Source organism: Pseudomonas cuatrocienegasensis, assembly GCF_900110925.1.
In the GTDB taxonomy this organism is placed as follows: domain Bacteria; phylum Pseudomonadota; class Gammaproteobacteria; order Pseudomonadales; family Pseudomonadaceae; genus Aquipseudomonas; species Aquipseudomonas cuatrocienegasensis.
Genome location: NZ_FOFP01000019.1, coordinates 1 through 57,671 on the forward strand (window position 1 = coordinate 1; position 57,671 = coordinate 57,671).

The 57,671-nt window shown below is 62.9% G+C and carries 48 protein-coding genes (1 of these 48 running past the window's edge); 22 read left to right on the top strand and 26 right to left on the bottom strand.

What is annotated here, in order from left to right:
• From BMW49_RS24840 to BMW49_RS20550, 7 genes are all read left to right on the top strand, one after another.
• Window positions 1-1,534: MBG domain-containing protein (locus BMW49_RS24840; protein WP_244168385.1), on the top strand; the 1,534-nt coding region annotated here is incomplete at its 5' end.
• Between the two features lie 3 nt (window positions 1,535-1,537).
• Window positions 1,538-3,190, top strand: coding sequence for a ShlB/FhaC/HecB family hemolysin secretion/activation protein (locus BMW49_RS20525; RefSeq protein ID WP_090391062.1), 1,653 nt, complete (start codon window positions 1,538-1,540; stop codon window positions 3,188-3,190).
• Between the two features lie 483 nt (window positions 3,191-3,673).
• Window positions 3,674-9,757 carry a YDG domain-containing protein gene (locus BMW49_RS20530; RefSeq protein ID WP_090391064.1) on the top strand — a complete coding sequence of 2,028 codons (6,084 nt, stop codon included), beginning with the start codon at window positions 3,674-3,676 and terminating at the stop codon, window positions 9,755-9,757.
• 3 nt (window positions 9,758-9,760) lie between these two features.
• Entirely contained in the window at window positions 9,761-11,413 is a 1,653-nt protein-coding gene (locus BMW49_RS20535) for a ShlB/FhaC/HecB family hemolysin secretion/activation protein (protein WP_069520223.1), read from the top strand.
• 445 nt (window positions 11,414-11,858) lie between these two features.
• Window positions 11,859-13,043 (top strand): ShlB/FhaC/HecB family hemolysin secretion/activation protein, encoded by a 1,185-nt coding sequence (locus BMW49_RS20540; RefSeq protein WP_139133839.1) that lies wholly within the window; start codon window positions 11,859-11,861, stop codon window positions 13,041-13,043.
• A gap of 268 nt (window positions 13,044-13,311) precedes the next feature.
• Entirely contained in the window at window positions 13,312-15,150 is a 1,839-nt protein-coding gene (gene ilvD, locus BMW49_RS20545) for a dihydroxy-acid dehydratase (RefSeq protein WP_069520228.1), read from the top strand.
• 60 nt (window positions 15,151-15,210) lie between these two features.
• Window positions 15,211-15,696: a metallophosphoesterase family protein gene (locus tag BMW49_RS20550; protein WP_090391065.1), complete on the top strand. Its 486-nt coding sequence runs from the start codon at window positions 15,211-15,213 to the stop codon at window positions 15,694-15,696.
• Between the two features lie 382 nt (window positions 15,697-16,078).
• On the opposite strand, the gene BMW49_RS25220 is transcribed toward BMW49_RS20550, so the two are convergent.
• The 3 genes from BMW49_RS25220 to BMW49_RS20565 are packed head-to-tail and all read right to left on the bottom strand — an operon-like array spanning window position 16,079 to window position 20,225.
• Complete coding sequence (locus BMW49_RS25220) at window positions 16,079-18,670, bottom strand: calcium-binding protein (protein ID WP_069520232.1); 2,592 nt, start codon at window positions 18,668-18,670, stop codon at window positions 16,079-16,081.
• Complete coding sequence (locus tag BMW49_RS20560) at window positions 18,667-19,491, bottom strand: hypothetical protein (RefSeq protein WP_069520233.1); 825 nt, start codon at window positions 19,489-19,491, stop codon at window positions 18,667-18,669. The genes BMW49_RS25220 and BMW49_RS20560 overlap by 4 nt, the downstream gene beginning before the upstream one ends.
• The gene (locus BMW49_RS20565; protein ID WP_069520236.1) at window positions 19,488-20,225 is read right to left on the bottom strand and encodes a hypothetical protein; all 738 of its coding nucleotides are present in this window, start codon (window positions 20,223-20,225) and stop codon (window positions 19,488-19,490) included. The genes BMW49_RS20560 and BMW49_RS20565 overlap by 4 nt, the downstream gene beginning before the upstream one ends.
• Before the next feature lie 373 nt (window positions 20,226-20,598).
• Here BMW49_RS20565 and BMW49_RS25225 point away from each other — a divergent pair, with 373 nt between their 5' ends.
• The 3 genes from BMW49_RS25225 to gloA all read left to right on the top strand — a co-directional run bounded on the left by BMW49_RS25225 (window position 20,599) and on the right by gloA (window position 22,021).
• Window positions 20,599-20,769: a hypothetical protein gene (locus BMW49_RS25225; RefSeq protein ID WP_244168386.1), complete on the top strand. Its 171-nt coding sequence runs from the start codon at window positions 20,599-20,601 to the stop codon at window positions 20,767-20,769.
• Window positions 20,770-20,775: 6 nt separating this feature from the next.
• Window positions 20,776-21,330 (top strand): helicase-related protein, encoded by a 555-nt coding sequence (locus tag BMW49_RS20570; protein WP_069520238.1) that lies wholly within the window; start codon window positions 20,776-20,778, stop codon window positions 21,328-21,330.
• Between the two features lie 163 nt (window positions 21,331-21,493).
• On the top strand, window positions 21,494-22,021 hold the full coding sequence (gene gloA / locus BMW49_RS20575; RefSeq protein WP_069520240.1) for a lactoylglutathione lyase: 528 nt from the start codon (window positions 21,494-21,496) through the stop codon (window positions 22,019-22,021).
• A gap of 37 nt (window positions 22,022-22,058) precedes the next feature.
• Here the strand turns inward: gloA and BMW49_RS20580 are convergent, their stop codons facing one another.
• The 4 genes from BMW49_RS20580 to BMW49_RS20595 form a co-directional block, all read right to left on the bottom strand.
• Window positions 22,059-22,892 (bottom strand): hypothetical protein, encoded by an 834-nt coding sequence (locus tag BMW49_RS20580; RefSeq protein WP_069520242.1) that lies wholly within the window; start codon window positions 22,890-22,892, stop codon window positions 22,059-22,061.
• Window position 22,893: 1 nt separating this feature from the next.
• Window positions 22,894-24,573, bottom strand: a complete 1,680-nt coding sequence (locus tag BMW49_RS24850) for a hypothetical protein (protein WP_069520244.1) — start codon at window positions 24,571-24,573, stop codon at window positions 22,894-22,896.
• 14 nt (window positions 24,574-24,587) lie between these two features.
• A complete protein-coding gene (locus BMW49_RS20590) occupies window positions 24,588-26,003 on the bottom strand; it encodes an OmpA family protein (RefSeq protein ID WP_069520246.1) in 1,416 nt (471 codons plus the stop codon).
• Between the two features lie 196 nt (window positions 26,004-26,199).
• Entirely contained in the window at window positions 26,200-26,751 is a 552-nt protein-coding gene (locus BMW49_RS20595; protein WP_371850887.1) for a dihydrofolate reductase, read from the bottom strand.
• A 62-nt stretch (window positions 26,752-26,813) separates the two neighbouring features.
• On the opposite strand from BMW49_RS20595, the gene BMW49_RS20600 reads away from it, so the two are divergent.
• From BMW49_RS20600 to BMW49_RS20610, 3 genes are all read left to right on the top strand, one after another.
• Window positions 26,814-27,902, top strand: coding sequence for a glycerophosphodiester phosphodiesterase (locus tag BMW49_RS20600; RefSeq protein ID WP_083251804.1), 1,089 nt, complete (start codon window positions 26,814-26,816; stop codon window positions 27,900-27,902).
• A gap of 65 nt (window positions 27,903-27,967) precedes the next feature.
• Window positions 27,968-29,368 carry a DUF2868 domain-containing protein gene (locus BMW49_RS20605; protein ID WP_069520250.1) on the top strand — a complete coding sequence of 467 codons (1,401 nt, stop codon included), beginning with the start codon at window positions 27,968-27,970 and terminating at the stop codon, window positions 29,366-29,368.
• Between the two features lie 108 nt (window positions 29,369-29,476).
• A complete protein-coding gene (locus BMW49_RS20610) occupies window positions 29,477-30,853 on the top strand; it encodes a GTPase/DUF3482 domain-containing protein (protein ID WP_069520252.1) in 1,377 nt (458 codons plus the stop codon).
• 95 nt (window positions 30,854-30,948) lie between these two features.
• Here the strand turns inward: BMW49_RS20610 and BMW49_RS20615 are convergent, their stop codons facing one another.
• Window positions 30,949-31,830, bottom strand: a complete 882-nt coding sequence (locus tag BMW49_RS20615) for a DMT family transporter (RefSeq protein ID WP_069520255.1) — start codon at window positions 31,828-31,830, stop codon at window positions 30,949-30,951.
• 88 nt (window positions 31,831-31,918) lie between these two features.
• On the opposite strand from BMW49_RS20615, the gene BMW49_RS20620 reads away from it, so the two are divergent.
• Window positions 31,919-32,836 (top strand): LysR family transcriptional regulator, encoded by a 918-nt coding sequence (locus BMW49_RS20620; RefSeq protein ID WP_069520257.1) that lies wholly within the window; start codon window positions 31,919-31,921, stop codon window positions 32,834-32,836.
• Between the two features lie 107 nt (window positions 32,837-32,943).
• Here BMW49_RS20620 and BMW49_RS20625 read toward each other — a convergent pair whose 3' ends face one another.
• The 3 genes from BMW49_RS20625 to BMW49_RS20635 are packed head-to-tail and all read right to left on the bottom strand — an operon-like array spanning window position 32,944 to window position 35,330.
• Complete coding sequence (locus BMW49_RS20625; RefSeq protein ID WP_069520259.1) at window positions 32,944-33,738, bottom strand: thymidylate synthase; 795 nt, start codon at window positions 33,736-33,738, stop codon at window positions 32,944-32,946.
• Window positions 33,735-34,538 (bottom strand): prolipoprotein diacylglyceryl transferase, encoded by an 804-nt coding sequence (gene lgt, locus BMW49_RS20630; protein WP_069520262.1) that lies wholly within the window; start codon window positions 34,536-34,538, stop codon window positions 33,735-33,737. The genes BMW49_RS20625 and lgt overlap by 4 nt, the downstream gene beginning before the upstream one ends.
• A gap of 9 nt (window positions 34,539-34,547) precedes the next feature.
• Complete coding sequence (locus tag BMW49_RS20635) at window positions 34,548-35,330, bottom strand: sulfite exporter TauE/SafE family protein (protein ID WP_069520264.1); 783 nt, start codon at window positions 35,328-35,330, stop codon at window positions 34,548-34,550.
• Window positions 35,331-35,450: 120 nt separating this feature from the next.
• Between BMW49_RS20635 and BMW49_RS20640 the strand changes: the two genes are divergently transcribed.
• Together BMW49_RS20640 and BMW49_RS20645 are read left to right on the top strand one after the other, a co-directional pair.
• On the top strand, window positions 35,451-35,828 hold the full coding sequence (locus BMW49_RS20640) for a hypothetical protein (RefSeq protein ID WP_069520267.1): 378 nt from the start codon (window positions 35,451-35,453) through the stop codon (window positions 35,826-35,828).
• Window positions 35,819-36,565 carry an NRDE family protein gene (locus BMW49_RS20645; protein ID WP_069520269.1) on the top strand — a complete coding sequence of 249 codons (747 nt, stop codon included), beginning with the start codon at window positions 35,819-35,821 and terminating at the stop codon, window positions 36,563-36,565. The genes BMW49_RS20640 and BMW49_RS20645 overlap by 10 nt, the downstream gene beginning before the upstream one ends.
• 160 nt (window positions 36,566-36,725) lie before the next feature.
• Here BMW49_RS20645 and ptsP read toward each other — a convergent pair whose 3' ends face one another.
• The gene (gene ptsP / locus BMW49_RS20650; RefSeq protein WP_069520271.1) at window positions 36,726-39,005 is read right to left on the bottom strand and encodes a phosphoenolpyruvate--protein phosphotransferase; all 2,280 of its coding nucleotides are present in this window, start codon (window positions 39,003-39,005) and stop codon (window positions 36,726-36,728) included.
• 20 nt (window positions 39,006-39,025) lie between these two features.
• Window positions 39,026-39,505: an RNA pyrophosphohydrolase gene (locus BMW49_RS20655; protein ID WP_069520273.1), complete on the bottom strand. Its 480-nt coding sequence runs from the start codon at window positions 39,503-39,505 to the stop codon at window positions 39,026-39,028.
• Window positions 39,506-39,650: 145 nt separating this feature from the next.
• Between BMW49_RS20655 and BMW49_RS20660 the strand changes: the two genes are divergently transcribed.
• A complete protein-coding gene (locus BMW49_RS20660) occupies window positions 39,651-40,304 on the top strand; it encodes a histidinol-phosphatase (RefSeq protein ID WP_069520275.1) in 654 nt (217 codons plus the stop codon).
• 141 nt (window positions 40,305-40,445) lie between these two features.
• On the opposite strand, the gene BMW49_RS20665 is transcribed toward BMW49_RS20660, so the two are convergent.
• Both BMW49_RS20665 and ilvA read right to left on the bottom strand, forming a co-directional pair.
• Complete coding sequence (locus BMW49_RS20665; RefSeq protein WP_069520277.1) at window positions 40,446-40,883, bottom strand: DUF2269 family protein; 438 nt, start codon at window positions 40,881-40,883, stop codon at window positions 40,446-40,448.
• A 26-nt stretch (window positions 40,884-40,909) separates the two neighbouring features.
• Window positions 40,910-42,424 (bottom strand): threonine ammonia-lyase, biosynthetic, encoded by a 1,515-nt coding sequence (gene ilvA, locus BMW49_RS20670; protein ID WP_069520279.1) that lies wholly within the window; start codon window positions 42,422-42,424, stop codon window positions 40,910-40,912.
• Between the two features lie 178 nt (window positions 42,425-42,602).
• Between ilvA and rpiA the strand changes: the two genes are divergently transcribed.
• The gene (gene rpiA, locus BMW49_RS20675) at window positions 42,603-43,274 is read left to right on the top strand and encodes a ribose-5-phosphate isomerase RpiA (protein ID WP_069520281.1); all 672 of its coding nucleotides are present in this window, start codon (window positions 42,603-42,605) and stop codon (window positions 43,272-43,274) included.
• Between the two features lie 249 nt (window positions 43,275-43,523).
• Window positions 43,524-45,479 (top strand): autotransporter domain-containing protein, encoded by a 1,956-nt coding sequence (locus BMW49_RS20680; RefSeq protein WP_069520283.1) that lies wholly within the window; start codon window positions 43,524-43,526, stop codon window positions 45,477-45,479.
• Between the two features lie 23 nt (window positions 45,480-45,502).
• Here the strand turns inward: BMW49_RS20680 and BMW49_RS20685 are convergent, their stop codons facing one another.
• From BMW49_RS20685 to BMW49_RS20705, 5 genes are all read right to left on the bottom strand, one after another.
• A complete protein-coding gene (locus BMW49_RS20685; RefSeq protein ID WP_069520285.1) occupies window positions 45,503-46,426 on the bottom strand; it encodes an SdiA-regulated domain-containing protein in 924 nt (307 codons plus the stop codon).
• A gap of 111 nt (window positions 46,427-46,537) precedes the next feature.
• Complete coding sequence (locus BMW49_RS20690; RefSeq protein WP_069520287.1) at window positions 46,538-46,885, bottom strand: NirD/YgiW/YdeI family stress tolerance protein; 348 nt, start codon at window positions 46,883-46,885, stop codon at window positions 46,538-46,540.
• Between the two features lie 61 nt (window positions 46,886-46,946).
• Window positions 46,947-47,906, bottom strand: coding sequence for an SdiA-regulated domain-containing protein (locus BMW49_RS20695; protein WP_069520289.1), 960 nt, complete (start codon window positions 47,904-47,906; stop codon window positions 46,947-46,949).
• A 33-nt stretch (window positions 47,907-47,939) separates the two neighbouring features.
• Window positions 47,940-48,605, bottom strand: coding sequence for a fumarylacetoacetate hydrolase family protein (locus BMW49_RS20700; protein WP_069520291.1), 666 nt, complete (start codon window positions 48,603-48,605; stop codon window positions 47,940-47,942).
• Between the two features lie 200 nt (window positions 48,606-48,805).
• Window positions 48,806-50,200 (bottom strand): FAD-binding oxidoreductase, encoded by a 1,395-nt coding sequence (locus BMW49_RS20705; RefSeq protein ID WP_069520293.1) that lies wholly within the window; start codon window positions 50,198-50,200, stop codon window positions 48,806-48,808.
• Window positions 50,201-50,383: 183 nt separating this feature from the next.
• On the opposite strand from BMW49_RS20705, the gene serA reads away from it, so the two are divergent.
• Window positions 50,384-51,613, top strand: a complete 1,230-nt coding sequence (serA, locus tag BMW49_RS20710) for a phosphoglycerate dehydrogenase (RefSeq protein ID WP_069520295.1) — start codon at window positions 50,384-50,386, stop codon at window positions 51,611-51,613.
• A 110-nt stretch (window positions 51,614-51,723) separates the two neighbouring features.
• Here serA and BMW49_RS20715 read toward each other — a convergent pair whose 3' ends face one another.
• Both BMW49_RS20715 and BMW49_RS20720 read right to left on the bottom strand, forming a co-directional pair.
• Complete coding sequence (locus BMW49_RS20715; RefSeq protein ID WP_069520298.1) at window positions 51,724-52,227, bottom strand: 2-thiouracil desulfurase family protein; 504 nt, start codon at window positions 52,225-52,227, stop codon at window positions 51,724-51,726.
• A gap of 11 nt (window positions 52,228-52,238) precedes the next feature.
• Window positions 52,239-52,850, bottom strand: coding sequence for a 2OG-Fe(II) oxygenase (locus BMW49_RS20720; RefSeq protein ID WP_069520299.1), 612 nt, complete (start codon window positions 52,848-52,850; stop codon window positions 52,239-52,241).
• A 137-nt stretch (window positions 52,851-52,987) separates the two neighbouring features.
• Between BMW49_RS20720 and BMW49_RS20725 the strand changes: the two genes are divergently transcribed.
• Entirely contained in the window at window positions 52,988-53,755 is a 768-nt protein-coding gene (locus BMW49_RS20725) for a DUF2059 domain-containing protein (protein ID WP_069520301.1), read from the top strand.
• A gap of 51 nt (window positions 53,756-53,806) precedes the next feature.
• On the opposite strand, the gene bipL is transcribed toward BMW49_RS20725, so the two are convergent.
• Entirely contained in the window at window positions 53,807-54,742 is a 936-nt protein-coding gene (gene bipL, locus BMW49_RS20730; RefSeq protein WP_069520362.1) for a phospholipase BipL, read from the bottom strand.
• A 156-nt stretch (window positions 54,743-54,898) separates the two neighbouring features.
• Here bipL and BMW49_RS20735 point away from each other — a divergent pair, with 156 nt between their 5' ends.
• Window positions 54,899-55,477 (top strand): DUF6436 domain-containing protein, encoded by a 579-nt coding sequence (locus BMW49_RS20735; protein ID WP_069520304.1) that lies wholly within the window; start codon window positions 54,899-54,901, stop codon window positions 55,475-55,477.
• A gap of 287 nt (window positions 55,478-55,764) precedes the next feature.
• On the opposite strand, the gene BMW49_RS20740 is transcribed toward BMW49_RS20735, so the two are convergent.
• The 3 genes in view from BMW49_RS20740 to potA are tightly spaced (at most 26 nt apart) and all read right to left on the bottom strand, a layout consistent with a single transcriptional unit that may run on beyond the window.
• Window positions 55,765-56,658 carry an ABC transporter permease subunit gene (locus BMW49_RS20740; RefSeq protein ID WP_069520306.1) on the bottom strand — a complete coding sequence of 298 codons (894 nt, stop codon included), beginning with the start codon at window positions 56,656-56,658 and terminating at the stop codon, window positions 55,765-55,767.
• Window positions 56,655-57,536, bottom strand: a complete 882-nt coding sequence (locus tag BMW49_RS20745; protein WP_167362827.1) for an ABC transporter permease subunit — start codon at window positions 57,534-57,536, stop codon at window positions 56,655-56,657. The genes BMW49_RS20740 and BMW49_RS20745 overlap by 4 nt, the downstream gene beginning before the upstream one ends.
• A gap of 26 nt (window positions 57,537-57,562) precedes the next feature.
• On the bottom strand, window positions 57,563-57,671 hold the 3' end of the coding sequence (potA, locus tag BMW49_RS20750; protein WP_069520310.1) for a polyamine ABC transporter ATP-binding protein. It continues 1,034 nt past the right edge of the window; 109 of the gene's 1,143 nt are visible here — the last part of the coding sequence; its start codon lies off the right edge, out of view — the gene reads right to left on this strand; it ends in the stop codon at window positions 57,563-57,565.

Below are 57,671 nucleotides of genomic sequence, written 5' to 3' on the forward strand. Positions count from 1 at the left end.
TGGCAGCGGTACCAACGCGGGCAGCTACAGCCACAGCGCCAGTGGCAGCGACGACAACTACAACCTGACCTTTGTCGATGGCAGCCTGACCATCGATAAAGCCCAAGCCACCGTCACCGCCAACAGCGGCCAGATGGTCTACAACGGCCAACAGCAGAGCATTGCCGGCTTTACCGCCAACGGCCTGGTCAACGGCGAAACCACCAGCGTACTCAGCGGCGTGAGCACCAGCGGTGGCAGCGGTACCAACGCGGGCAGCTACAGCCACAGCGCCAGTGGCAGCGACGAAAACTACGACCTGACCTTTGTCGATGGCAACCTGACCATCAACAAAGCCGCCCTGACCGTCACCGCCAATAACGCCAGCAAAACCTACAACGGCCTGGCCTTTAGCGGCGGTAATGGCGTCAGCTACAGCGGCTTCGTCAATGGCGAGGGCGCTGCCGTGCTTGGCGGCACACTCACTTACGGCGGCAGCTCCCAGGGCACGATCAATGCCGGCACTTACGGCCTGAACGTTAGCGGCCTGACCGCCAGTAACTACGACATCAGCTACAACGCCGGCAGCCTCAACGTTGCTAAGGCCCAAGCCACCGTCACCGCCAACAGCGGCCAGATGACCTACAACGGCCAACAGCAAAGCATTACCGGCTTTACCGCCAGCGGCCTGGTCAACGGGGAAACCGCAAGCGTACTCAGCGGTGTCAGCACCAGCGGTGGCAGCGGCACCAATGCGGGCAGCTACAGCCACAGCGCCAGTGGTACGGATGGCAACTACGAGCTGACCTTTGCCGATGGCAGCCTGACCATCGATAAAGCCCAAGCCACCGTCACCGCCAACAGCGGCCAGGTGATCTACAACGGCCAACAGCAGAGCGTTAGCGGCTTTACCGCCAGCGGCCTGGTCAATGGAGAAACCGCAAGCGTACTCAGCGGCGTCAGCACCAGCGGTGGCAATGGCAGCAATGCTGGCGGCTATATCCACAGCGCCACTGGCACGGATGGCAACTACGACCTGAGCTTTATCGACGGTGCACTAACCATCGACAAAGCCGACCTGACCATCACCGCCAACGACGCCAACAAGATCGCCGGACAAAGCATCGCGCTCACCGGCTACAGCGCCAGCGGCCTGCTGGGTGACGACAGCATCAGCAGCGTCAGCCTCAGCAGCTTGGGCCAGCCCACAACCGCTGCGGCCGGTAACTACGCCATCGTCGCCAGCGATGCGCTCGGTGCAGCCTTGAGCAACTACGATATCGACTACCAGAACGGCACCTTGCTGGTCAGCGCAGCGCCAATCACACCGACTACGCCTAGCAACCAACAGCCAACAGCCAACACCCCGACCTATATCAGCGTACTGGCGTCGAACGGCCAAAGCCTTTCAACCCAAGCGCCACAACAGGCCAGGCAGGAGACAGTCAGTGAACCCGAGGCTCAGAACCTGCAAATGCTGATGACCAACCCGCTCGCCGAGGTCATAAACCTGCAAGTCATCAACCAGGGCATCCGCCTGCCAGAAGGAATTTGATTTATGCGTTTCGTTTATCCACTGGCCGGTGCTGCCGTTTCCCTGTTGTCGCTGTCGGTGGCGGCGGCCACCTTGCCGGACGCTGGCCAGTCGCAACAGAACATCGATCAGCGCCCGCTGCAATTGCCGGGCAAGCAGCGCCTGGAGCTGAACCTGCCTGATGCGCCGTCGAGCGCGGCGACCGCCAGCGGGCCGAGCCTGCAAGTCAGTGGTTTTACCCTGCAAGGCAATAGCGCCATTGCCAGCGATGAGCTGTTGCCGCTGCTCAGTGATCTGCAAGGCCGCACGGTGGCGCTCGGCGAGCTGCAAGCCGCTGCCAACCGCATCACCCTGGCCTACCGCGAGCGCGGTTATCCGCTGGCGCGGGCTTACGTGCCGGCGCAGGAGATCGACGGTGGCGTGGTGCAGATTGCAGTGATGGAAGGCCGTTATGGCGAGGTCGCACTCAACAACAGCGCGCGGGTTTCTGGCGCGGCACTGGCTCCGCTCTCGGCCCTCAAAAGTGGTGATGCGGTGCGCGGCGCGGCCCTGGAACGCAGCCTGCTGCTCTTGTCCGACACGCCCGGGGTGGAGGTGAAATCCACCCTTAAACCAGGCGCATCGGTCGGCGCTACTGACCTGCTGGTGGACGTGCTGCCCGGCCCGCTGCTGTCCGGCTCGGTGGATGCCGACAACTACGGCAACCGTTTTACTGGCGAGTACCGCCTGGGCGGCACGCTCAACCTCAACAGCCCGCTGGGCCTGGGTGATCGCCTGTCGCTGCGCGCCATGGGCTCGGACGAAGACCAGCAATACGGGCGCATCGCCTACCAGTTGCCGATAGGCCCCTGGGCCACGCAGGTGGGCGTGGCCTATTCGGACATGGACTATCAACTGGCCAAGGATTTCGAGGATCTCGACGCCCATGGCAATGCGCGCATCACCAGTGTTTACGCCATCCAGCCGCTGCTGCGCAGCCGCGATTTCTCCCTGTATGCGCAACTGCAGTTCGACGATAAGCGCCTCAAGGATGACATCGACCAGTTCGACAGCAAGAGCGACAAGCGCTCGCGCGTGGTCATCGCCACCCTCAACGGCAACAGCCGCGACACCCTGCTCGGCGGCGGCGTCAACAGCTTTTCTCTCGCCTGGAGCCAGGGCAGCCTGACTATCGACGGTGCGGCGGCCAAACGTAGCGACGACCTGAGCGCCGGCACGCGCGGCCAGTTCCACAAAATCAACCCGAGCCTGGTGCGCCTGCAACGCCTGACTGAGCGTTTCAGCCTGTACGGCCAACTGCAAGGCCAGTGGGCCGACGGCAACCTGGACAGCTCGGAGAAGATCAGCCTCGGCGGTGCCTACGGTGTACGCGCTTATCCGCAAGGTGAAGCCTCCGGCGATCAAGGCTGGCTGGCCAACCTCGAACTGCGTTACGCGCTGACCGATACCTGGCAGCTCAGCACCTTCGCCGACCATGGCGAAGTGCGCCTGAACAAAGACACCTGGAGCAACGGTGAAAACCACCGCAGCCTCTCGGCAGCCGGCATCGGCGCACGCTGGGCCGCACACGGCTGGCAGATCAACACCGTAGCCGCCTGGAAGCTGGGCAACGCCGACGCGCAAAGCGACGTCGAGCGCTCGCCGCGTGTCTGGGCGCAAGTGGTGCGGTTCTTCTAAGAATCGGTTAACGATCGTTCAGGCATTAGCCTACCGTAGGGTGGACGACGCTTCACCCGTCCACCGCTGCACGATCGCCATGGTGGACAAAAAGAGCGTTGTCCACCCTACATCTGGAGTGTGGGAGCCATCACAAACAATCGCGGCAGAATCATCCAGATCGCTCCTCATGCTCCGCGTGGGGATGCCGCCATGGATGCTTTGCGTACAACGTTGAACACCGCCGAACCCAAACGGGCGCAGAGCGCTCTAGCCTGGGCTCCCCCGCTGGAGCGTGGGGCCATCAAAACCCACAATTGCGTCGCTACCCACCTGGGTATCTATTTCAAGCGATAGCCAGTTGCCAATGCTTTCACGTTCAATGATGCTTATTGGCTGAGCAAGCGGGTAAGCACTCGCCTGCGCGCCACATTGCCGGTTCACCCCTTGTCGCCCAACACATCGGCACAACCGGTCGGTCTTCATCGTTAAAGGGATTACGCCATGAACCGTACCTACGCCCTTGTCTGGAACCCAAGCCTCGCCACCTGGACCGTTGCACATGAACACGCCCGGCGGCGCGGCAAGGGCGCAGGTGCGGTACTCGCGGCAGCCCTGCTGCTGCCGGCCATGGTGTTTGCCGCCGACCTGCCAACAGGCGGCCAGGTGGCATCGGGCAGCGGCCAGATTGGTACACCCTCGAACAACCAGATGGTCATCGACCAGGCCAGCAACAAACTGGCCATCGACTGGCAGAGTTTCGATATCGCCGCCGGTAACAAGGTGACCTTCCACCAGCCTGGCCGCGATGCCATCGCGCTGAACCGCGTGCTCGGCAGCGACGGTTCGAAAATCATGGGCCAGCTCGATGCCAACGGCCGGGTATTCATCGTCAACCCCAACGGGGTGCTGTTCGGCGCTAACGCTCAGGTCAATGTCGGCGCCCTGGTGGCCTCCACGCTGGATATCAGCAACAGCGATTTTGAGGCCGGCAACTACCGCTTCAAGGGCGATGGCAGCAATGCCCGCGTTATCAACAACGGTCAAATAACCGCAGCCGACGGCGGCAGCGTCGCCCTGCTCGGCGGCACGGTGAGCAACAACGGGGTGATCGTTGCCAACCAGGGTACGGTTGCCCTGGCCGCTGGCAATGCGGTCACCCTGGATTTTGCCGGTGATGGCCTGCTTAACGTGCAGGTCGATGAGGCGGTGGTTGATGCCCTGGTGGAAAACCAGCAACTGATCAAGGCCGATGGCGGCCAGGTGCTGCTGACCGCCAACGCCGGCGACGCCCTGCTGAAAACCGTGGTCAACAACACCGGCGTGATCGAGGCGCAAACCCTCGGCGAGAAGGACGGCAAGATCGTCCTGCTCGGCAGCTTCGATGGCGGCACGGTGCAAGTGGCCGGTACCCTGGATGCCAGCGCGCCCGATGGGGGTAATGGCGGCTTTATCGACACCAGCGGCGCCCATGTCAAAGTGGCTGATGGTGCGAAAGTCACCACCAAGGCGGCGGACGGCAAGACCGGTACCTGGCTGATCGATCCGACTGATTTTACCGTCAGCGCAGGCAGTGCCATACAGACTAATAGCGGTATCGGCGCCACCACCCTCAGCAATAACCTGAACAACACCAGCGTCACCTTGCAAACCGTGGCTAGCGGCAGCGAAGACGGCGATATCAACGTCAACGCCGCCGTAACCTGGAATGCCGGCACCACGCTGACGCTGAGCGCCCATAACGACATCAATATCAACGCCGCCATCACCGCACAGAATGCTAACGGCAAAGTCGCCTTGCAGTACGGCCAGGCCAGCACTGATGGCGGCACAGCGGACTACCACATCAAGGCCCCGATCAACCTGCAAAGCGGCAACAACTTCAGCACCCGGAAAGGCTCGACCGGCAGCCTGATCAGCTACACCGTGGTCAACGATGCCAACGCACTGCAGGCTATGAGCAGCACCCTGGGCGGCAACTATGCCCTGGGCAGTGATATCGACCTGAGCAGCATCACCAACTGGACGCCCGTAGGTAGTAGTGACTCCAGTCAATTCACCGGCGAGCTGGCAGGCCTAGGCCATACCCTGAGTAATTTGACCATTGACCGCAGCAGTACCGACTATGTCGGCTTGTTCGGCTATACCAGCTACATCAGTGTGATCCGCGATATTGGCCTAGTCGATGGCAGCGTTACGGGCAACAACAGGGTCGGCGGGCTGGTCGGAGATAACTACGGCACCATCAGCAACGCCTATGCCACCGGTAGCGTTTCAGGCAGCGAACACGTCGGCGGGCTGGTCGGACACAACGACGGCACCATCAGCAACGCCTATGCCACCGGCAGCGTTACGGGCAACAACAGAGTCGGTGGGCTAGTCGGATACAACGACTACGGCACCCTCAGAAACGCCTATGCCACCGGTAGTGTTACGGGCAGCGAATACGTCGGCGGGCTGGTCGGATACAACGACAACACCATCAGCAACGCCTATGCCACCGGTAGCGTTACGGGCAGCAGCGACGTCGGCGGGCTAGTCGGAAACAATGACTACGGCACCATCAGCAACGCCTACTGGGACAGCATCAGCACCGAACAAAATAATGCACTCGGTGGTGGAAGTGGAACCGGAACTGACATAAGCAGCAACCGCTACAACCACAGCGGCTATACCGGCCTCGGTACCTGGGCTCTGGTAACCGGCACATCCAACGTTTATGCCGCCAGCGACAGCAACGGCGTGCAATGGATCATGATCGAAGGCCAGACCCGCCCCTTCCTCGCCAGCGAATACAGCACCAGCATCAGCAACGCCCATCAATTGCAACTGATGGCCTACAACCTGGGTGCCAACTACACCCTGGCAGGCGATATCGACGCCAGCGCCACCGCAGGCAGCAACCTCAGTGATATGTGGAGCACATCAGGTTTCGTGCCGGTGGGCGATAACGCCAATAAATTCGGTGGCCAAATAAATGGCAATGGCCATGTCATCACGGGGCTAACCATCGACCGCAGCGCTACGGACTACGTCGGCTTGTTCGGCTATATCGACAGCGCCAGTAGGATCAGCGATATCGGCCTGGTCGGTGGCAGCGTATCGGGTCGCAACAACGTCGGCGGACTGGTTGGACTGGTCGCATTCAACGGCGCAACCGTCAACAACGCCTTTGTCACCGCCAATGTCTCGGGCGCGGATTACGTCGGCGGGCTGGCGGGCCACAACCAGGGAACCATCAGCAACGCCTACGCCACCGGCAACGTCTCGGGCAGTAATTACCTCGGCGGGCTGGCCGGCTACAACAACCAGGGAATCATCAGCAACGCCTATGCCACCGGCGACGTCTCGAGCATCGTCGCGGGAAATAGCTACCTCGGCGGGCTGGTCGGACTCAACACCTCAGGGACCATCAGCAACGCCTATGCCATTGGCAGCGTCTCGGGAAACGCCTACGTCGGCGGGCTGGCCGGCTACAACACGGGCAACATCAGCAACGCCTATGCCATTGGCAGCGTCTCGGGAAATGGCTACGTCGGCGGGCTGGTCGGATACAACGCCCTAGGAACCATCAGCTACGCCTATACCACCGGCAGCGTCTCGGGCGGCTCTTACGTCGGCGGGCTGGCCGGCTACAACACGGGCAACATCAGCAACGCCTATGCCATTGGCAGCGTCTCGGGAAATGGCTACGTCGGCGGGCTGGTCGGCTACAACCTCGGTAGAGCCATCAGCAACGCCTATGCCACCGGCAGCGTTTCGGGTAGCAACGCCGTCGGCGGGTTGGTCGGCTACAACGATAACGGAAACATCAGCAACAGCTTCTACGCCACCACCGAAGCCGGTGGCAACGCCATTAACGACAGCGGCGCAACTGCGAATGAGTTCAGCGGAAATACTAATGGCACAGGCACAACCTGGGCCCAACTAACCCAGTCCTCGACCTTCACCGGCTGGGATATCGCCAGCACAGGCGGCTCGAGTGCCGTCTGGCGCATCTACGACGGCTACAGCGCCCCATTGCTGCGCAGCTTCCTGCAGAGCATTACGCTCACCGCCGATGCCAGCGGCGGCAGCAAGACCTATAACGGCACGGCCGCCACGGGCACCACCACCTATACCGGCAGCGACCTCGACACCAGTAAGCTCCTGGGCACCCTGGGTTATGCCAGCAATAGCAAAAACGCGGGGACTTACAGCAGCGCCGATGGATCGCTGATTCTCAGCGGCCTTTACTCGGGTCAGCAGGGCTACGACATCAGCTATGCCGACACAAGCCTGACCATCAGCAAGGCCGCCCTGGCCATCACCGGCATCAGCGCCCTCAACAAAACCTACGACGCCACCACCCATGCCAGCCTGACAGGCAGCGTCGCGGTGAATGTCCTGGGCAGCGATATCGTCTCCGTCAGCGGCACGGGTATCGGCAGCTTTGCTGACGCCAATGCCGACAGCAACAAGGCGGTGACTGTTAGCGGTTATTCGCTCACCGGGGCCGATGCCGGCAACTACAACCTGCTGCAGCCCACCGGAGTGACCGCCAGCATCAACAAGGCCGACCTGACCTTGAGCGGTAGCAAGGTCTATGACGGCAGCACCTCAGTGGCGGGCAGCACGCTGACGGCGACCGGCGTGGCCGGCCAGACCTTCACCGTCACCGGCTCAGGCGATGCCAGCAATCTGGCCAGCAAGAATGTGCAAAGCGGTTCGGCGCTCGCCAGCACCATGGGCCTGAGCCTGGGCAGCAGCAGCAATGGTGGCCTGGCCAGCAATTACAATGCGCCTGGCTTGGCCGGCAGCAGTTACACCGTAACCGCCAAGGGGATCACGCTGATAGGCATTACCGCCGCCGACAAAACCTACGACGCCACTACCACGGCCACGCTCAACACAGCGGCCCTGGGCTACTCGGGCGTGATCGGCGGCGATATTGTCGCGCTGGCAGGCAGTGGGTCCGGCAGCTTTGCGACCAAGAATGTCGGCACTAATAAAACGGTAACGGTCTCGGGCTACAGCTTGATCGGCGATGATGCGGGTAACTACGTCGTCACCCAGCCGACCGGCCTGACAGCCAGCGTCAGCAAGGCCAACCTGGCGGTGTCGGGTATCGCCGCGGTCAACAAGACCTATGATGCCACCACCGGCGCCACTCTAAGCGGCACGGCTGCGGTTAGCGCACTGGGCAGCGACATCGTATCGGTCACGGGTACCGGCGCCGGCAGCTTTGCCGACGCCAATGCCGGCGTTGGCAAAGCCGTTACCGTCACCGGCTATGCGCTGACCGGCAGCGATGCCGACAACTACAACCTGGTGCAGCCGACCGGCCTGACCGCCAGCATCAACAAGGCCGACCTGACCTTGAGTGGCAGCAAGGTCTATGACGGCAGCACTGCTGTAGCAGGCAGCACGCTGACGGCGACCGGTGTCGCCGGGCAGACGTTTACCGTCACCGGCTCAGGCGATGCCAGCAATCTGGCCAGCAAGAATGTGCAAAGCGGTACGACGCTGGGAAGCGCCACCGGCCTCACCTTGGGCAGCAGCAGCAATGGTGGCCTGAGCAGTAACTACAACCTGCTTAGCACCAGTGGCAGTAGTTACACCGTGACCGCCAAGGGGATCACGCTGACAGGCATTACCGCCGCCGACAAAACCTACGACGCCACCACTGCGGCGACGCTCAACACCGCCAATGTGGCTTACTCCGGCATGATCAATGGCGATGATCTTTCCCTGGGTGGCAGTGGGTCCGGCAGCTTTGCGACCAAGGATGTCGGCACCAATAAAACGGTGACAGTCTCGGGCTACAGCTTGAGCGGCGCCGATGCGGGTAACTACGTCGTCACCCAGCCAACCGGTCTGACCGCCACAATTAGCAAGGCCGATTTGTTGCTGACCGGCCTGACCACCGCCAATAAGATTTATGACGCTACCACCACTGCCACACTGAGCGGCACTGCCAGCCTCGCAGCGGCCCTTGGTAGTGACGTTGTTTCTCTGAATGGCACGGGCACAGGTAACTTCGCGGACACAAATGTTGGCACCAATAAAGCGGTGACAGTCAGCGGCTACACGCTAAGTGGCACCGATGCCGGAAACTACAACATCGCCCAGCCCAACGGGCTGACTGCCAGTATCGACAAAGCCGACCTGACCATCACCGCCAACGACGCCAGTAAGATCGCCGGGCAAAGCATCGCGTTAAGCGGTTACAGCGCCAGCGGCCTGGTGGGTAACGACAGCGTTACCTCCGTCAGCCTTAGCAGCCTCGGTCAGCCCACAACGGCACCTGCCGGCAGCTATGCCATCATCGCCAGCGACGCGATCGGTGCAGCCTTGAGCAACTACAACATCGACTACCAGGACGGCACCTTGCTGGTCACTGCGGCAGCAAGCGAGCCAACCACCGCAAGCAGCCAGCCCTACATCAGTGTACTGGCCTCCAACGGCCAAACCGCTTCCACCGAAGCCAAGCAGCAGACCAATGAGTCCGAAGCCTTTAACCAAAACATGCTGATTACCAACCCCCTCAATGTTGGCTTAAACCTGCAGGTCATTAGCGACGGCATCCGCCTGCCAGAAGGAATCTGATTCATGCGTTTCGTTTATTCATTGGCCGGTGCTGCCGTTTCCCTGTTGTCGCTGTCCGTGGCGGCGGCCACCCTGCCGGACGCAGGCCAGTCGCAACAGAACATCGATCAGCGCCCGCTGCAATTGCCGGGCAAGCAGCGCCTGGAGCTGAATCTGCCGGATGCGCCGTCGAGCGAGGCGACCGCCAGCGGGCCGAGCCTGCAAGTCAGTGGTTTTACCCTGCAAGGCAATAGCGCCATCGCCAGCGCGGAGCTGTTGCCGCTACTCAGTGATCTGCAAGGCCGCACGGTTGCGCTCGGCGAGCTGCAAGCCGCTGCCAACCGCATCACCCTGGCGTACCGCGAACGCGGCTACCCGCTGGCGCGGGCTTACGTGCCGGCGCAGGAGATCGACGGCGGCGTGGTGCAGATCGCGGTGATGGAAGGCCGTTATGGCGAGGTCGCACTCAACAACACGGCGGGGGTTGCGGGCGCGGCACTGGCTCCGCTCTCGGCCCTCAAGAGTGGTGATGCCGTGCGCGGCGCGGCCCTGGAACGCAGCCTGCTGCTCTTGTCCGACACGCCCGGGGTGGAGGTGAAATCCACCCTTAAACCAGGCGCATCGGTCGGCGCTACTGACCTGCTGGTGGACGTGCTGCCCGGCCCGCTGTTGTCCGGCTCGGTGGATGCCGATAACTACGGCAACCGCTTTACCGGCGAGTACCGTTTGGGCGGCACGCTCAACCTCAACAGCCCGCTGGGCCTGGGTGATCGCCTGTCGCTGCGCGCCATGGGTTCGGACGAAGACCAGCAGTACGGGCGCATCGCCTACCAGTTGCCGATAGGCCCCTGGGCCACGCAGGTGGGCGTGGCCTATTCGGACATGGATTATCAGTTGGCCAAGGATTTCGAGGATCTCGATGCCCATGGCAATGCGCGCATCACCAGTGTCTACGCGATCCAGCCGCTGGTGCGCAGCCGCGATTTCTCCCTGTATGCGCAAGTGCAGTTCGACGACAAGCGCCTTAAGGACGACATCGACCAGTTCGACAGCAAGAGCGACAAGCGCTCGCGCGTGGTCATCGCCACCCTCAACGGCAACAGTCGCGACACCTTGCTCGGCGGCGGCGTTAACAGCTTCGCCGTGGCCTGGAGCCAGGGCAGCCTGACTATCGACGGTGCGGCGGCCAAACGCAGCGACGACCTGAGCGCCGGCACGCGCGGCCAGTTCCACAAAATCAACCCGAGCCTGGTGCGCCTGCAACGCCTGAGCGAACGCTTTAGCCTGTACGGCCAACTGCAAGGCCAGTGGGCCGATAGCAATCTGGACAGCTCGGAGAAGATCAGCCTCGGCGGTGCCTACGGCGTGCGCGCTTATCCGCAAGGTGAAGCCTCCGGCGATCAAGGCTGGCTGGCCAACCTCGAACTGCGTTACGCCCTGACCGATGCCTGGCAGCTCAGCACCTTCGCCGACCATGGCGAAGTGCGCCTGAACAAAGACACCTGGAGCAACGGCGAAAACCACCGCAGCCTCTCGGCAGCCGGCATCGGCGCACGCTGGGCCGCACACGGCTGGCAGATCAACACCGTAGCCGCCTGGAAGCTGGGCAACGCCGACTCGCAAAGCGACGTCGAGCGCTCGCCGCGTGTCTGGGCGCAGGTGGTGCGGTTCTTTTAAGAACCTGTTCACGACCTTCTGCGCGCCGGCCTCGCTGAAGAGTGCTGCAAGCAGGCGGTAGCGTAGGGTGGACGACGCTTTACCCGTCCACCACTGCACGGTCGCCATGGTGGACAGAAAGAGCGCTGTCCACCCTACATCTGGCGCGTGGCAGCCATCACAATATGTCGCTCTGTGTAGGGGCGAATGGGGCGCCTAGCCTTTATTCGCGAAATCACGGCCCCATCGCGAATAAATTCGCTCCTACACGGGCCTAATCAGCGCTGCACACGTCGCGGCTAAAGCCCCTCCCACAAACCGAGGCGGCCTGTGGGAGGCGCCGGGCGGCGATCCGCTTTAGCGGCGAAGCGTGGCGGGCTGCGCCACGGCTCGGAATCACGCAGCAGGGGCTTGCACAGGAATGGCGCAAAGCCATATCGTGCCTCGCTCCAACGATCATTCCGGTATGCCTGATATGCGCCTGGCTTGCAGCCTGTTGTCCGCATTGTCTGCACTTGTGCTTCCCTGCCTCGCCAATGCGGCGGCGGTGGATCTGTTGCCCTTTCAGGAGGTTCCAGGCCTGCCATCGCGCACCAGCCTGACGCTAGGCAACACCAGCTACGACCCACCGGACGATCTGAGCGTGCTGCCGTTTATCAGTGGCGGCGTGGCGCTGGACAACTTCGGTGGCCATGACGATCAGGGCCGACTCGCCAGCGCCCTCAATTTGCATGGTCTGCTCGGCCAGAACGACCTGTTGAGCCTGCGCAGCATGGGCACGGCCGAGGCGGGCCATTATCACTGGGGCGCCTACCAGCTGGGCCTCGGCCAGTGGGACACTCGGTTGGGCGTGATCCTCTCGGACTTGTCCTACGCACTGGGCGACGAACTCGCAATACTCGCCGCCAAGGGCAAAACCCGCACAGCCAGCGCATTTATCATCCAGCCGCTCGTCCAAACCAGGGCGCTCACCCTCAAGGCCGGGCTGCAGGTCGACGACAAGCAGATGCAGGATGAAATCGGGCTGCTCGACATGCGCAGTGACAAGCGCTCTCGTGTGTTCAGCTACAGCCTCTCCGGCACTCTCCAGGATCACCTGCTGAGCGCAGCCGCGACCAGCCTTGCGCTGAGCTGGAGTAAGGGCAGCCTGAATATCGACGGCTCGCCCTACTCACTGGTTGGCAGGGCCGATGCGGGGCACTTCAGCGTGCTGCGCGCCAACTTGACGCGCTTGCAGCCACTGGGTGGGCGCTTTGCCCTGTATGTTCGAGCCCAGGGCCAGTGGAGCGATGACAACCTCGACGACTCGGAAAAGCTCTATATCGGCGGCGTATTCGGCGTGCGCTCCGCCGAGCAGGCAGCCGCATTCGGCGACCGCGGCTGGCTGGCCAGCGTCGAGCTGCGCTATGCCCTGAGCGACACCTGGCAACTGGTTGCCTTTGCCGATCACGGTGAAGCGCGGCTGAATACACCCAGCTTGAGTCACAACACCGCGCCGCGCCGCCTGTCAGGCACAGGTGCTGGCGCGAAGTGGTCAACCCAGACCTGGAGCATCAGCGCGCTGGCCGGCTGGAAGGTCGGCGAGCATGAAGCGCAGAGCGATACCAAGCACACGCCGCGTTTATGGGCGCAGCTGGCATACGCCTTCTAACTCGAATGTCGCGCCATGCCTCAAATGCCGGTGAAGACTAGGCGCCCCCTTCGCGTCGACAGATGCAGCCTTCCCTACGGCCTTTGCCCACCTGCCCTGCCGGGCGTAGAATCACCCAATTCCTCGCCAAGCATCCCCGGCGGACCCGTGAGCCCCGGCTGCACGGACGGTGATCCCGTCTCGTCATGCAGCCCCATAACCATGCGGCGACCTGCCGCCCGACGATGCTCACCGCACCCATACCCCGAATTAGTCGCAGGAAACCACCATGCCCGATTACCGCTCGAAAACCTCCACCCACGGCCGCAACATGGCCGGCGCCCGTGCCCTGTGGCGCGCCACCGGGATGAAAGACGAGGACTTCAAGAAGCCGATCATCGCCGTCGCCAACTCCTTCACCCAGTTCGTGCCCGGCCACGTGCACCTCAAGGACATGGGCCAACTGGTTGCCCGCGAGATTGAGCGCGCTGGCGGCGTGGCCAAGGAATTCAACACCATCGCCGTTGACGACGGCATCGCCATGGGCCACGACGGCATGCTCTATTCGCTGCCGAGCCGCGAGATCATCGCCGACTCCGTGGAGTACATGGTCAACGCCCACTGCGCCGACGCCATCGTCTGCATCAGTAACTGCGACAAGATCACCCCCGGCATGCTGATGGCCGCACTGCGTCTGAACATCCCGGTGGTGTTCGTCTCCGGCGGGCCGATGGAAGCCGGCAAGACCAAACTGGCCAGCCATGGCCTGGACCTGGTCGACGCCATGGTCGTGGCCGCCGACGAGTCGGCCAGTGACGAAAAAGTCGCCGAGTACGAGCGCAGCGCCTGCCCGACCTGCGGCAGTTGCTCCGGCATGTTCACCGCCAACTCGATGAACTGCCTGATGGAAGCCTTAGGCCTGGCCCTGCCCGGCAACGGCTCGACCCTGGCCACCCACGCCGACCGTGAGCAGCTGTTCCTGCGCGCCGGGCGTCTGGTGGTGGAATTGTGCCAGCGCTATTACGGCGAAGGCGATGAGTCCGTGCTGCCGCGCAACGTCGCCAACTTCAAGGCGTTCGAGAACGCCATGAGCCTGGACATCGCCATGGGTGGCTCGACCAACACCATCCTGCACCTGCTGGCCGCCGCACAAGAAGGCGAAGTGGCCTTCGACCTGCGCGATATCGACCGCCTGTCGCGCTACGTGCCGCAACTGTGCAAGGTCGCGCCGAACATCCAGAAGTACCACATGGAAGACGTCCACCGCGCCGGCGGGATCTTCTCCATCCTCGGCGAGCTGGCCCGCGGCGGCCTGCTGCACACCGACGTGAGCACCGTGCACAGCCCGAGCATGGCCGAGGCCATCGCCCAGTGGGACATCACCCAGACCCAGGACGAAGCGGTCCACCACTTCTTCAAGGCCGGTCCGGCCGGCATACCGACCCAGACTGCATTCAGCCAGGCCACCCGCTGGGAAACCTTGGACGACGACCGCGAAAACGGCTGCATCCGCAGTGTCGAGCATGCCTACTCCAAAGAGGGCGGCCTGGCCGTGCTTTACGGCAATATCGCGGTCGACGGCTGTGTGGTGAAAACCGCCGGGGTTGACGAATCGATCCATGTGTTCGAGGGTACGGCAAAGATCTTCGAAAGCCAGGACAGCGCGGTCAAAGGCATCCTCAACGACGAGGTCAAAGCCGGCGATATCGTGATCATCCGCTACGAAGGCCCGAAAGGCGGCCCGGGCATGCAGGAAATGCTGTATCCCACCAGCTACCTGAAGTCCAAAGGCCTGGGCAAGGCCTGCGCGCTGCTCACCGACGGGCGTTTTTCCGGCGGCACCTCTGGCCTGTCCATCGGCCATGCCTCGCCGGAAGCGGCCGCTGGCGGCGCCATTGGCCTGGTGCAGGACGGCGACAAAGTGTTGATCGACATTCCCAACCGCAGCATCAACCTGCTGCTGAGTGAGGAAGAACTGGCCACACGCCGCGCCGAACAGGACAAGAAGGGCTGGAAACCTGCCCAACCGCGTCCACGCAAGGTGACTACGGCGCTCAAGGCCTACGCCCTGCTCGCCACCAGCGCCGACAAAGGCGCGGTACGTGATAAGGCGATGCTCGACGGCTAAGACCGCAGCACCTCGACAGCCCGGCTCCGCCGGGCTGCTGATTTAAGGGGGGAGCACAGCATGACCGGGGCACCACCACATCGACCATTGCGCATCGGCCTGATCGCCGACACCCACGGCCTGCTAAGGTCTGCGGCCCTCGAACGCCTGCAAGGCTGCGATCACCTGATCCACGCAGGCGACGTCGGCAACCCGGACATACTCGCTGCACTGGAGCGCATCGCCCCCGTCTCCGTGGTACGTGGCAACAACGACACAGGTGACTGGGCGCAAAACCTGCCCGAGCGCCTGCTGGTGAAGATCCAGCGCATCACGCTGTATATCCTGCATGACCTCAAGACCCTCGATATCGACCCTGCTGCCCAGGGCATCAGCGCCGTGATCTCCGGCCACTCCCACGCCCCGCAGCAGTACGAACGCGACGGTGTGCTCTACCTCAACCCCGGCAGTGCCGGCCCGCGCCGGTTCAAGCTGCCCATCAGCATCGCCGAGCTGCATCTCGACAACGGCCGCCTGCAAGCCGAACTGATCGAGCTGCCGGCCTGATACCAGCGCGCCTGCCTTGCCGAGTGAGGAAGAACTAGCCACGCGCAGCGCTGAACAGGACAAACAAGCTGGAAGCCCGCCCTGCCGCGTCCGCGCAAGGTGACCACGGCGCTCAAGGTCTACGCCCTGCTCGTCACCAGCGCCGACAAGGGCGCGATGCGCAATAGGCGACGCTGGGCGACTGATAGCTCGCTAGCCCCAACCTCATTGCAAGAGCGAAGTTGGAGCCAGTGTCGCGTCGACCATGAAATGACGGCTCAATGCCATGCGGCGTACGAGGGGCTTTAGCCGCAATATTTTCAAGGTTAGCCGCGGCTAAAGCTCACAAAAAGCGACAGATTATTTGTGTCGCGCCACTAAGCAGAACAGCGGCGAGAAACCGCTAAGCTGCGTACCAAACATCAGCAAAACCAGGCGGTACCTCCCAGTCCTGTAGCAATTCGGCGTGAGCCTGCTCGAATTCGCTGATGATCACATCCATCGGTTTCTGATTGCTCGCAGCATTCGTATAGTTCGGCACGATCAGCTCACTGAAACTCAAGCCCAAGTCACCTTGCTGATAGTCGACCACATTGATTTCAGCGAATGACGTCTGCCCGTCGTCCAATAGGAAACTCGCCGATATATTCAGATCAGAACCCCATAAGCTGTAACGAATGATGAACTCAGCGCCCATGCTTTCATCCAGCAGGGGCCAAACACCGCTCAATCCTGGAGAGTAATTCATGGGGCTGGGCTGCACCGGATGCAGATAGGCGGTCTGCCCGTCTGACAACGCAATGGATTGCCCTGTGGCACCCGCTACCTGTGCTTTGAGCATCACGCCGCCTCCCAGGACGAACATACTCCCGGAATCGGCCATGGGTAAGCGGATCACCAGCCTGTCATCCGCATCGACGTCCATTAGAGTGTTCGAGCCCTGACCAACGATAAATGTGTCTGCCCCACCGCCGCCCCACAGAGCGTTCTGCCCATCTCCCGCGTCGATGATGTTGTCGAAGGCATTGCCCACTAGCACGTCATCGAACATGGTACCTACGATATTGCCCACCCCAAGCAGAGACAGCGAACCTATAACTGGTTCCTGTTCCTGTTCCTGTTCCTGTTCCTGTTCCTGTTCCCAAACGATTGTCCGATCCTGATTCATGCTCAGCGTAATACCAGCCTGGTAGTTGGAAAAATCCACGGTATTGCCATAGACGCCCTGCTCTCCAAAATCGATCTTGAGGTCCGTATCAAACTGAACCGACTGCGTCATACTTAACCAATCAGAGGCGGCCGATCCAAGCAGGCCTTCAATGGAGTAGGCGAAAAGTTGATCCTGCTCCTCCGCTGCTGCAGAGATTGGCTGGACGATGGCATAGCGCCAGGCGCCAGGCATCGACTCGTCTGGATTGCTCTCCAGTGTGATGTGCAGTCCGCTAGTGAACCCGCTGTAGCTAAGCAGATCAGCATGCTCGGAGCCCACGAGGTTGCGAACGCCCCCCACCTGTAGCGTCGCGATCCCGCTCTGCCCCTGATGTTCCTTTTGCAACCCCATGGTTAACCAACCATGTTCGGATATACCCAACTGGACGCCGCTCTGTTCTTCGGAAGTGCCCACCGCCCCAGCCGGCTGATAAGCAGAGAAATCCAGGGTATTGCCTTCATCGCCTTGCCCGGCCAGATCAACCAGAATGTCTGATCGGGAGCGAATCGGGTGCAGAACGCTCAATCGATCCGATTCCGACGAGGCTTCCAGATGCTCCACCGAATAGACGAAGGCCATTTCGCCCTCAGGGACGACAATCCTCTCTTCACCATCCACCGTCTCCTGTCGAACGATAGAATACCGCCATGGGTATAGGGCGCTGCCGCTGAGCGCCTCCAGCGTGATATTCAGTGAATGTAATACTTCACTCTGGGCATAAATCAGCTTGTCGTGGCCCGTGCCACCATCGATCAATGCGCTGCCACCGAAGTCCGCATAAGGCGGCACGTAGATGGTGTCGTCACCCTCTCCGGCATGGATGATGAAATGCTCGTCCGGAGTCGGCCAGTAATCATCAATAACATCATCCTTAAGGCTACCCACCCTGATCCCAAGATCGCTACCCAAGTAGGTCGCCGCACTGACGAAGGGCAGCAGGTCACCTGCCGTGAACGCATGTCCCCCAGGCAATGCATAGACTCGGGTGACATAGTCATGGGTGGCCTGGATCAGGTCGCTCTGATCGCTATCGAGGGTCGATGGCCACCAGGCCTGGAACTGCTGCCATAGGCTGTATTGCTCGACGGTTTCCTGGTGCGCCTGCAAAGCGGCGAACAGGTCATAACTGCCGTCAAAATGCTTGATAGTGCGCTGCAACGAATCGCCATTGCCCACCCCGATTGTGGCCGTGACCGCGTTCTCGTCCAGCAGCCACTCCTCAAAGAAGCGGTCGTAGCCGAGAAAGGGAAACAACAGCGTGCCGGCCCAGCCGGTGTAGTCGCCACCAGGATAGTGCTGCGCATTCTCGAACACCAGCCGCGCCGACTCCCCGGCATCCACCGCGCCGATGCCCTCGATGGACGGCAGCAGGCCGTCATTGCGAAGAATCCGATCGACCAGCGTCAGGCCGATGGCATTGGAGGCCTCGTTGACCTGGCCCGTCACATCGCTCGCCTCGCCGAAGCGCAGGCGGTGCTGGTTGGCCGTGTAGTTGTGGATATAGGTGGCGAATACTCCCTCGCCCCCATTGACGTCCCGCGCGCCGTCGATCCAGGTGTAGACCTTGAGGTATTCCGTGGTGTAGGCCGCCGGGTCGTCGCCCTGTCCGGGTGGCGGCATAAAGCTCAGCAGCTTGTCGTAGAGCGGTTGTGCCAGACCGGATTGGGTGGCTGTGACCTCATATTGTGCTCTCATCTCAACCAAGAGTTGCTCCAACTCCTGGCGCTGCTCAAGCGTCAGAGTGAAGCCCAGGTTGCCATATGCATAGTTCTGATGAGTGCTCATTGTCGATCCTCCTGACCCGCATTGTCGTCTTGCCACTTGTAGTCGGTCACCACCGCCTGCTCGATCTGCTCGCGCAGCATCCTGTCGAACTCGATCACCTCTTCCAATGGAATGAACTTCGTGTTGAAGCGATAGCGAAGATTGACGGTAGGCAGCACCTTGTAGTCCACATCGCAAACGGCTCCTGCCGGAATATCCGGCATGCAGTCGACGATAAAGGTCTGCCCTAAAGGCATCTCATAAGCCTTAGGATCCGCTCGATACACACCGACTTCTTTACGCCCCACGTAATCATTCTCCGGACCATCCGTCACAAGGCACCCTTGCAATCCGTTGGACAGGCTCACTCTTTTCGGGCGGCGCTCACATGCGAGCGCATAGTAATTTTCAGCACTCTGGAACCATCCAGGCCGCTCATAAGAATCCCGTCTGGCCCTACTCAGGCCGATCGACCGCAGTTGCGAGGTGGAAGGTTGCTTGCGGTCGCGCAACCAGGCGGTAATGGCGAAGTCGGTCATCACCCCCTGCTTAGCCAGTGGATGCCCCGAACAGCCCGGCGGCTGGCTGGCATCCGGCGGCGTCGGCAGCGGCCAATCGGGAAGCGGCGCGCTGGTAATGTTCAGCGTGCGCAGCGGCACGCGCAGTACGGCTTCGCCCAGGGACAGATAAGCTTTGCCCTCGGGATCCGGCTCGGGGCATTTCTCCGGCTCGAACACCACGGCGCCCACCTGGCCAGCCTGCAGACAAGCGAGCAGTATCAAGGCCCGCCAAAGAGGCCGCCTTATACGAGCTGCAACTTCGAAGCGCTGCCGAGTACTCATTTTTGATCCTCCTGATCTGCCTTGTCGTCTTGCCACTTGTAGTCGGTCACCACCGCCTGCTCGATCTGCTTGCGCAGCATCTTGTCGATCTCGATTACCTCCTCCAGGGGTATGCGCTCCGGTGTAAATCGATACACTAGGTTGACGGTGGGCAGCACCTTGTAGCCAACCTTGCAAACGGCCCCTCTTGGAATATCCGGCCAGCACTCCATAATGAAGGTCTGACCGAAGGGCATCGCATAGATATGCGGCGCCGCGCGGTAGGTACCAACTTGGTCACGATCCGGACGTTCGGGATTCTTGTCCGGCAGGCACCCCAGCAACCCATTGGCCAACGCCATATGTCGCGTTAGCCGGTCACAACTGGGATCATAGGAGTCGCTCTGGAAACGTCCATAAAAATCCCGACGTGCCCAAATCAGCCTGATCTCCCGCAGCGGCGAGGTGGAAGGTTGCTTGCGGTCGCGTAGCCAGGCGCTGAAGGAAAAGTTGATGATCAGGCTCTGCTGCGCCAGCGGGTTCCCCGAACAGCCCAACGGCTGGCTGGCATCCGGCGGCGTCGGCAGCGGCCAGTCCTGACGCGGCTTGTGAGTGATACTCAGCGTACGCAGCGGTATGCGCAGCACCGTCTCGCCCAAGGACAGATAAGCCTTGCCCTCGGGATCCGGTTCAGGGCATTTTTCCGGCTCGAATACCATGGCTCCAACCGGCATGGCCCAAAACAAGAAAAGCATCACAGCTCCTGCTCCCAAACGACTCATCCTGAGCAGCTCCCTGTAAAGCAGAAACGTAAATAATAATCATACTCATATTCTCATCTGTCAATCCTTCGCCCTATGGGCATCTCAGAGAACCTCCAAAATCTATCATCGTCTTTACAATCTGAGCCCCTCGTACCACAGGGCTCCAACCCATGCTTAGCCTATTTGCCGACCAGAAACTCGACAGCCTGGACGCCCCACTGGCAGTGCTGAACAAGCATGTCGACTTCGGCCTCATGGCCGAGAAAATCGACCGCTGGGGACCTCGCCCGAGTCGCGCGCAAAGACGGACCTCATTGCGCGTCTACTGGTCTCGCAGCAGTTGTACGACCTGCCCGACGAGCGGGTGGAGCTCCAACTACTCGATCGCATGAGCTTTCAGCGCTTTGTCGGGCTGAATAATTCAGCGCGTGTGCCGGGTCGCACCGAGATCGCCTACAAAGCTCCCTCTCCGATGCCGAAACCCATGTACACGAAGCCCTGCGCCAGCAAGCTCTACAGAGCATCAGCCAACTGACGCCGGGTGCTGGCAAACCCATGCCGGTGCTGCCCGCACAGCGGCAGCAAACTGCAGGCGTTTACCGAGATCGTCACAGAGCTTTTAGAGAACCGCCACAAAGCACCGGTGTTCAGCCAGTTCGTCGACCACCAGGCCATCGTGCGTGCCTGGCTCGACCGGCAAGACATCCACTACCAGTACCTGGATGGCGCCCCCCCGGCCAAGGAGCGGCACAAACGCGTCAACGCCTTCCAGGCTGGCGAGGGCGACATCTTCCTGATCAGCCTCAAGGGAGGCGGCAGCGGCCTCAACATCACCGCCGCCGACTACGTCATCCACCTCGCCCTCTGGCGGATCACGGCCGTGGAAGACCAAGCCAGCGATCGCGCCCGCCGCATAGGCCTGCAGCGCCCCGTGACCATCTACCAACTGGTCTCCGAAAACACCATCGAAGAGCAGATCGTCGCCCTGCATGCGCGCAAACGCGACCTGGCCGATAGTCTGCTGGAAGGCGGTGAACTGAGTGGCAAACTGGATGCCGATGCGTTGTTGCAACTGCTGCGCGCAGACTCGGCATAATCAGGTCTGCGTATTGAAGTGCCGGGGCTGCCTGCCAGGACCGCTTATCGTGCGTCGGTCCTGCAACACTGCGGAAGCGCCGGGGCGGCGCCCGCTGGTATTCTGGCACGACTTATCGAACACGTTGTCTGAAAACACTCGCTCCCATCATCAAGGATTCCCGATGACTCTCAACGAACTCAACAACCTACCCGGCGTCACCGCTCAACCCGACAGCGCGACCCACGAGTACGTGTACAACCACACCATGATCCGCGTGAAGGACCTGAGCCAATCGCTGGACTTCTACACCCGCGTACTGGGCTTCACCCTGCTGGAGAAGAAGGACTTCCCCAAGGCCGAGTTCAGCCTGTACTTCCTGGCTTTGATAAAAGATAAATCGCAGATACCAACAGACCCTATCGAACGCCACCAGTGGCGCAAGTCGATCCCTGGCCTGCTCGAACTGACCCACAACCACGGCACTGAAAACGATCCCGACTTCAGCTACCACAGCGGCAACAGCGACCCGCGCGGCTTCGGTCACCTGTGCGTAGCCGTACCGGACATCCATGCTGCCTGTGAGCGCTTCGAAGAGCTCGGCGTAACCTTTCAGAAGCGCCTGAGCGACGGCAGCATGAAAGACATCGCCTTTATCAAAGACCCGGACGGCTACTGGGTAGAGATCATCCAGTTCACCCCGGTGAGCTGACGCAATAACGCCCGGCCCTTGCAGGCCGGGCAACCGCTTAACGCAGGTCGGCGGTCAGCTCCGGCGCACCGAATGCGGCCAGGTCTGCGTTGGACTGTTGCAGGTAGACCCGCCAGAACTGCTCCAGCCGCTGCAGGGTACTACCCGAGCGGTAAGCGCCCTTGCTATCGCCGGCGACCAGCCCGGCACCATGCACATAGACCCGTGCACCGGCGAAATCGGCGAGCAGATTCTTCTGCTGCACCTTCTTTAACTCGGCCTCAGGGTCGATGTCACGAATCCGGTTGCTCTGGTAGAAACTGCCAAAATCGCTGTTCTCCAGCATGTCCGATACCAGTAGCACGACGCGCTCCTGGCTGGGGCGGCTGGCCAGGTCTTCGGCGATCTTGCGCAAACTGCCGAAGATCTCGCTACGCGCAATTTCCTCACCCGGTTTACCGAAGCTGCCCACGAACTGCTGGCCAAAGGTCTTCTGGAAGAACGCGGCCTGCTGTTGCAGGCAGGCATCGAGCTGCTTGAGGCTTTTGCTGCCAATGCTGTTGCGCACCTTGCCCTGCAAAGGCACATCGAGCAGGCCGGCAAACTGCAGCTTCATGTAATGGTTCTGCAGAAAAGCCGAAAACTGGTAGAGCCGCACGCTATCCCCCGGCCGCACGTAGCGCATGGCGTGGTCCCAGGCACTGCGTTGCAGCGCCTGGGACATCTGCACAGTCTCGTCGATAATCACCACCAGCTCGCGCCCGGAAGGTGCAGGCTGCTGCTGGCTGAGCTGCGCATAGGGGTAGCAGCCCGGAATATCGTTGCGCTCATCGGCCGCCTGGGCAGCCATTGGCAGCAACCCCACGACCAGCAAAGGAAGCAGTCGGCGCATATCAGGCGCCTGCCTTGGCACGTTTGATCGCGCTCTGGACTTTTTGCTTGCTCAGCAACACCGTCTGATCCAGCCCCAACTCTTGGGCGATGCTGGTCAACTCCTCGACGGAATACTGCGTCAGGTCGCCCAGACTGGCGATCAACTCGCCCTGATCAGCCGAGGCCGGCTCGGCTACCACGGGCGCAGCGGGCGCAGGCGGAGCGCTCGGGGCAACGGCCACTGGCACCACAACCGCCACCGGGGCGCTGGGCGCAGCAGCGGGCGCGCCGGCAAGAATCGCCTCGCGCTCACGCTGCAAGGCTACGTCGCGGCGCAGCTTGTCCAACTCAGCCTGTTCGGCACGCGCGCTATCCTCCTGGCGTTTACGCTCCGCGTCGTCCTGCGTGCGCGCCTTGCTGGCTTCGCTCTCACGCACGAACAGGGCAAAGCTGCGGCGATCACCGCGCTCTGTACTGGCACCCAGGGCATGGCGGTGCTCAATGCGCTCTTGCAGGCTGCTCAGTTGTGCTTCTGCATCGCGCGCCACTTGCTCACGCTTGAGTTCATGGTAGGCGGCGAACTCGCCGGCACTGCTGAAACCGGTGATGTAGCCAGCGGCTTCCTTGGACTGGATACCCGCAAAAGAGCGGAACATACCGATCAGTACACCGATGATCTGCACGCCGACGAAAATCACCGAGAGGATGATAAAGGTCAGCTTGTAGGCAAAGATGCGGTCGTCGGCAATTTCACTGGCAGCGCGCTCATCAGCCTGCTGGCCATCGGCCTGCGCCTCTTCCGGCAGCTCGAAGGGCGAGTCGGACGGGCTGGCGAAGGGGGATGCCTGCTCACTGCTGGCGAACGGCGAGGCGTTGACCTGCTGGGTTTCCATCTCATTGATGGTCGAGGAGCGGATCAGGTAGGCGCCGACCGCGAAAACCCCGATCAGCACGATGGCGATGATGGTTTTCCACCAGACCGGGGTCACCGTCGCGTTGTGCTGCACCCGGTTGATGATGTGCAAGTACTTCGGTTGGCCGTCATCGAGAGTGGTGTGGTCGAGGTCTACCCGGCTGTCGGACTGCAGCTTTTGTGCGTCGTTGTCACGTTTGGCCTGCATGTGCCACAGGCGCGCCTTGCTGACCAGGCCATTCTTGTGGATCTCGGCGCCCATGAGGTGCGTGGCCGGGACCAGAATGGTACCGATCAGCAGGGAGACGATGATGGCCGAGAACTCGGCCTGGTTAGCCGAAATGTTGGTGGCAATAAACGGCGACAGCACCAGGGCAAAGATGAAGGCTTCGAGAATCACCAGAAAGATGCTGGCAATCCACAGCACCATCCCGGTGGGCTTGCGACCGCGCTCCTCGACCTTGTTCAGGTAGTTCGCGCACTTCTCATAGAAGGTCGCATCCTTGTTCACCCGCTCATAGAAACGGTGGTACTTGGCGCACAGCTCACGCTCGGTCTTGTACCAGGTGGTGCTGCTGCCGGCCTCGCGGTCTTCGACCTGGGCACGGCCCGAAGCGCGGGCGACGTAGCCGAACACGGGCAGGGAGCAGCCGACATTGAGGAAGAAGTACTTCACCTCATCCCACCAGCGAATGATGACGATGGTCAACACCATCAACCCCACCAGTGGCCAGACAACGTAGCGGTAGGCGGCCAGCGCCGTGGCCAGTGTTTCGAACAGTTCCATCGTTTCTCCCAGACTCAGCTGCGCACGGGTGTGTAGGTTGCGGCGAAGGGTTCTCCGCCATTCTGGTAATACAGTTTGCCGGCAAGGCTCTTGTCACCCGCCTTGCGGATCACCACATCGACACAGGACACCGGGGCCTGCGCCGAGGGCTCGACGAACACGCGGTAGAGCACTGCGTTCTCGCCCTCGTAGGTATTGGCCGAGGCGCTGAGCGTGTGGCTGGCCTTGCCTTTGTTCTGCGCGTAGTCACGGGTCACGTAGACCTTGGGGGCCTGGGCCAGGGCAGCGTTTTCCCGCAACACGGCCACCGGCGACAGCGTCACCAGATGGCCATTGACCAGGCCTGCCCAGGCACGCCCGTTCATACCGGGCAGGTACTCGCGCGTGGCATGCGACTGAAGCGTCTCGCCGGTAGCCAGGCTTTTTACCTCGCCGCTCAGGCGCAGGCTGTCCTGAGCACAACTGCTCATTGGTATCTCGTTTGCGTAAGCCTTGGAAACCAATGCGAAACCACCACTTTTCGGGGTGATCTGCTGGGCCAGATCCCAGGGTACGCTGGCCGCAGGCTGGCCGCCGAAGTCCACGACGGCCTGGCTGCGCTGCACTGCAGGCTTGGCGGCAGTGGGGCTGGGCGCAGGGCGGGCGGCACGGGGCTTAGCCTCGGTCGTGGTGCCATGGGCCAGGTAGCGGGGGTTGTTCTGCTCGGCGTTGACGCGCTGTACCAGCATGGCGCGGTCGTTCACCTCGACGATTTCCACGCGCCGATTCTGGCCGCGCAGCAGCGGGTCACCATTGTCCGCAACCGGGCGAGAGGCGCCGGCGCCTTGGAAATACATGCGTTCGCGGGCGATGCCCTGCTCCGCGAGAATGCTGGCCACGGCACGCGCACGCTGCTCGGACAGCGCCTGGTTACCGGCGGCAGTTCCGGTCGCATCCGTGTGCCCGACCACCAGAATGGCGCTACTGCTCTGCTTGCCTGGCTCACCGGCAAAGGCACTGGCCAGCTTACGCACCTGGCGCTCGCCGTCGACGCTCAAGCGCGCGCTGCCGACGGGAAACATGCCTTGGTCTTCAATCTGCGCGACTATGCCGGCTTCCTTGGGCGCCGCGCTGGGTGTGGCCCCTTGCACTTGCAGGGTTTCCACCTGCATCTTCAGGTTCTCTTCACGCGCCAGTTTTTCCAGGCGGTCCAGCTTGCCCTTGTAGAGCAGCGCCAGGCCACAGCCGGCAGCCGCACCCGCCGCCGCGCCACCGACAATAGCGCCGCTGTCACCTTTGGTCAGGGCTCCGACCGCAGCACCGGCAAAGGCCCCCATCACACCACCGGCGACACAGTTGATGGTGGGGCTGTTGTTCTTGGCAAAGTTGTCGACAGAGGCGCAGCTGGTCGTCAGCAAACTGATGGCGAGCGCCAGCGTAGTAGCGCGCAAAGGGCGCGAAACCGAAGGATAGGAAACAGTCGAAGGCAAGAAGGTAGCTCCCAAAGCAGGCTGAGCGCTTCAGGGCAGGCCAATTGAGCAGAGCATCAATGACTTCGTCCATGAAACGTCGAATAACACGAACCGCATCCTCTGCGGCCGCAGGATTTCATCACAGCAATAATGGCAATTCAATGGCGCCTTGAAATTAACCGCGTTTGTGCCATGTCTCGAAGCCATACGCCGGCGTGGTGTCCGTCGCGGCATGGGCGTCCTGCTCGACCAAGTGCCAGTGCGCCTCGTCCACCTCGGGAAAGTACGCATCGCCCTCAGGGCTGAGGTCAACACGAGTCAGGTACAGGCGCGCGGCCTGGGCCAGGCCCTGGGCGTAGAGTTGGGCGCCACCGATCAGCATCAGCTCGCTGGCGCCGGTCTCGCGGGCCCACTGGTCGGCGCGGACGATAGCGGCATCCAGGGAAGGAAAGACTTCGGCGCCGTCGAGCTGCAGCCCTGGCTGGCGGCTGACCACCAGGTTGAGCCGACCCGGCAGCGGGCGGCCGAGCGAATCCCAGGTCTTGCGGCCCATGATGATCGGCTTGCTCAGGGTCATTGCCTTGAAGTGCTTGAGGTCCGCTGGCAGGTGCCAGGGCAGTTGGTTGTCGCGGCCAATCACGCGGTTGCGCGCGAGAGCGGCGATCAGGCAGAGAGGTAGGGTCGTATTCATGGCGCGAGCATAGCAGCGGGCTTGTCTGAACGTCATCCAGACGTCACTGTGGCACGTCAGGATGACCCGCCAATAGCCACCCTTCAGGAGAAAGCCCCATGCGCATCGTTCTCAGCCTGCTGGCGCTGCTGCCCTTTACCCTCCACGCCGCCAACGCGGCGCCCAGCAGCACTCCAGCCATCGCCCCCGAGCCGCACCCGCTGATCATCGCCCACCGCGGCGCCAGCGGTTACCTGCCTGAACACACCCTGGCCAGCTATGCCCTGGCGGTGTTGCAAGGCGCCGATTACATCGAGCCGGACCTGGTGATGACCCGCGACGGTCAACTGGTCGCCCGCCACGACAACGAGCTGGGCATGACCACCGACGTCGCCAACCGCCCCGAATTCGCCGCGCGCAAGCGCACCCAGGTGGTCGATGGCGAATCCCTGAGCGGCTGGTTCAGCGAAGACTTCACCCTGGCCGAACTGAAAACCCTGCGCGCCATCGAGCGCATCCCCGCGACTCGACCCGGCAATGCGCGCCTGGATGGCAGCCTGCAGATCCCCACGCTGCAAGAGATCATCGACCTGGTGCAGGCGCTGCAAACCAGTCAGGGCCGCCCCATCGGCCTGTACATCGAAACCAAACACCCCACGCACTTCCAGAGCCTGAACCTGGCCATGGAAAAACCGCTGGTCGAAATCCTCAGCCGCAACGGCTATGACCGGGCCGAGGCACCGGTGTATATCCAGTCGTTCGAGGTGGACAACCTCAAGGCCCTCAGCCAGCTCACGCCCCTGCGTCTGGTGCAGCTGTTGTGGGTCAAGGGCCAGCCCTACGATCAGCAACAACGCGGTACTAGCCTGGACTACGCGCAGATGACCAGCGCCGAAGGCCTCAAAGCCATCGCCCAGTACGCGGCCGGCGTCGGCCCGGAAAAAAGCCAGGTCATCGCCCCCGATGCCAGCGGCAAACTCGGCACCCCGAGCAACCTGGTGCGCGACGCCCACGCCGCCGGGCTCAAGGTGCACCCCTATACCTTCCGCGCGGAAAACCAGTTTCTCCCCGCCGCCCTGCGCAGCTCGGCCAATGACCGTGAGCGCGGCGACATCGAAGCGGAACTGCGGGCCTTTCTCGCCGCCGGCATCGACGGTGTGTTTATCGACCAGCCGGATATCGCCGTGCGCCTGCGCGACGCACGCTGAAACGAGGCGCGCCGACCACAGGGGTGCACGCGGACCACGGTCAGCGGTTATGCTCGACGCCTGATATGACGACGAGATGCCGCGTGACCGAGACCACCACGCCCCTTCAACGCCTCTGGCTCTGCGAAGCGATCCGCCTGCGTGAAGAATATGCAGGCCCCCTGGAAGACAGCGAAGCCAACCGCCAGGCCCGCGCCCAGGGCAGCGACCTGGCCAGCCGCATTCAACTGCGTGCGCTCTGGCTGGCTCGCCGCGACGGTCAGCAGCGGGCGCAACTGCACTGGTTGCAAGGCGCCCGATTGGCCCTGTTGCTGCTGGCGCTGCTGGCCCTGGCCAGTGGCGCCGGGCTCGCGGTGGCGGCACTGGGCGACGGTCAGCGGCCGGTCAATGTGTTCTGGGCCCTGGGCAGCCTGCTCGGCCTCAACCTGTTGCTGCTCGTGGGCTGGGCCATTGGCTGGCTGTTCAGCGCCGACAGCGGCGGGCCCCTGGCGCGCCTGTGGCTCTGGCTAAGCGAAACCCTGGCGCGCGATGCCCAGGCCGCGCAGTTGGCCCCCGCGCTGTTGATTCTGCTCGGGCGCCAACGCCTGGAGCGCTGGGGCCTGGGCGTGCTGGTCCATGGCCTATGGCTGCTGGCCCTGCTCTCGGCCCTGACCACCCTGCTGGTTCTGCTCGCCACGCGGCGCTACGGCTTTGTCTGGGAAAGCACGTTGCTCGGCGGTGATACCTTTATTCAACTGACCCAAGCCCTTGGCACCCTGCCCGCCCTGCTCGGCTTCAGCCTGCCAGATGCCGAGCTGATCCGCGCCAGCGGCGACAGCGCCCTGAACAGCGAAGCCGCACGGCTGAGCTGGGCCGGCTGGCTGGTCGGCGTGCTGCTGATCTACGGCATCCTCCCGCGCTTGCTGCTGTTGGGCCTGTGCCTGTGCCTGTGGCGCCGCGGCGTGGCCGGCTTGAGCCTGGACACCAGCCTGCCCGGCTACAGCCTGCTGCGCGAACGCCTGCAGCCAAGCAGCGAGCGCCTGGGCATTCGCGATGCGGCGCCGGCGCAATTACACCAGCCCCTCGCCGGCGCCAGTACGCTGGACAGTCAGGGCGCCGTGCTGGTGGCCATCGAACTCGACCCGGCGCGTACCTGGCCGCCCGCCCTGCCGCGCGGCGTGGCCGATGCCGGGGTGATCGACAGTCGCGAACAGCGCCGCCAACTGCTCGACCAGCTCACCCGCTTCCCCCCGGCTCGCCTGGTGATTGCCTGCGACCCACGACGCTCGCCAGACCGCGGCAGCCTGGCGCTGCTCGGTGAACTGTCGCGCAGTGCCAGCGCCACCCGCGTCTGGCTGCTGCAGCCGCCCGCTGGCGAAGCCCTCGACAGCGCGCGCCTGGGCGACTGGCACCAGGCGCTGGATGCACTGCAGCTAAAACACAGTGATACGGCGCCCCTAAGCTGGCTGGAGACGGGCCATGATTGAGCACAACAGCCCAGCATTCATCGAACTGCGTAGGGTGGATGACGCCTTTCTCATCCACCACCTTTGCTGGTGGATGGATAAAGCGTCATCCACCCTACGGAGCCCACGATGAGCAATCCACTCACCCTGGCCCTGGTCGGCCACACCAACGTCGGCAAAACCTCGCTACTGCGCACCCTGACCCGTGACGTCGGCTTTGGCGAGGTGTCGCACCGCCCCAGCACCACCCGGCATGTCGAGGGCGCGCGCCTGTCGGTGGACGGCCAGGCGCTGCTGGAGCTGTACGACACGCCCGGCCTGGAAGACGCCATCGCACTGCTCGACTACCTCGAGCGCCTCGACCGCCCCGGCGAACGCCTGGACGGCCCGGCCCGCCTGGCGCGCTTTCTTGACGGCAGCGAGGCGCGCCAACGCTTCGAGCAGGAGGCCAAGGTGCTGCGCCAACTGCTCGCCTCGGATGCCGGCCTGTACGTGATCGATGCCCGCGAGCCGGTGCTGGCCAAATACCGCGACGAGTTGGCCATCCTCAGCATGTGCGGGCGGCCGCTGCTGCCGGTGCTCAACTTCGTCGCCGGCCAAGGCCACCGTGAAAGCGAATGGCGCGAAGCCCTGGCGCGCCTCGGCCTGCACGCCCTGGTGCGCTTCGACAGCGTGGCGCCACCGCTGGATGGCGAACGACGCCTGTACGAAAGCCTCGCCCTGCTCCTCGAACACGCCCGCCCCGCCCTGCAACGGCTGATCGACGACCACGAGGCCCAGCGCCAGGCACGCCGCCAGAGTGGCGCGCGACTGATCGCCGACCTGCTGCTCGACTGCGCCGCCTGCCGGCGCAGCGTTGCCGCCGAGCCCCAGCGCGAACAGGCCGCGGTGATCGCCCTGCGCGACAGCGTGCGACAGCGCGAACAACGTAGCGTGGAGGCCCTGCTGCGCCTCTACGCCTTCCGCCCCGACGATGCCCAGGCCGGCGAGTTGCCGTTGCTCGACGGGCGCTGGGGCGATGACCTGTTCAACCCGGAAACCCTGCGCCAGTTGGGCGTGAATGTCGGCGGTGGCATGGCAGCCGGCGCGGCGACGGGCCTCGGCGTCGACTTGCTGGTCGGCGGCCTGACCCTCGGTGCGGCGGCGGCCGTGGGCGCACTGGTCGGCGGTGGCGCACAAACCCTGCGCCGCTACGGCGCGCGCCTCAAAGGCAAGTTCAAGGGCCAGCGCGAGCTGACCGTCGACGATGCCGTGCTGCGCCTGCTCGCCCTGCGCCAGCAGCAACTGTTGCACGCCCTCGACAGCCGCGGCCACGCCGCCCTCGAACGCATCCAACTGGCCGCTCCGCAGGATGCCGTTTGGCGCGAAGGCCAATTGCCCGAGGCCCTGCACAAAGCCCGCGCCCACCCCGAGTGGTCGAGCCTGAACAACGCGCCGCAACTGAACGAACGCGAACGCCAGGCCCAGCTCGACGCCCTCAGCCAGACGCTGATCGCCGGCGGCTAGTGTTCTGCCTACGCGTTATTGTAGGGGGCGCGCACCAAGAGTCGTGCAGCCTGCGGCGGTGCGCACGGCGTACCCTACGGCTCTAGCGATAAGTCTCAGCGCCTGGCCAGGCTGGTCCACAGGGTTGCGGCCACGATCAGCAGCCCGCCCAGCCAGGCCTGCACGCTCAACTGCTCACTCAACCAAAGCACCGCGAACAACGCGCCGAACAACGGCTCGCTGCCCATCAGCAAGGACACCCGCGTCGGGCTGCTGCGGCGCAGGGCGTAGTTCTGCACAAAGAAGGCAAACAGCGTGGCGAAGAACACCAGATACAGCGTGCCGATCCAGAACGCCGGCGCCACCGGCAAGGCGGGCAGCCCCTCTGGCAACGTCAGCACGCCGAGCAACAGGCAGCCGAAACCGATCACCCCGGTCTGCACCGCCGTCAGCGCCAGCGCCGGCACCTGGGTGTGGGCGGTGAGCTTGCCGGTCAGGCAGACCAACAGGGCACGCAGCAGCGCAGCCAGTAGCATCAGCCCATCGCCCAGGTTGAACTGCAGCTCGACGCCACCGCTAAGCAACCAGGTGCCGAGCAGTGACAGCGCCACCGCCGGCAGCATGCGCGAGTCGGGGCGCCGATCGAGCATCAGCCACTCGACAAAGGGCGTGATCACCACGCACAGGCTGATCAGAAACGCCGCATTGCTGGCCGAGGTGTGCAGCACGCCATAGGTTTCGCACAGGAAGATCGCCAGCATCACCCCGCCCAGGGGCACCCCCGGCGCCCAGGCCTGGCGCCCCTCACCGCGCAACTGCGGCAGCAGGATAAGAAAGGTCAGGCAAAAGCGCACCGCGAGAAAACCCAGCACCGGATAAAAGACCAGCGCCTGTTTGGCCACACCGTAACTGGTGCCCCACACCAGGGCGACCAGCAGCAACAGCAGGTCACTGGCCTGCAACAGGCGGGAAGGGGATCGGCTGATCAGGGTGGTCATGGCGGCTCCGCAACAAGGACAAGTACGCCATTGTCGATTGAGTCCTGTAAAACGATAATCCAGCAACTCAACACAAGACTTATTCGCCATGAGCACAAATAACAGCGGCCATCTGCTGCCCTATATGGCCACCTTCGTGCGGGTGGTCGAGGCTGGCAGTTTCTCCGCCGCCGCGCGCCAGCAGGGCAGCACCGCCTCGGCGGTGAGCCGGCAGATCGCCCACCTGGAGCAGGCCCTCGGCCTACGCCTGCTGGAGCGCACCACGCGCCGGCTGCGCCTGAGCGAAGCCGGAGCCGAAGTCTTCGAGCGCTGCCGCGAGATGCTCGGCGCTGCCCAGGCGGCGCTGGATGTCGGCGAACGACTGATGAGCCACCCCCGCGGCCGCGTGCGCTTGAGCGTGCCCAAGGCCTTTGGCCGCTTTCTCGTGGCTCCGCTGATTCACGATTTTCTGCAGCGCTACCCGGAGGTCGAGGTCAGCCTCAACCTCAGCGACCGCAGCCCGGACCTGATCAGCGATCAGTTCGACCTGATCATCGGCATCACCGACCAGCCGCCCCCGGCACTGGCCGGGCGCCCGCTGTGCCAGGTGCAGCAACTGCTGTGCGCCAGCCCTGCCTACCTGCAGCAACACGGCACGCCGCAGCACCCGCAAGAGCTGGTGCGCCACGCCTGCCTGTACCTGGACGAAAGCGCCGATGACCACCGCTGGCATTTCAGCAAGAGCGCGGAGCAATGCGTGGTCACGGTGAGCGGGCGCTTTGCCAGCAACCACAGCGAAGTGCGCCTGGGCGGCGCCCTGGATCACCTGGGCATCACCTGCCTGCCCCACTTCACCGCCGCCGCCGCGCTGGCCAGCGGCGAGCTGCTGCTGGTATTGCCCGAGTGGCGCTACACCGGCTCCTATCAAGGCACCGCCTGGGTGCTCTACCACCCCACCCGTCACCTACCGCCCAAACTGCGGGTGCTGATTGATCACCTGGCAGAAGGGCTGGGCAAGAATGCCTGAGCCGGGGTGACAGCGTCGTCCGCTCCCGGGTTACGCCTACGGCTAACCCAGGCTACAGATCAATGGCAGCTTTGTAGCCTGGGTGGAGCGTAGCGATACCCGGGGCCTCAGACCGCCACAGGTGCCGGGATATGCGGGTGAGCCTGGTAGCCGAGCAGCTCGAAGTCCTCAAAGCGGAAGGCGAACAGATCGGTCACGTCCGGGTTGAGCTTCATGGTCGGCAGCGGCAGCGGTTCGCGGGTCAGCTGCAGGTCGGTCTGTTCCAGGTGGTTGGCGTACAGGTGACAGTCGCCGCCGGTCCAGATGAACTCGCCCGGTTGCAGGCCGCAGACCTGGGCGACCATCAGGGTCAGCAGCGCGTAGCTGGCGATATTGAAGGGCACGCCGAGGAAGATGTCGGCCGAACGCTGGTACAACTGGCAGCTCAGCTTGCCGTCGGCGACGTAGAACTGGAACAGCGCATGGCACGGCGGCAGGGCCATCTGTTCGACCAGCGCCGGGTTCCAGGCAGAGACGATCAGGCGGCGCGAGTCCGGGTTCTTCTTGATCATCTCGATCAGCTTGCTGATCTGGTCGATCGACTCGCCATTCGGCGCCGGCCACGATCGCCACTGGTAGCCGTACACCGGGCCGAGGTCGCCGTTTTCGTCGGCCCATTCGTCCCAGATGCGCACACCGTTGTCTTTCAGGTATTTGATGTTGGTGTCGCCCTGAAGGAACCACAGCAGCTCGTGAATGATGGATTTCAGGTGGCACTTCTTGGTGGTCACCAGAGGGAAACCGTCGGCCAGGTTGAAGCGCATCTGGTGGGCAAACAGGCTGTAAGTGCCGGTGCCGGTGCGGTCCTGTTTGAAGGTGCCGGTCTCGCGCACCAGGCGCATCAGGTCGAGGTATTGTTTCATTGCACAGCCTCCTGCGCGGCCTGGCGTTTGTAGGCATAGGCGATCATGCCCAGGCCCGCGAGCACCATGGGCACACAGAGCACCTGGCCCATGGTCAACCAGCCCCAGGCCAGGTAGCCCAGCTGGGCATCCGGCACACGGACGAATTCGACGATAAAGCGGAAGATCGCGTAGCACACGGCGAACATACCGGACACGGCCATGGTCGGCCGCGGTTTGCGCGAGTAGAACCAGAGAATGGTGAACAGCGCCACGCCTTCCAGGGCGAACTGGTACAGCTGCGAGGGATGGCGTGCCAGTTGCTGCGGGTCGGTGGGAAAGACCATCGCCCAAGGCACGTCGGTGGCCTTGCCCCATAGCTCGGCGTTGATGAAATTACCGATGCGCCCGGCGCCCAGACCAATCGGCACCAGCGGCGCGATAAAGTCCATCAGCTCGAAGAAGCTCTTGTCGTTGCGTTTGCCGAACCACCAGGTGGCCAGCATCACGCCGATCAGGCCGCCATGGAAGGACATGCCACCCTTCCAGATCTCCAGCACCAGCAGCGGGTTGGCGATATAGGCCGACAGGTCGTAGAACAACACGTAGCCCAAACGGCCACCGAGGATCACCCCCATGGCCACCCAGAACACCAGGTCGGAGAGTTTTTCCTTGTTCCAGCTCGGCGCAAACGCATGCACCCGGCGCGAAGCCAGGAACCAGGCGCCGCCAATGCCGACCAGGTACATCAGGCCGTACCAGTGGATCTGCAGGAAACCCAGGTCAAGGGCGACCGGATTGATATTCGGGTAAGGCAACATGCGGATTCCTCAGAGCAAAAAATTCAGGCCAACACACACCAGCAGCAGGGCAAACAAGCGCCTGAGCAGCCGTGGCGACAATTTGTGCGCCAGGCGCGCGCCCGTTCGGGCGAAGAACACACTGGTCAGCGCGATACCCAACAACGCGGGCAGGTACAGGTAACCCAGGCTCCAGCCAGGTAGACGCGTATCGCCCCAACCCAACCACATAAAACTCAGCGCACCGGCCGCAGCAATCGGCCAGCCACAGGCCGAGGACGTGGCCACCGCCTGCTGCATGGGCACCCCACGCCAGGTCAGAAAAGGCACGGTCAGCGAACCACCGCCAATCCCGATGATCGCCGAGGCCCAACCAATCACCACGCCCGCCGCACTCAATACCGGCTTACCGGGGACCGCGCGGGCGACCTTGGGTTTCAGTTCCAGCGCCATCTGCAAGGCGATGCACAGGGCGAACACGCCGATGATCTTCTGCAGCACCTGCCCATCGATCGACTCCGCCGTGACGGCCCCCAGCGCTGCGCCGAAGACGATCCCCAGGGTCAGCCAGACGAAGATCGTCCAGCGCACCGCGCCGTGCCGGTGGTGCTCACGCACGGCGTTGATCGAGGTGAACAGGATGGTCGCTAGAGAGGTGCCCACCGCCATATGGGTCAGCACGGCAGTGTCGAAGCCCTGGGCGGTGAACGTGAAGATCAGCGCCGGCACGATGATCATCCCGCCGCCCACGCCAAACAGCCCCGCCAGCACACCGGCCGCGGCCCCCAGCACAATGTAGAGCGCAAAGACCATGAGGCCCCCTTAGGCAATGCAACATGGTAACGGAAGCCCGACCTGGGCTCCACGCTTGCGCGATGGATACCACTTCAGCCTTTGCGTACAGTGAGACTTTCCCCGGATGAGAGCCGCGCTGTGTTGAATACCCTGTATCTGCGTATCGCCTGCAACCACCTGCACATGCTGCACCTGGAGAGCAGCCGTGAGGTGGAAATACGGGCAGAGCCGCCGTTTAGTAATTCCCGGTTGTTAGTGGCCGACTTCAGCCTCGCCGAGCGCTTGCTCAAGCAGGCGGTGCAGGCGCTGTTGCCCAAGCGCTTTCTGCGTCTGAGTCTGGCACCGCGCCTGCTGATCCAGCCACTTGAGAGGCTTGAGGGTGGCCTGTCCATGGTTGAGGAACGCATTCTGATGGAGTTGGGACTGGGCAGCGGCGCACGCAAGGTACGGCTGTATATCGGCGAGCCGCTCGACGCAGACGGCGTGCGTGCGCAACTGGAACGACCATGTGCCTGATCGTCTTCGCCTGGCGCCCCGGCCATGCAGTGCCGCTGCTGGTCGCCGCTAACCGCGACGAGTTCTACGCCCGCCCGGCTGCTGCGCTGGCGGAGTGGGCGGATGCGCCGGGGCTGATCGCCGGACGCGACTTGCAGGCCGGCGGCACCTGGCTGGGTATTGGCCCTGGCGGGCGTTTTGCTGCGCTGACCAATATCCGTAACCCCAGCGCACCCCAGGGCCCGCGTTCGCGCGGTGAGCTGGCGCAGCGTTTCTTGTGCGGCGACCTTTCCCCTGAGCAATTTTTGACCACCTTACACGCCGAGCGCGACGCCTATGGCGGTTTCAATCTGCTGGTTGGCGATACCCAGCAGCTCTGGCACTTCAACGCCCACAGCGGTCAGGCCCAGGCGCTGCAGGCCGGCATTCACGGCATTTCCAATGCCGACCTCAACACGCCCTGGCCGAAGCTGCAGCGGGCCAAGGCCGCGTTCACTCAGGCGCTCGCCAGTAGCGGAGAGGCCGAGCTGTTCGCCCTGCTGGCCGATACCGCGAAGCCTGCGGATGAGCAGTTGCCGAGCACGGGTGTCAGCCTTGAGATCGAACGGCTGCTGGGCAGCGTATTTATCGCCAGCCCGACCTATGGCACCCGCGCCAGCACCCTGCTGTTCGTAAACGCGGATGGCTCACGGCGGCTAGTCGAGCGCAGCTTCGCCGCTGAGGGCGTACCTGTCAGCGAAGTAAGGATTGAGGTGTAGGGATTACGCTCGCGGGGCGCGGCCCACGGTCAGTGGCGCCTAGCAAGGAGTAGCCTGGGTTGAGCAACGCGATACCCGGGAGAAGGGGCCCCGGGTGTCGCTACGCTCGACCCAGGCTACCGAAGCCAACGCGGGCTATTAACGCTATTCGCCGTTGTGACTACGACTGAATATTCGACGCCGGGTTGATCATGCGGCCCAGGCCGAGGTTGCGCAGGGCCAGTTGCAGGGTGCTGTGGATCACCTGCGGATTATCGATGGTCATTACCTGCGCCAGCAACTCACGGGCGCGGCCCAGGCTGATCTGGCGCAGCAGCCACTTCACCTTGGGCAGGTTGGTGGCGTTCATCGACAGGCTGTCGAACCCCATGGCCATCAGCAGCACGGCGGCGCTCGGGTCGCCGGCCATCTCGCCGCAGATGCTCACCGGTTTGCCCTCGGCATGGGCATCGGCGACCACCTTGCACAGCGCCTGCAGCACGGCCGGGTGGAGGAAGTCGTAGAGGTCGGCGACCCGCGGGTTGTTGCGGTCTACGGCCAACAGGTATTGCGTCAGGTCATTCGAGCCGACCGAGAGAAAGTCCACCTGGCGGGCCAGCTCGCGGGTCTGGTAGACCGCGGCGGGAATTTCGATCATCACGCCAATCGGCGGCAAAGGCACGTCGGTGCCTTCGTCACGCACCTCGCCCCAGGCGCGGTGGATCAGGTGCAGGGCTTCTTCGAGTTCCTGAATCCCGGAAATCATCGGCAGCAGAATACGCAGGTTATCCAGCCCTTCGCTGGCCTTGAGCATGGCGCGGGTCTGCACCAGGAAGATTTCCGGGTGGTCGAGGGTCACGCGAATGCCGCGCCAGCCGAGGAAGGGGTTTTCTTCCTTGATCGGGAAATACGACAGCGACTTGTCGCCGCCGATGTCCAGGCTGCGCATGGTCACCGGCAGCGGATGGAAGGCCTGCAACTGCTCGCGGTAGATCGCCAGTTGCTCCTTCTCGCTGGGAAAGCGCTCCTTGATCATAAAGGGCACTTCGGTGCGGTACAGGCCGACACCTTCCGCACCGCGCTCCTGGGCGCGCTTCACATCGGCCAGCAGGCCGGTGTTGACCCACAGCGGCATGCGGTGACCGTCGAGGGTCTCGCAAGGCAATGCGCGCAGTGCATCCAGGCCCTGGGTCAGCTGGCGTTCTTCCTCGACCACTTCGGCGTATTGCTTGCGCAGCAGCTCGCTGGGGTTGGTAAAGACTTCGCCGTGGTAACCATCAACGATCAGTTGGATGCCGTCGATCTTCGAATACGGCAGCTCGACCGCGCCCATGACCGTGGGAATACCCATGGCCCGGGCGAAGATCGCCACGTGGGAGTTGCCCGAGCCCTGCACCGAAACCAGCCCGACCAGTTTGCCCTCGGGCACTTCACCGAGCATGGCGGGCGACAGTTCTTCGCTGACCAGGATGGTGTTGTCGGGGTAAGTCAGGGTTTGCTGCCGCGCCTGCTGCAGGTACGCCAGCAGGCGCCGACCGAGGTCCTTGACGTCACTGGCGCGCTCACGCAGGTAGGCGTCGTCCATCAGCTCGAAGCGGTTGACGTGCTCGCTGACCACCTGACGCAGCGCGCCCTGGGCCCACTGGCCGGTCTTGATGACCTTGACCACCTCGTTACCCAGGGCGGCATCTTCGAGCATCATCAGGTAGACGTCGAACAGCGCGCGCTCTTCGGGGCGCAACTGGGTGGCCATCTTCGCCGACAGCGCACGCATGTCCGCGCGCACGCCTTCCAGAGCCGTATTGAACAGCGCCAGTTCGGCGGTGATGTCATCGACATGCTTGTCCGGCACCACATCCAGGTCAGCCGGCGGCAGTACCACCACCGCCGTGCCGACGGCCGCACCGGGCGAACCGGGGACGCCGACGAACTTGGCTTCCTGAATACCTTTGCCCTGCTTGCCCAGGCCGCGGATCGAACCGGTCGCCTCGGCATGGGCGATAACCCCGGCGAGCTGCGCGCTCATGGTTACCAGGAAGGCTTCTTCGCCCTCGTCGAACTGGCGCCGCTCCTTTTGCTGAATCACCAACACGCCCATCACCTTGCGGTGGTGGATGATCGGTGAGCCGAGGAAGGAGGCGTAGCGCTCCTCGCCGGTTTCGGCAAAGTAGCGGTAGCGCGGGTGCTCGGAGGCGTTCTCCAGGTTCAGCGGTTCTTCGCGGGTGCCGACCAGGCCGACCAGGCCTTCGTTGGGCGCCATGCTGACCTTGCCGATGGAGCGCTTGTTAAGGCCCTCGGTGGCCATCAGCACGAAGCGATTGGTCTCAGGGTCGAGCAGGTAAACCGAGCAGACATGGCTGCCCATGGCCTCCCTGACGCGCTGCACGATGATGCCCAACGCCGCCTTGAGGTCCTTGGCGGCATTTACTTCCTGGACGATCTTGCGCAGCGTATTGAGCATGGCTCGGCTCTAAGTCGATGTCAGTCCCGCGCCAGCAGGCGCGGAGCGAGTTCCTTGAGGGCGCGACGGTAGACCTCGCGCTTGAATGTGACCACCTGCCCCAGCGGGTACCAGTAGCTGACCCACCGCCAGCCATCGAACTCCGGCTTGCCCGTCAGGTCCATGCGCACCCGCTCTTCCGCGCCGGTCAGGCGCAGCAGGAACCACTTCTGCTTCTGCCCGATACACAACGGCTGACTATGGGTACGCACCAGACGCTGGGGCAGACGATACCTCAACCAGCCCCGGGTGCAGGCGAGTATTTTCACGTCGTCCTGTTCGAGGCCGACCTCTTCGTTGAGTTCGCGGTAGAGCGCCTCTTCTGGCGACTCATGGTCGTTGATCCCACCTTGCGGGAACTGCCAGGCATCCTGGTTAATCCGACGCGCCCAGAGCACCTGGCCGACCTCATTGGTCAGAATGATGCCGACATTGGGGCGAAAACCATCAGGATCGATCACGGCACACAACCTCGTAAACGCATGTTTCGGCATTGTTCCACAAAGGTCGCGGCAGCGGCAACGCAGCACGTCCGTGGAATGGGAATGGCCGGTAAAAGCCGCTATTCTGGCGACCCTTCGTAGCTGGCAACCAAAGGTGTTTTCCGTGCGCTTGGCCTTATTCGATCTCGACAACACCCTGCTCGGTGGCGACAGCGACCACGCCTGGGGCGATTATCTGTGTGAACGCGGCATCCTCGACGGGATTGCCTACAAGGCACGCAACGACGCCTTTTATCAGGACTACCTGGCCGGCCGCCTGAACATCACCGACTACCTGAACTTCAGCCTGGAAATTCTCGGCCGCACGGAGATGGCCCAGCTTGCGCAGTGGCACCGCGAGTTCATGCGTGACTGCGTCGAGCCGATCATTCTGGCCAAGGGCGAAGCGCTGCTTGCAGAGCACCGTGAGGCCGGCGACAAGTTGTTGATCATCACCGCAACCAACCGCTTCGTTACCGCACCTATCGCCGCACGCCTGGGCGTCGACACCCTGCTGGCCACCGAATGCGAAATGCAGAATGGCCGCTACACCGGCCGCACCACCGACGTGCCCTGCTTCAAGGAAGGCAAGGTTACCCGGCTTAACCGCTGGCTCGGCGAAACCGGCCTGAGCCTAACCGACAGCAGCTTCTACAGCGATTCGATGAACGACCTGCCGCTGCTGGAACAAGTCACCCGCCCAGTAGCAGTCGACCCCGATCCGAAGCTACGCGCCGAAGCGGAAAAACGTGGCTGGCCGGTGATTTCGCTGCGCTGACGGCAGGGAGGCCGCATGCGCCAGGTGCGCACGGCGCACCCTACGGTCCGCGTTTAATTCGCCGTAGGGTGCGCTGTGCGCACCGCCCCACGGTCTATAGCCCTCTCGCCTGAGTGGGCCAGTAGCCCGCTTAAGGACGTATCACGCCGGCTTGGCACCCATCAGCCCCATGATCACCAGCACCAGCACCACGATCAGGCCGGCATAGACAGCGCTCAGGCGTGGCACGGACGCCGCGACACTGGCACCCGCCGCCTGCCAGGCTGCGAGACGACCGGCCAGCAGCAGGGTCAGCGGCACCAGCACCACGAACAGCAGGCTGCTGACCAGCAGCCAGGTCTGGCTGAGCGGCAAGCCCACCAGGCTGACCATCCACCAGCCGGTCAGCGGCAGGCTCAGCGCAAACACGGCCAGAACCGGCAGGCTGATGCTGCGGGTGCGCTGCAGTTTGCGCGTCAGCAGCGCAGCATCGCCGCCACGCGCGGCTTTCCAGAGCATGAAGATATGCACCAGGATGCCAACCAACAGCAGGATGGCCGGAATGCTGTGGAGCATTTTCAGCAGTGGGTAATGTTCCATTGATTCAGTCCTACCGGGTTTCCGGCTTATCCAAGAAAGAGTTTGTACGCCGGGTTATCGCTCTCGTCCCAGTACGGGTAGCCGATGGCGTCCAGCGCAGCGGGGACCAGGTGGCGTTCCGCCTGTGGCACCTGCAAACCGGCGACCACACGACCGTCGGCAGCACCGTGGTTGCGGTAGTGGAACATCGAGATGTTCCAGCGCCCACCGAGTTTTTGTAAGAAATTGAACAAAGCGCCGGGCCGCTCGGGGAACTCGAAGCGCAGCACCACTTCATCCGGCACCGCTGCCGCATGCCCGCCGACCATATGGCGGATGTGCAGCTTGGCCAGTTCGTTGTCGGTCAGGTCAAGCACCGGAAAACCCTGCTCGCGCAGGCCCTGCACCAACGCCGCGCGCGGGTCGTTCTCCGGGTGGGTCTGCACGCCGACGAAGATGTGTGCTTCCTTGGCTTCGTGGTAGCGGTAGTTGAACTCGGTGATCTGCCGCTTGCCGATGGCCTCGCAGAACGCCTTGAAGCTGCCCGGCTTTTCCGGAATGGTCACGGCGATAATCGCCTCGCGCTTCTCACCCAGCTCGGCGCGCTCGGCGACGTGGCGCAGGCGGTCGAAGTTGACGTTGGCGCCCGAGTCGATGCCCACCAGCACTTGATTGCGGCAGCCTTCACGCTCCACGTACTTTTTGATCCCGGCCACGCTCAGGGCGCCGGATGGCTCGGTGATCGAGCGGGTGTCATCGAAGATGTCCTTGATCGCCGCACAGAGCTCATCGGTGCTGACGGTGATCACCTCATCGACATAGTCCTTGCACACGGCAAAGGTGTGCTCGCCGATCTGCGCCACCGCCACGCCATCGGCAAACAGCCCGACACTCGGCAACACCACCCGCTCGCCAGCGGCCATGGCGGCCTGCAGGCAGTTGGAGTCATCCGGCTCGACGCCGATCACCTTGATCTCCGGGCGCAGGTATTTCACGTAGGCCGCGATGCCGGCGATCAGCCCACCGCCGCCAACCGGGACAAAGATCGCGTCGATCTGCCCCGGCTGCTGGCGCAGGATCTCCATGGCGACGGTGCCCTGCCCGGCGATGGTGTGCGGGTCGTCATAGGGGTGGATATAGATGTAGCCCTTTTCGTCGACCAGCTTCAGCGAATAAGCCAGCGCCTCGGGGAAGCTGTCGCCATGCAGCACGGCCTTGCCGCCGCGCGAGCGCACGCCCTGCACCTTGATCTCCGGGGTGGTCTTGGGCATCACGATGGTCGCCTTGACCCCCAGTACCTTGGCCGCCAGGGCCAGGCCCTGGGCATGGTTACCGGCCGAGGCAGTCACCACGCCGCGCGCCAGCTCTTCGGGCGACAGCTGCGCCAGCTTGTTGTAAGCGCCACGAATCTTGAACGAGTACACCGGCTGCAGGTCTTCGCGCTTGAGCAGAATCTGGTTGCCCAGACGCTCGCTAAGCTGGTTGGCGGGTTGCAGCGGGGTTTCCACGGCGACGTCGTAGACGCGCGAGGTGAGGATCTTCTTGACGTACTGTTCGAGCATGGCGTGATCGCAGGCGGCTGTTCGGGTCGGCCCACGAGTCTACCCCAGCCCCAGACGCAACGACCACACGCATAGCGGGGTTTTGCCCGGCCGATGCGGCATGACGTCAGGCGAGGTTTCGCTCACTTGCCGCTATAATTGCCGGCTTTCCGACCCCACTTCAGGCGCAGACCCCGCGATGACCCAGGATCAACTCAAGCAAGCCGTGGCCCAGGCCGCCGTCGACTTCATTCTTCCCAAGCTCGACGCCAAGAGCATTGTCGGGGTCGGCACCGGCTCGACCGCCAACTGCTTTATCGACGCCCTGGCCAAGCACAAGATGGAATTCGACGGCGCTGTCGCCAGTTCCGAAGCCACCGCTACGCGCCTCAAGGGCCACGGCATCCCGGTGTATGAGCTGAACAACGTCAGCGACCTGGAGTTTTATGTCGATGGCGCCGACGAAAGCGACGAGCGCCTGCACCTGATCAAGGGCGGTGGCGCGGCCCTGACCCGCGAGAAGATAGTCGCGGCCGTGGCCAAGACCTTTATCTGCATCGCCGACGCCAGCAAGCTGGTGCGAGTGCTCGGCGCCTTCCCACTGCCGGTCGAAGTCATTCCCATGGCGCGCAGCCACGTGGCCCGCGAGCTGGTCAAACTGGGCGGCGACCCGGTGTACCGTGAAGGCGTGATCACCGACAACGGCAACGTGATTCTCGACGTACACAATATGGCGATCACCGATCCGGTGCAGGTGGAAGCGGCCATCAACGCCATCGTCGGTGTGGTCACCAACGGCCTGTTCGCCGCCCGCCCGGCCGACCTGCTGCTGCTCGGCACCGCCGAGGGCGTGAAAACCCTCAAGCGTTGAAGCGACGGTGAGATTAACGCCGCTGACCGATTGTGGGCATGAATAACCCCGAAAAAGGGCGATATGTACTTTAAGTCGCCTGGTACAAGCACATACGCGGTGCAAGATACTCAACGCTTATCGCCCGTGACCGCTTAACTTATAGCGAAGCGACACCTGACTCTGTGTATGCGTCATTCATCACATTAAGCCCATGATCGGCGCATATCCTGCAATTTCACGGCATCTACCACCCACTGGGAGTATGTCGTGATAAAACCCCTAGCACTGACGATAGGTCTCACCACCGGCCTGTTGTCGCAAATGAGCCTTGCCTACGAGTACGGTGAATATGCCGCCGACACTCTCGAAACCCTGATCAATGACTACCCCGGCAGGTACAGGGGCACCACCAACTTCGCTGGCGCAGCGGATTGGATGGAGCAGCGAATGAGCCCTGGTTATAGCGCTTCACGCCAGGATTTCAGTTGGGTGGCAGGAGGCACTACTCGCAGCTCACAAAATGTGATCGTACAAAATACCGGCATCAGCGGCCGCAACCTGATTGTGGGCGCCCACTTCGATACGTTTTTCGGCCGCCCAACCTTGCAGGGGCTGGACGACAATGGTTCTGGCGCCGGTGTGCTCAGCGAAATCGCGCGCAACCTGGCAGGCATTGACTTCGAGGATGGCGTCACCTTTATCGGTTTTGGCGCCGAAGAAGAAGGGCTACGCGGATCAAACGCCTATCTGGCGTCCCTGGATGCCGAGGCGCGCAGCGCCCTTACCGGCATGATCAATATCGACAGCTTGATTACCGGCGACATGATGTATGCCCATGCCGGTAGCGACAGCGTTGGCAGCTCAGAGTTGACGGCACTGCGCGATCACATTTTGCAGATCGCCAGTGAAATGGGTATTGAGCTGAATACCAACCCCGGGCTCAACAGTGACTACCCCGCCGGCACCGGTTGCTGCAGCGACGGCGACAGCTTTCTGGGGCTCGGCATACCCGTCCTCTATATGGAATCGACCAATTGGGATATTGGCGATCTGGATGGTTACGAGCAGACGACCAACCCGGCCATCCCTGGTGGTTCAACCTGGCATAACCCCACACTGGACAATGAAACCGTACTGGTCGGTGCCTTTGGTGAAGAAAGGATTGCCCAACGGCTACGCGATTACTCCCGCCTGCTCACGCGCCTGGTTCTGGAAGCCACCCAAACCGACCTGCGCTACTCCGCTCTTTCCGGTGCTGCCTTGCTTGGCACCCTGGAAGACACCCTGACCCGCCAACAGCAGAGCCTCGCGCAAGTGCATGACCTGCGCTGGATCAAGCTACGCAGTGCGTCGCGCGCCGTTGGTAGCATCGATGGCGCCGTGGGCATCGAAGGTCAGGCCAGCCCTCAGCAAGGTTTTGACAGTGAGCCAGACCAGCGCTCGCATCAGGCCAGCGCTTACGCAATGGCCGATATACAACTGACGCCAACCCTTAATCTCGGCGCCAGCTTGAGCTTCAGTCGCAGCAAAGACAGCCTGGACCATGGTGGCAAGGTGGATGGTGATACCTGGCAGGCCGGACTGTACGGCTCACTCCAGGATGACAGCCCACTGTGGCTGAACGCGGATGTCAGCGCCGGCCGAACCTCGTTCGACATGACCCGCGCGGTCTTCATCCAGGGCAATGGTGGACCAATTATCCTCGACCAGAAGCTGGACGGAAAAACCGATGCGCTGTTCTGGGGCGGGCGCCTGCTAGGGGGTTACGACTTCGCGCATGGCAACCTAAGCAATGGCCCGATGGTTGGCATCGACTACCATCGCTATACGCTCGACGGCTATCGCGAAAAATCCAGCCTGCGTACAGCATTACGTACCGAACGCACTCGCTTCGACTCTGCCGAACTGAGTATTGGCTGGCAGGTCTATGGAGCGCTGCCGCTGAATACCGGCAAGAAGCTGCTGCCTTACGCCAGCCTGGCATGGGTCGAGGAGCTGGCGGATGGTTTCAGCGAGGATTTCGAACTGACCAGCCCGGCAGACGGGTCGGTACGCCGTATCGATAACGGCCGAGCCACCGATAAACACTTCGCCCGAGCACGCCTGGGCGCACAGTTGTCACTCAGCCACAACCTGGCTCTTTATGCACAGGCCAGCGGGCGCTTGCAGCATACCGATGGTGATCAGACCGCCTATAGCGCAGGGGTACAGTTTGCGTTCTGATCCACCCCCAGCCTGCCGAGCCCTCACTCGGCAGGCTTGTCGAACACGTAGAACAGATTTGGCTCGCTGATCAGGTACAGCGTGCCCTTATCGTCCATCGTCAGGCCTTCGGCTTGCGGTACTGATGCCTTGAGGCCTTGCTGGCCTTGCAGCAACGAGAGGGTACTGAGCGGCTTGCCCTCGGCATCCATTTCCACCACCAGGCGCGACTCGTCCGACAGGGCGAGCAGGTGCCCGGTTGCCGCGTCGAACTGCAGGCTGGACAGGTCACGCACAAACAGCCCGGCATCGCGGGCCTGATCGTCGGTGATATCCACATTGGTGACCGGGCCAGCACCATCAAGCTGTGGGAAACCTAGCACTTCATAGATGCGCAGCGGGTCGCGCTCCTTGGCGACGAACAGGCGCTCGCCCGCCCGGTCGTAGGCCAACCCTTCGAAGCCCTTGTTGTCGTCCTCGTTGCTAAGCGCCAGGGTCAACTGCTGTGACTGCTCGGCATCCAGCGTTTGCGTGCTGTCATCCACGCGCACCTTGATCAGGCGCTGGCGCGACTCGTCGGTGATCACGTAGACGCCCTGGCTGATGTACTCGACGGCCTCGGGATCACCGAAGTGAAGCAGACGGATGCGCCGCAGCACCTGCCCATCGAGGGACAGCTCGATCAGCTCACTGTTCTGGTTGGTGACGGTAAACAGGCTACGTCGATCCGGGTCGAAAGTCAGCGCCGAGACGTCGTCCTCCAGACCGGGGATCGGCTGCGCCTGGATCACTGCGCGGTAAGAGCCCAGGGCCAGCGAGTCGCTCGCCAGCTCGGAAAAAGGCATCACCTGCTGCAGGTTGAACCAGCCGCGCTGAAACAGGCGGTAATCCTGCGCCAGAGCAGCCAGCGCCACTACCCCGACCAGAACCAGGCCGAACAGCACGCGTTTGCGGGTCAGAGCACGCATCGACAATCACTCTTCCAAGGGTCACACACACGCCAGCCCCGAGCAGGGCTCGGGGCTGGGCTCAATCAATCAGTGGACCTGCGCAGGCGGGGACACGCGCAGGGACGCGGCTCAGTTGATCAGCTCGACGCGATCGACGTCGATTTCACGGTTGGTCAGGTCACGATCGACCTCACCGGTCAGCTTGACCTTGGCGGTTTCCGAGATGCTCTGGGCCGGCCAGTCTTCATCGTCGATCTCGACGTGGATGGTGCCTGTAGCATCCTTGAATTCGTACAGTTCGTCCTGCACGCGCTTGACGATCTGGCCTTGCAGCACCACCGGGGTATCGTCAGCGGCGGTCATGGCTGCAGCGACGGTGGTTACCGAAGTAGCAGCGCCCGGGCCGGTGTAGCTGCCGGCAAATACGGCGGTGGAGAACAGCGGAGCAAGCAGCAGAGCAATGGCGGAACGCTTCATGGCGTAGAACCTCAATCAGTTGATGACGAGGTCAGGTTAACCACCCTAGCTGAAGCCATGCTTAATCAGTGCTTAAGCCAACCTTAACCGGCGTTTTCGGCAACACCACCGGCTGCGCCTTGCTGAACACATACAGCAGGTTGGGCTCGCCGATGATGTAAATGCTGCCGGCCGCGTCCATGGTCACGCCCTCGGCCTGCTTGATCCCATCGTGCAAACCATTGAGGCCACCGATCAGGCTGATAAAGCTCACCGGCTCGCCCTGGGCATCCACCTCCAGCAGCAGCCGTGACTCATCCGACAGCACCAGGGTATGGTCGGTGCGTGCGTCGTAGGTCAGCGAGGAAATATCGCGCACGAACAGATTCCCGACGGGCAGCGGCTCCACCGCGCCCTGGGGGCTGTAGCCGTCGGTGCCTGGAAGCCGCAGGCTGAACAGCCCGAGCGGGCCACGCTCCTTGCCCAGCAGCACACGCTGGTGGAGTGGGTCCCAGGCGATGCCTTCAAAACCCTTGTTGCCCGCATCGGCGAAACCCAGGTCATAGGACGGGTAGTCACGGCTATCAATACGCTGGGTTTCGTCAGTCAGGCTAATCGCTGTCAGGGTGCGCTGGCGTTCATCAATGATCGCCAGACGCCCGCCATCGATGACCTCGACGCCCTCCGGGTTGGAAAAGCCGCTCAGGGGGATACGCCGTAGCACCTCACCCGTGAGCGACAGCTCAGCCAACTCCGGGTCGCGCCCGGTGACGGTAAACAGGGTATCGCTGGCGGGGTTGTAGGTCAGGCCCGAGGTTTCACCCTTGGCCAGGCCTTCGAGCGCCTTGCCCTCGACCACCGCGCGATATCCGGGCAACCAGACGCTGGCTGCCTGGGTAGCTGCAGTGGCACGCTGCTGGTGCAGCCAGAACAGCAACTGGTCATCCCAATGCCGGGCAACCACTAGCACCGCCCCAGCCAGCACGAACATGCCCAGCAACCAGCGGTACCAGCGAACCGTGCGAAGTACATTCAGCATCATGGCAAGCGACTCGAAAACGTTACGCCCGCGCTCTTACAGCACCTGGCTGACATGACGCGCCTGGCCGACCAGCTCCAGCTCAAGGGCATCGCCCTTGGCCAGCGGGCCGACGCCTGCTGGGGTACCGGTGAGGATGACATCGCCGGGCTGCAGGCTGAAATGTCCGCAGATATGCTGGATCATCGGCACGATGGGGTTGAGCATGTCGCGGCTGTTACCGTCCTGGCGGACCTCGCCGTTGATGGTCAGACGGATGCCGATATCGCCCAGGTCGGCAAAGGTATCGCCAGGTACGAAGGGCGCCAGCACACAGGCGCCGTCGAAACTCTTGGCAGTCTCCCAGGGGTAGCCCTTTTCCTTGAGGCGCGCCTGCAGATCACGCAGGGTCAGGTCCAGCGCCGGGGCGAAGCCGGAGATGGCATCGCGCACTTCTTCTTCATCGGGCGTGCGCGACAACGGCTTGCCGATCAGCACAGCGATTTCCGCCTCGTAATGCACCGAACCGCGATCATCGGGAATCACGAAACCGCCCGCCAGCGGCACAACACAGGAGCCGGGTTTGATAAACAGCAGCGGCTCGGCGGGCACCGGGTTGTTCAGCTCCCGCGCATGCTCGGCGTAATTGCGACCGATGCACACCACCTTGCCGAGGGAGAAGTGGATAGAGGTGCCATCGACGTACTGATGCTGGTAACTCATGGGCGACTCCTGTGGAGAATTCGGCGCAAGCTGCTCTGGGCAGGAGCGAATTTATTCGCGAATAGGGCTACGCGTCATACATCAACTGTCAGCCAATGCCAGTCTGCGCGGGAAGTCCCGGGCGGCATTCTGCTTTAGCTGCGACTTCTGCAGCGCTTGCGCGATCTATCGCGAATAAATTCGCTCCTACAATAAAGGGATCAAACCGGAAAGATCTTGCCTGGGTTCATGATCCCGTTGGGGTCGAAGGCCGCTTTGATTGCCCGCATGTAGGCAATTTCGGCCTCACTGCGGCTGTAATGCAGGTAATCGCGCTTGGTCATGCCCACGCCGTGCTCGGCGCTGATCGAGCCGTTGTACTTCTGGACGGTCTCGAACACCCACTTGTTCACGGTGGCGCACTTGGCGAAGAAATCTTCCTTGCTCAGCGCTTCGGGCTTGAGGATGTTCAGGTGCAGGTTGCCGTCGCCAATGTGGCCGTACCAGAGCACTTCGAAATCCGGGTAGCTGCCCGACACGATGGTGTCGATATCGGCGAGGAATGCCGGCACCTGGCTGACCGTCACCGAGATGTCGTTCTTGTACGGTGTCCAGTGGCTGATGGTTTCAGAGATGTACTCGCGCAGCTTCCACAGGTTCTGCAGCTGCTGCTCGCTCTGGCTCATCACGCCGTCCAGCACCCAGCCCTGCTCGACACAATACTCGAAGGTTTCCAGGGCGCTGTTGGACACGTCCTCGTTCAGCGCCTCGAACTCCAGCAGGGCATAGAAGGGTGTGCGGCTCTCGAACGGCGCCGGGATGTCACCGCGACCCAGGATCTTGTCCAGGCATTTATCGGAGAAGAACTCGAAGGCGGTCAGGTCGAGCTTGCCGTGGAAGGCATGCAGCACCGGCATGATCGAGTCGAAATCCGGGGTGCCCAGCACCATGGCGGTGAGGTTGCGCGGCGCGCGGTCCAGGCGCATGGTCGCCTCGACGACGAAGCCCAGGGTGCCTTCGGCGCCGATAAACAGCTGGCGCATGTCATAACCGGTGGCGTTCTTGATCAAATCCTTGTTCAGCTCCAGCAACTCGCCGGTGCCGGTGACGACCTTGAGGCCGGCCACCCAGTTGCGGGTCATGCCATAGCGGATAACCTTGATCCCGCCGGCATTGGTACCGATATTGCCGCCAATCTGACTGGAACCCGCCGAGGCGAAATCCACCGGGTAATACAGACCCTTGTCTTCGGCGAACTGCTGCAGCGCGCCGGTGACCACGCCCGGTTGGCAAACCACGGTGCGATCGAACTCGTTAAAGGCGAGGATCTGGTTCATGTAGTCGAACGACACCACCACCTCGCCATTGGCCGCCACGGCCGCGGCCGACAGGCCAGTACGGCCGCCGGAGGGCACCAGGGCGATCTGGTGGGCATTGGCCCAGCGCACGATGGCCTGTACTTGCTCGATGGTCTTGGGGAATACGATGGCAGTCGGAGCTGGCGCGTAGTGCTTGGTCCAGTCCTTGCCGTAGGTCTCCAGCGAGGCAGCGTCGGTCAGCACTTTGCCGGGCTCGACCAGGGTTTTGAGTTCTTCAATCGGCAGGTGATCGGTCATTTCAACTCTCGAAACATTCATGGTCGCCCTGAGAACCGTTCAGGTCGCAACCGAGCAAGGAAAAGGGAAGCCATGCTAGCATACGCCCCCCGCAAATCATGCTTCCCAGCGATTTGCCGGCCTGTCGGCAACAGCGCCGATACTTCTCCTGACACTTAAATTAGTGGGGCAACAGGTACTCCGATGAGCACGACCTCTCTCGACAAGAGCAAGATCAAGTTCCTTCTTCTTGAAGGTGTCCACCAGAACGCAGTGGATACCCTGAAGGCGTCCGGTTACACCAACATCGAGTACCTCAAGACCGCGCTGTCCGGCGAGGAGCTGAAGGCCAAGATCGCCGATGCCCATTTCATCGGCATCCGCTCGCGCACCCAACTGACCGAAGAAGTTTTCGACTGCGCGAAGAAGCTGGTCGCCGTCGGCTGCTTCTGCATCGGCACCAACCAGGTCGACCTGGACGCGGCGCGCCAGCGCGGCATCGCGGTGTTCAACGCGCCCTACTCCAACACCCGCTCGGTGGCCGAGCTGGTGCTGGCCCAGGCCATCCTGCTGCTGCGCGGCATCCCCGAGAAGAACGCCTCCTGCCACCGTGGCGGCTGGATCAAGTCGGCGGCCAACTCCTTCGAGATCCGCGGCAAGAAGCTCGGCATCGTCGGTTACGGCTCCATCGGCACCCAGCTGTCGGTCCTCGCCGAAGCCCTGGGCATGCAGGTGTTCTTCTACGACGTGGTGACCAAGCTGCCGCTGGGCAACGCGACCCAGGTCGGCAAGCTGCATGACCTGCTGGGCATGTGCGATATCGTTTCCCTGCACGTACCTGAGCTGGCGTCCACCCAGTGGATGATCGGCGAGAAGGAAATCCGCGCCATGAAGAAGGGCGGCATCCTGATCAACGCTGCCCGTGGCACTGTGGTCGAACTGGACCACCTGGCGGCCGCGATCAAGGACGAGCACCTGATCGGCGCTGCCATCGACGTGTTCCCGGTCGAGCCGAAGTCCAACGACGATGTGTTCGAGAGCCCGCTGCGCGGCCTGGATCGTGTCATTCTCACGCCGCACATCGGTGGATCCACCGCCGAAGCCCAGGCCAACATCGGTCTGGAAGTGGCCGAGAAGCTGGTCAAATACAGCGACAACGGCACCTCGGTGTCCTCGGTCAACTTCCCTGAAGTGGCCCTGCCGGCGCACCCGGGCAAGCATCGCCTGCTGCATATCCACGAGAACGTGCCGGGTGTGATGAGCGAGATCAACAGCGTGTTTGCGGAAAACGGCATCAACATCTCCGGCCAGTTCCTGCAGACCAACGACAAGGTTGGCTACGTGGTCATCGACGTCGACGCCGAGTATTCCGACCTGGCGCTGGAGAAGCTGCAACACGTTAAAGGCACCATCCGCAGCCGCGTGCTGTTCTAAGTACCGGCAGTGATCAACAAGGGAGACTTCGGCCTCCCTTGTTCGTTTATGCGGCGCTCACAGCGACATCCAGAGTAGCGTTTCCCGGGTATCGCTTCGCTCAACCCAGGCTACCGGTCGCGGCTGGCCTGCTCGAGGCATGCCAGCGCTTCCAGCGCCTGCGCCAGTTGCTCCTCGCTGAACACCTGCACGCCCGCGCGACGCAGTATCGCGGCGGTGACACCTTCGCCGGGGATGCGCGTGCCGGTGAACTGGCCATCGTAGTTCTCCAGGTTGCCGCACGAGGGGCTGCGCGCCTTGAGCAGGGCGATGCGAATGCCATGGCGTTGCACCAGCGCCAGCGCCTGCTCGGCCCCGGCGACAAAGGCGGCGGTGACATCCTCGCCATCGATCCCACGCACCCGCACCTGGCCATCGAGCACTTGGCCGCCCTGGCCGCCGTCGATCTCCGCCGCCGGCCGCGGCGTGGGCAGGCCACCGGCGACTTCCGGACAAAGCGCAACCACCCGCCCTTCAGCCTGCCAGCGCTGCAGCAGGTCGAACGGTCCATGGGCGCCGCCGTCGTAGCGCACCGGATGGCCCAACAGGCAGCGGCTGACCAGGATCTTCTCCACAGCTAGCTCCTTCACTCCAGCGGATTATCGGCGCGGCGGCGGAACCAGGCGGTCAGCGACAGCCGATCACGGGTAGCCGGCAACACCTCGTGGGGGATGTCGGCCGAGAGGAACACCACCAGGCTGCCGGCCACGGGCAGGATGTCATGGGCAGCATCGTCTTGCAGATACAGGCGTAGTGCGCCGCCCTGCTGCGCCTGCCAGTCCGGGTTCAGGTAGAGCACCGCCGAGACCGCGCGGCGATCGTCATCGCGAAAACGGTCGAGGTGGCGGCGGTAAAACGCACCCGGCGGGTAGAGGGCGAAATGGCTTTCGACATCTTCCAGGCCGAGAAACAGCGCCTGGTTGAGCGCCATGCGCAATTGCTCAAGGTGTGCCAGATACTGGTCGCAGGCCACCGACTGGCCCGGTTCGAGCCAATCGATATGATCGCCACGAATGCCCTCATTGACCGCCACGAACGGGCCGCGCCCTACGCCAGCCGGCGTCAGGGCACCCTGGGCGGCACGCCGATGGCACTCTGCGGCCAAAGCCATGGTCAGAGAAGCAGAGATGAACGCCGGCTGCAGGGACCAACCCTGCTCGGCCAGGTCATCGATGATGCGGGAACACAAGGTGTCCATCTGGGGGTTCTCTACCGCGCCGGCGGATGCTGGCCAGTGTAAGGGGGGTTGTCGAAAGCGGCTGCTGAGGTATGCACTGCGCCTCGACAAGCCTTGGCTGGCCATTGAAAATACTCGCCCGCTAGACTGGAGTCTGTATGCGCGTCCTATCCTTTGCAGTACTGCTGTTGCTGAGCCTCACGGCCCAGGCTGACGATCACGCCGATCTTTACCAGTCCGCAGGATGGGCGCAGCAGCGCGCGCATTTCAGCGCAGCGCTGAGTGCCGCGCAAGCCCGTTATCAATCAACCCTGCCACCGGCGGTGTATCAGGCCCTGGTGAACAACAGCAACGCACGCTTCGCTCCGGCCGCCATGGATCAGCGCGCCCTGCAGGGCCTGCGCCAGCACTTGGCCGATCCCGCTCCCGCCCTGGCTTTTTTCCAGTCGCCCCTGGGCCGTAAGGTGGTCGAAGCCGAGCTGCTGGCCACCAGCCGTGAACAACTGATGCTGCATGCCGACGGCCTCCCGCGCATTGAGGCGAGCGCCACCCGCCGCCTGCTGATCCGCCACCTGGCCCAGGCCATGCCGGCCCGCGAAGCGGGCGCTGAGGTGAGCCTGGCGCTGGCCGGCGTCGCCGCCGACAGCCTGAGCCAGATGATCCCTGGCCTGCTCGGCGGTGGCGCCGCACAGTCGATGCTCGAAGGCCAGCGCCAGCGGCTGATGGAGCAGATCAGTGTCGACCTCGACAACACCCTGCTGCATGTCTACCGCGAGCTGTCGGACCCGGAGCTGGAGGAGTTCGTCAGCTTTGCCCAGTCCGTCGAGGGCCAGGCCTATTACCAGGCCGCTCTGGCGGCGATGCGCGAAGGCCTTGCCGTGGGCCGCAGCAGCGACAGTCTGGCGCCCGCGCCGCAGGGCATCTGATAGGGTCTATTGCCGTTTCGTAGTGAGCCGCGAACGAAACGGGAACAGACCCTAGCCATTCCCCAACTGCTGATCGAGAAAGGCGAAATACTGCTCGCGAAAGACCGGTAGTTCGTTGGCCAGGTGATGCCGCGCCTCGGGCAGGCGCAGGATGCGCGGCGCGTCGAACTTGTCTTCCAGCACTGCCAGGTTATGTCGCCAGTCGACAGTCATGTCGGCCTCACCCTGGACGATGATCGGGCTGTGCCGGCTGCGCGCAGCACCCTCGATGCGCGGCACCCACTGGCGCAAGGCGCCGACCCAGCGGGTCGGCAGGCTGCGCGGCTGCAACGGGTCCTGGTTGTGCACGAAGTCGATAAAAGCCGCGTCCCCCGAATTGATGCTGAAGCGTCGCGGAATCTCCGTGACGAACGGGCTCAGCAGGCGATAGCTCAATTGCGACCAGTTCCAGGAGCGCGGCCGCACCAGCGGCGCCAGCAGCACTGTTTCGCCGAGTGATGGATGCACAGCAGCATGCAGACGGTGATCGAGCAGAATCGCCGCACCGGTGCTTTGCCCGCACAGGTGCCAGGGCGCGGGCAACTCCAGGGCCGCCGCCTCGATCAGCGCCGCATCGAGCACGGCCTGGTACTCGGCGAAGTCACCGATGCTCGCCCGCTCACCACTGGACAGGCCATGCCCCGGCAGGTCTACGGCAAGCACAGCGAACTGGCGGCGCAACGCCCACTCGATGACATGCCGGTACAAGCCTGAGTGGTCGTAATAGCCATGCAGCAGGATCAGGCTCGCCCGCGGCGTCGGCGGACGCCAGAGCTGCAGCGCGATGCGGTAGTCACCCACCTCAAGCAGCCCGAGGCGACCCGGCAAGCCCAGACGGTCGAAGCCATAGAAGCGCTGGTAGTGCTCATCATGGGGGCCGGGCTCGCCTGCCGCGGCCAAGGGTCGCAGGCTGGCCAGCAGGTGATCGAGCGGGAAAGGCGCAGGCATCAGGGTTTCCGCAAGGTTGCCGAGGTCAGGTAGGTGAAGGATACCGCCGTCACCAGGCAAAGGGATATTCTGCTGGCGCCCCGGGCATGGCAAGCTACCCGGCCATGGTGCGGCGCGCTATCCCTGCTGCACACCTCACTCGCCACAGGCTCAGCCATGCCCAAACCACGCCGCAAAACGCTCCTGATCAGCCTGACCGCCCTGCTCTGGCTGGCGGCGATGATCGCGGCGTATTTCTGGTTCGAGGCCCGTTACATCCGCACCTTCAGCGACCAGACTGCGCTGTTCAGCGGCAGCGAGCTGCGCCTGCCCGAACACCTGGCCGGGCCAGGCCCGATTCGCCTGGTGCACTTCTGGGACCCGGGCTGCCCATGCAATGTCGGTAACCAACAACATCTGGGCGAGCTGATCGAACGCTTCGCGCCCCAAGGTGTGGCGTTTTACGCCGTGCAAAAAGCCGGCAGTCAGGGCCGTCTACCCGCCAACCTCGATGCCTTGCAGGCTCTGGCCACACTGCCCGGCAGCGAGCAGCTGCCCGCCAGCCCGGCAGTGGCAATCTGGGACCAGCAGGGCCGGCTGGCCTACTTCGGCCCTTACAGCGAGGGGCTGACCTGCAGCTCGAGCAACAGCTTTATCGAGCCCATTCTCGAGGCCCTGGCCGCCGGGCGCCATGTCAATGCCAGCAACACCCTGGCCGTGGGCTGCTTCTGCGCCTGGACGCCGACATCCGAATAGGTCTGGCGTCTAACGCCGACGGCAACAGACCCAAATAGCGCTCAAGCTGTGCTTTTTAGGCTATGTCGCCGTTCCGCGCTGCACAACGTCGCGGCTTCTCGTAGGAGCCGCGCCTCGCGGCGAATAGCGGTCCTTCAGCGGTATAACAGATAGTCCAAAAGCTTCGCGCCGGGGCGGCGCTCCTACGGAATTTGCGTTATGGCCTACATGCGACTGCAACAGCCAATGGGACATAGCCAATGAAAAGGGCCACGACTGTGGCCCTCTGGGTGTAACGCGTTTACCGATCAGGCATGCACTTGCGACGGGTCGCGGCGGCTGTCGGGGCCGGCCTGCAGGTGGGCACCGGTGCTTTCGTCCATGGCCTGCTGGATCGCCTTCTTGCGGTTTTCTTCGGCGCGGTGGGCGAAGAACCAGACCAGGAAGGTGGCGAAGGACACCGCCAGCAGAATCAGACTGGCCACGGCGTTGATTTCCGGTTTCACGCCCAGGCGCACGGCGGAGAACACCTCCATCGGCAGGGTGGTGGAGCCGGGGCCGGAAACGAAGCTGGCCAGTACCAGGTCGTCCAGCGACAGGGCGAAGGACATCATGCCGCCAGCGGCCAGCGAAGGCGCGATCATCGGGATGGTGATCAGAAAGAACACCTTGAATGGCTTGGCACCCAGGTCCATGGCCGCTTCTTCGATCGACAGGTCGAGCTCACGCAGGCGCGCCGACACCACCACCGCCACGTAGGCGGAGCAGAAGGTAGTGTGAGCGATCCAGATGGTCAGAATGCCGCGCTCGGCGGGCCAACCGATCAATTGCGCCATGGCCACGAACAACAGCAACAGCGACAGACCGGTGATCACCTCGGGCATCACCAACGGCGCAGTGACCAGACCACCGAACAGCGTGCGGCCCTTGAAGCGCGTGACACGGGTCAGCACGAAGGCCGCCATGGTACCCAACGCTACGGCGGCAATCGCTGTGTAGCAGGCGATTTCCAGGGAGCGCATCACCGCGTTCATCAACTGGGTGTTGTCGAGCAAGCCGACATACCACTTCACCGACCAGCCACCCCAGACGGTAACCAGGCGCGATTCATTGAACGAGTAGATGACCAGGATCACCATCGGCAGGTAGATAAACAGCAAGCCGACCCACAACATGATGTTGGAGAAACGGAAACGTCTCATGCCCGACCCTCCATCTCTTTGGCTTGGTTGCGGTTAAACAGAATGATCGGCACGATCAGGATCGCCAGCATGACCACCGCCAGGGCGGACGCCACCGGCCAGTCGCGGTTGTTGAAGAACTCTTGCCACAGCACCTTGCCAATCATCAGCGTCTCCGGGCCACCGAGCAGCTCGGGGATGACGAACTCGCCGACCACCGGGATGAACACCAGCATGCAGCCGGCGATGATGCCGTTCTTCGACAGCGGCACGGTGATTTTCCAGAAGCTGTTGAAGTTGCTCGAGCCCAGGTCGGCCGCGGCTTCCAGCAAGCTCTGGTCATGCTTCACCAGGTTGGCGTAGAGCGGCAGGATCATAAACGGCAGGTAGGAGTACACCACGCCGATATACACCGCGACGTTGGTATTGAGGATCTGCAGCGGCGCATCGATCAGGCCGATACTCTGCAACAGGCTATTGAGCAGGCCGTTGTTGCTGAGAATACCCATCCAGGCATACACGCGGATCAGGATCGCCGTCCAGGTCGGCATCATGATCAACAGCAGCAGCACGGTCTGGATGTCCTTGTCGGCGCGGGCAATGGCATAAGCCATCGGGTAGCCGATCAACAGACACAGCAGGGTGCTGACAAAGGCCATCTTCAGCGAGCCCAGGTAGGCCGCCAGGTACAGCGAGTCCTCACTGAGGAAGATGTAGTTGCCCAGGTTGAGCACGATCGACAGTTTGTTTTCCGCCCAGGTGTACACCTCGGTGTACGGCGGAATGGCCACGTCGGCTTCGGCGAAGCTGATCTTCAAGACGATGATGAAGGGCAGCAGAAAGAACAGGAATAGCCAGACGAAGGGCACGCCAATAACCAGGTGGCGGCCCGACGGCATGCGGCGGCTTAGGCTTCGGGAAATATTCATGAGCGCAATGCCACCCCGCTGTCGTCCTCCCACCAGACGTAGACTTCGTCATCCCAGGTCGGCCGCGCGCCACGGCGCTCGGCGTTGGCGACGAAGGACTGGACG

Bases quoted from the DNA above. Each gene is read 5' to 3' on its own strand.
- BMW49_RS20525 (WP_090391062.1), top strand. From the start codon at position 1,538: ATGCGTTTCGTTTATCCACTGGCCGGTGCTGCCGTTTCCCTGTTGTCG.
- BMW49_RS20530 (WP_090391064.1), top strand. From the start codon at position 3,674: ATGAACCGTACCTACGCCCTTGTCTGGAACCCAAGCCTCGCCACCTGG.
- BMW49_RS20535 (WP_069520223.1), top strand. From the start codon at position 9,761: ATGCGTTTCGTTTATTCATTGGCCGGTGCTGCCGTTTCCCTGTTGTCG.
- BMW49_RS20540 (WP_139133839.1), top strand. From the start codon at position 11,859: ATGCCTGATATGCGCCTGGCTTGCAGCCTGTTGTCCGCATTGTCTGCA.
- ilvD (WP_069520228.1), top strand. From the start codon at position 13,312: ATGCCCGATTACCGCTCGAAAACCTCCACCCACGGCCGCAACATGGCC.
- BMW49_RS20550 (WP_090391065.1), top strand. From the start codon at position 15,211: ATGACCGGGGCACCACCACATCGACCATTGCGCATCGGCCTGATCGCC.
- BMW49_RS25220 (WP_069520232.1), bottom strand. From the start codon at position 18,670: ATGAGCACTCATCAGAACTATGCATATGGCAACCTGGGCTTCACTCTG.
- BMW49_RS20560 (WP_069520233.1), bottom strand. From the start codon at position 19,491: ATGAGTACTCGGCAGCGCTTCGAAGTTGCAGCTCGTATAAGGCGGCCT.
- BMW49_RS20565 (WP_069520236.1), bottom strand. From the start codon at position 20,225: ATGCTTTTCTTGTTTTGGGCCATGCCGGTTGGAGCCATGGTATTCGAG.
- gloA (WP_069520240.1), top strand. From the start codon at position 21,494: ATGACTCTCAACGAACTCAACAACCTACCCGGCGTCACCGCTCAACCC.
- BMW49_RS20580 (WP_069520242.1), bottom strand. From the start codon at position 22,892: ATGCGCCGACTGCTTCCTTTGCTGGTCGTGGGGTTGCTGCCAATGGCT.
- BMW49_RS24850 (WP_069520244.1), bottom strand. From the start codon at position 24,573: ATGGAACTGTTCGAAACACTGGCCACGGCGCTGGCCGCCTACCGCTAC.
- BMW49_RS20595 (WP_371850887.1), bottom strand. From the start codon at position 26,751: ATGACGTTCAGACAAGCCCGCTGCTATGCTCGCGCCATGAATACGACC.
- BMW49_RS20600 (WP_083251804.1), top strand. From the start codon at position 26,814: ATGCGCATCGTTCTCAGCCTGCTGGCGCTGCTGCCCTTTACCCTCCAC.
- BMW49_RS20605 (WP_069520250.1), top strand. From the start codon at position 27,968: ATGACGACGAGATGCCGCGTGACCGAGACCACCACGCCCCTTCAACGC.
- BMW49_RS20610 (WP_069520252.1), top strand. From the start codon at position 29,477: ATGAGCAATCCACTCACCCTGGCCCTGGTCGGCCACACCAACGTCGGC.
- BMW49_RS20615 (WP_069520255.1), bottom strand. From the start codon at position 31,830: ATGACCACCCTGATCAGCCGATCCCCTTCCCGCCTGTTGCAGGCCAGT.
- BMW49_RS20620 (WP_069520257.1), top strand. From the start codon at position 31,919: ATGAGCACAAATAACAGCGGCCATCTGCTGCCCTATATGGCCACCTTC.
- BMW49_RS20625 (WP_069520259.1), bottom strand. From the start codon at position 33,738: ATGAAACAATACCTCGACCTGATGCGCCTGGTGCGCGAGACCGGCACC.
- lgt (WP_069520262.1), bottom strand. From the start codon at position 34,538: ATGTTGCCTTACCCGAATATCAATCCGGTCGCCCTTGACCTGGGTTTC.
- BMW49_RS20635 (WP_069520264.1), bottom strand. From the start codon at position 35,330: ATGGTCTTTGCGCTCTACATTGTGCTGGGGGCCGCGGCCGGTGTGCTG.
- BMW49_RS20645 (WP_069520269.1), top strand. From the start codon at position 35,819: ATGTGCCTGATCGTCTTCGCCTGGCGCCCCGGCCATGCAGTGCCGCTG.
- ptsP (WP_069520271.1), bottom strand. From the start codon at position 39,005: ATGCTCAATACGCTGCGCAAGATCGTCCAGGAAGTAAATGCCGCCAAG.
- BMW49_RS20665 (WP_069520277.1), bottom strand. From the start codon at position 40,883: ATGGAACATTACCCACTGCTGAAAATGCTCCACAGCATTCCGGCCATC.
- ilvA (WP_069520279.1), bottom strand. From the start codon at position 42,424: ATGCTCGAACAGTACGTCAAGAAGATCCTCACCTCGCGCGTCTACGAC.
- rpiA (WP_069520281.1), top strand. From the start codon at position 42,603: ATGACCCAGGATCAACTCAAGCAAGCCGTGGCCCAGGCCGCCGTCGAC.
- BMW49_RS20685 (WP_069520285.1), bottom strand. From the start codon at position 46,426: ATGCGTGCTCTGACCCGCAAACGCGTGCTGTTCGGCCTGGTTCTGGTC.
- BMW49_RS20690 (WP_069520287.1), bottom strand. From the start codon at position 46,885: ATGAAGCGTTCCGCCATTGCTCTGCTGCTTGCTCCGCTGTTCTCCACC.
- BMW49_RS20695 (WP_069520289.1), bottom strand. From the start codon at position 47,906: ATGATGCTGAATGTACTTCGCACGGTTCGCTGGTACCGCTGGTTGCTG.
- BMW49_RS20700 (WP_069520291.1), bottom strand. From the start codon at position 48,605: ATGAGTTACCAGCATCAGTACGTCGATGGCACCTCTATCCACTTCTCC.
- BMW49_RS20705 (WP_069520293.1), bottom strand. From the start codon at position 50,200: ATGACCGATCACCTGCCGATTGAAGAACTCAAAACCCTGGTCGAGCCC.
- serA (WP_069520295.1), top strand. From the start codon at position 50,384: ATGAGCACGACCTCTCTCGACAAGAGCAAGATCAAGTTCCTTCTTCTT.
- BMW49_RS20720 (WP_069520299.1), bottom strand. From the start codon at position 52,850: ATGGACACCTTGTGTTCCCGCATCATCGATGACCTGGCCGAGCAGGGT.
- BMW49_RS20725 (WP_069520301.1), top strand. From the start codon at position 52,988: ATGCGCGTCCTATCCTTTGCAGTACTGCTGTTGCTGAGCCTCACGGCC.
- bipL (WP_069520362.1), bottom strand. From the start codon at position 54,742: ATGCCTGCGCCTTTCCCGCTCGATCACCTGCTGGCCAGCCTGCGACCC.
- BMW49_RS20735 (WP_069520304.1), top strand. From the start codon at position 54,899: ATGCCCAAACCACGCCGCAAAACGCTCCTGATCAGCCTGACCGCCCTG.
- BMW49_RS20740 (WP_069520306.1), bottom strand. From the start codon at position 56,658: ATGAGACGTTTCCGTTTCTCCAACATCATGTTGTGGGTCGGCTTGCTG.
- BMW49_RS20745 (WP_167362827.1), bottom strand. From the start codon at position 57,536: ATGCCGTCGGGCCGCCACCTGGTTATTGGCGTGCCCTTCGTCTGGCTA.